General features: G+C 43.0%; 46 protein-coding genes, 1 pseudogene and 1 other annotated feature (1 of these 48 running past the window's edge). Of the genes and pseudogenes, 10 read left to right on the forward strand and 37 right to left on the reverse strand.

Annotated features, from left to right (window positions below):
* The coding region (locus tag L6I86_RS30670; RefSeq protein WP_236292370.1) for a hypothetical protein at window positions 1–227 on the forward strand (227 nt) is incomplete at its 5' end.
* A 437-nt stretch (window positions 228–664) separates the two neighbouring features.
* Here the strand turns inward: L6I86_RS30670 and L6I86_RS30675 are convergent.
* The 5 genes from L6I86_RS30675 to L6I86_RS30695 all read right to left on the reverse strand — a co-directional run bounded on the left by L6I86_RS30675 (window position 665) and on the right by L6I86_RS30695 (window position 4,386).
* The gene (locus L6I86_RS30675; protein WP_236292372.1) at window positions 665–967 is read right to left on the reverse strand and encodes a hypothetical protein; all 303 of its coding nucleotides are present in this window, start codon (window positions 965–967) and stop codon (window positions 665–667) included.
* Between the two features lie 24 nt (window positions 968–991).
* Window positions 992–1,660, reverse strand: coding sequence for a KOW domain-containing RNA-binding protein (locus tag L6I86_RS30680; protein ID WP_236292374.1), 669 nt, complete (start codon window positions 1,658–1,660; stop codon window positions 992–994).
* 15 nt (window positions 1,661–1,675) lie between these two features.
* Window positions 1,676–3,040, reverse strand: a complete 1,365-nt coding sequence (locus tag L6I86_RS30685) for an arsenic transporter (RefSeq protein ID WP_236292376.1) — start codon at window positions 3,038–3,040, stop codon at window positions 1,676–1,678.
* A gap of 155 nt (window positions 3,041–3,195) precedes the next feature.
* On the reverse strand, window positions 3,196–3,666 hold the full coding sequence (locus tag L6I86_RS30690) for a spore coat protein (RefSeq protein WP_236292377.1): 471 nt from the start codon (window positions 3,664–3,666) through the stop codon (window positions 3,196–3,198).
* A gap of 261 nt (window positions 3,667–3,927) precedes the next feature.
* Complete coding sequence (locus tag L6I86_RS30695; RefSeq protein ID WP_236292378.1) at window positions 3,928–4,386, reverse strand: hypothetical protein; 459 nt, start codon at window positions 4,384–4,386, stop codon at window positions 3,928–3,930.
* On the opposite strand from L6I86_RS30695, the gene L6I86_RS30700 reads away from it, so the two are divergent.
* Window positions 4,385–4,777: a hypothetical protein gene (locus tag L6I86_RS30700; protein ID WP_236292379.1), complete on the forward strand. Its 393-nt coding sequence runs from the start codon at window positions 4,385–4,387 to the stop codon at window positions 4,775–4,777. The two genes, L6I86_RS30695 and L6I86_RS30700, sit on opposite strands and share 2 nt — an antisense overlap.
* 546 nt (window positions 4,778–5,323) lie before the next feature.
* Window positions 5,324–5,491 (forward strand): hypothetical protein, encoded by a 168-nt coding sequence (locus L6I86_RS30705; protein WP_236292380.1) that lies wholly within the window; start codon window positions 5,324–5,326, stop codon window positions 5,489–5,491.
* 212 nt (window positions 5,492–5,703) lie between these two features.
* Here L6I86_RS30705 and L6I86_RS30710 read toward each other — a convergent pair whose 3' ends face one another.
* From L6I86_RS30710 to desA, 12 genes and pseudogenes are all read right to left on the reverse strand, one after another.
* Window positions 5,704–6,720 carry a LacI family DNA-binding transcriptional regulator gene (locus tag L6I86_RS30710; protein WP_236292498.1) on the reverse strand — a complete coding sequence of 339 codons (1,017 nt, stop codon included), beginning with the start codon at window positions 6,718–6,720 and terminating at the stop codon, window positions 5,704–5,706.
* An 82-nt stretch (window positions 6,721–6,802) separates the two neighbouring features.
* A complete protein-coding gene (locus L6I86_RS30715) occupies window positions 6,803–8,380 on the reverse strand; it encodes an ABC transporter substrate-binding protein (RefSeq protein ID WP_236292381.1) in 1,578 nt (525 codons plus the stop codon).
* A gap of 39 nt (window positions 8,381–8,419) precedes the next feature.
* Entirely contained in the window at window positions 8,420–9,328 is a 909-nt protein-coding gene (locus L6I86_RS30720) for a carbohydrate ABC transporter permease (RefSeq protein WP_236292383.1), read from the reverse strand.
* Between the two features lie 43 nt (window positions 9,329–9,371).
* Complete coding sequence (locus L6I86_RS30725; protein ID WP_236292499.1) at window positions 9,372–10,241, reverse strand: ABC transporter permease; 870 nt, start codon at window positions 10,239–10,241, stop codon at window positions 9,372–9,374.
* Window positions 10,242–10,364: 123 nt separating this feature from the next.
* A complete protein-coding gene (locus L6I86_RS30730) occupies window positions 10,365–13,073 on the reverse strand; it encodes a beta-galactosidase (RefSeq protein ID WP_236292385.1) in 2,709 nt (902 codons plus the stop codon).
* 252 nt (window positions 13,074–13,325) lie between these two features.
* Window positions 13,326–14,855, reverse strand: a complete 1,530-nt coding sequence (locus tag L6I86_RS30735) for a response regulator (RefSeq protein WP_236292386.1) — start codon at window positions 14,853–14,855, stop codon at window positions 13,326–13,328.
* Between the two features lie 14 nt (window positions 14,856–14,869).
* The gene (locus L6I86_RS30740) at window positions 14,870–16,669 is read right to left on the reverse strand and encodes a sensor histidine kinase (RefSeq protein WP_236292387.1); all 1,800 of its coding nucleotides are present in this window, start codon (window positions 16,667–16,669) and stop codon (window positions 14,870–14,872) included.
* A gap of 23 nt (window positions 16,670–16,692) precedes the next feature.
* Window positions 16,693–17,988, reverse strand: coding sequence for an ABC transporter substrate-binding protein (locus tag L6I86_RS30745; protein WP_236292388.1), 1,296 nt, complete (start codon window positions 17,986–17,988; stop codon window positions 16,693–16,695).
* 311 nt (window positions 17,989–18,299) lie between these two features.
* Window positions 18,300–19,601: pseudogene (gene metG / locus L6I86_RS30750) on the reverse strand (methionine--tRNA ligase); the annotation flags it as partial.
* Between the two features lie 56 nt (window positions 19,602–19,657).
* Window positions 19,658–19,924 (reverse strand) — a binding site (T-box leader).
* 89 nt (window positions 19,925–20,013) lie between these two features.
* The gene (locus L6I86_RS30755) at window positions 20,014–20,613 is read right to left on the reverse strand and encodes a response regulator transcription factor (RefSeq protein WP_056625596.1); all 600 of its coding nucleotides are present in this window, start codon (window positions 20,611–20,613) and stop codon (window positions 20,014–20,016) included.
* Entirely contained in the window at window positions 20,610–21,746 is a 1,137-nt protein-coding gene (locus tag L6I86_RS30760) for a sensor histidine kinase (protein WP_236292389.1), read from the reverse strand. Before L6I86_RS30760 ends, L6I86_RS30755 begins: the two co-directional genes overlap by 4 nt.
* Before the next feature lie 68 nt (window positions 21,747–21,814).
* Window positions 21,815–22,885, reverse strand: a complete 1,071-nt coding sequence (desA, locus tag L6I86_RS30765; protein WP_236292390.1) for a Delta(5) desaturase DesA — start codon at window positions 22,883–22,885, stop codon at window positions 21,815–21,817.
* Between the two features lie 311 nt (window positions 22,886–23,196).
* Between desA and L6I86_RS30770 the strand changes: the two genes are divergently transcribed.
* Both L6I86_RS30770 and L6I86_RS30775 read left to right on the forward strand, forming a co-directional pair.
* On the forward strand, window positions 23,197–23,397 hold the full coding sequence (locus tag L6I86_RS30770) for a cold-shock protein (protein ID WP_056625586.1): 201 nt from the start codon (window positions 23,197–23,199) through the stop codon (window positions 23,395–23,397).
* Window positions 23,398–23,465: 68 nt separating this feature from the next.
* Window positions 23,466–23,696, forward strand: a complete 231-nt coding sequence (locus L6I86_RS30775) for a cold-shock protein (RefSeq protein ID WP_236292391.1) — start codon at window positions 23,466–23,468, stop codon at window positions 23,694–23,696.
* Between the two features lie 55 nt (window positions 23,697–23,751).
* On the opposite strand, the gene L6I86_RS30780 is transcribed toward L6I86_RS30775, so the two are convergent.
* The 11 genes from L6I86_RS30780 to ppsA all read right to left on the reverse strand — a co-directional run bounded on the left by L6I86_RS30780 (window position 23,752) and on the right by ppsA (window position 39,513).
* Window positions 23,752–24,630, reverse strand: a complete 879-nt coding sequence (locus tag L6I86_RS30780) for a DUF4846 domain-containing protein (RefSeq protein WP_236292393.1) — start codon at window positions 24,628–24,630, stop codon at window positions 23,752–23,754.
* Window positions 24,631–24,762: 132 nt separating this feature from the next.
* A complete protein-coding gene (locus L6I86_RS30785; RefSeq protein ID WP_236292395.1) occupies window positions 24,763–26,952 on the reverse strand; it encodes a family 78 glycoside hydrolase catalytic domain in 2,190 nt (729 codons plus the stop codon).
* 128 nt (window positions 26,953–27,080) lie between these two features.
* Window positions 27,081–27,980: a phosphotransferase family protein gene (locus L6I86_RS30790; RefSeq protein WP_236292397.1), complete on the reverse strand. Its 900-nt coding sequence runs from the start codon at window positions 27,978–27,980 to the stop codon at window positions 27,081–27,083.
* 161 nt (window positions 27,981–28,141) lie between these two features.
* Window positions 28,142–29,389, reverse strand: a complete 1,248-nt coding sequence (locus L6I86_RS30795) for an MFS transporter (protein ID WP_236292399.1) — start codon at window positions 29,387–29,389, stop codon at window positions 28,142–28,144.
* 158 nt (window positions 29,390–29,547) lie between these two features.
* On the reverse strand, window positions 29,548–30,021 hold the full coding sequence (locus tag L6I86_RS30800; RefSeq protein ID WP_236292402.1) for a MarR family winged helix-turn-helix transcriptional regulator: 474 nt from the start codon (window positions 30,019–30,021) through the stop codon (window positions 29,548–29,550).
* A gap of 135 nt (window positions 30,022–30,156) precedes the next feature.
* A complete protein-coding gene (locus L6I86_RS30805; protein ID WP_236292404.1) occupies window positions 30,157–31,044 on the reverse strand; it encodes a carbohydrate ABC transporter permease in 888 nt (295 codons plus the stop codon).
* A 14-nt stretch (window positions 31,045–31,058) separates the two neighbouring features.
* On the reverse strand, window positions 31,059–31,949 hold the full coding sequence (locus L6I86_RS30810) for an ABC transporter permease (protein WP_236292406.1): 891 nt from the start codon (window positions 31,947–31,949) through the stop codon (window positions 31,059–31,061).
* Window positions 31,950–32,035: 86 nt separating this feature from the next.
* On the reverse strand, window positions 32,036–33,787 hold the full coding sequence (locus tag L6I86_RS30815) for an extracellular solute-binding protein (RefSeq protein ID WP_236292408.1): 1,752 nt from the start codon (window positions 33,785–33,787) through the stop codon (window positions 32,036–32,038).
* A 121-nt stretch (window positions 33,788–33,908) separates the two neighbouring features.
* A complete protein-coding gene (locus L6I86_RS30820; protein ID WP_236292409.1) occupies window positions 33,909–35,000 on the reverse strand; it encodes a response regulator transcription factor in 1,092 nt (363 codons plus the stop codon).
* A gap of 14 nt (window positions 35,001–35,014) precedes the next feature.
* Window positions 35,015–36,631, reverse strand: coding sequence for a sensor histidine kinase (locus L6I86_RS30825; protein ID WP_236292411.1), 1,617 nt, complete (start codon window positions 36,629–36,631; stop codon window positions 35,015–35,017).
* A 287-nt stretch (window positions 36,632–36,918) separates the two neighbouring features.
* Complete coding sequence (gene ppsA, locus L6I86_RS30830) at window positions 36,919–39,513, reverse strand: phosphoenolpyruvate synthase (protein ID WP_236292412.1); 2,595 nt, start codon at window positions 39,511–39,513, stop codon at window positions 36,919–36,921.
* A gap of 302 nt (window positions 39,514–39,815) precedes the next feature.
* Between ppsA and L6I86_RS30835 the strand changes: the two genes are divergently transcribed.
* Window positions 39,816–40,154 (forward strand): L,D-transpeptidase, encoded by a 339-nt coding sequence (locus L6I86_RS30835; protein WP_236292413.1) that lies wholly within the window; start codon window positions 39,816–39,818, stop codon window positions 40,152–40,154.
* A gap of 21 nt (window positions 40,155–40,175) precedes the next feature.
* Here L6I86_RS30835 and L6I86_RS30840 read toward each other — a convergent pair whose 3' ends face one another.
* The gene (locus L6I86_RS30840; protein ID WP_236292414.1) at window positions 40,176–41,162 is read right to left on the reverse strand and encodes a sulfite oxidase; all 987 of its coding nucleotides are present in this window, start codon (window positions 41,160–41,162) and stop codon (window positions 40,176–40,178) included.
* 281 nt (window positions 41,163–41,443) lie between these two features.
* Window positions 41,444–42,697, reverse strand: a complete 1,254-nt coding sequence (locus L6I86_RS30845) for a serpin family protein (protein WP_236292415.1) — start codon at window positions 42,695–42,697, stop codon at window positions 41,444–41,446.
* Between the two features lie 309 nt (window positions 42,698–43,006).
* Here L6I86_RS30845 and L6I86_RS30850 point away from each other — a divergent pair, with 309 nt between their 5' ends.
* Complete coding sequence (locus L6I86_RS30850) at window positions 43,007–43,708, forward strand: hypothetical protein (protein ID WP_236292416.1); 702 nt, start codon at window positions 43,007–43,009, stop codon at window positions 43,706–43,708.
* A gap of 414 nt (window positions 43,709–44,122) precedes the next feature.
* On the forward strand, window positions 44,123–44,839 hold the full coding sequence (locus L6I86_RS30855) for an NPP1 family protein (protein WP_236292501.1): 717 nt from the start codon (window positions 44,123–44,125) through the stop codon (window positions 44,837–44,839).
* Between the two features lie 82 nt (window positions 44,840–44,921).
* Here L6I86_RS30855 and L6I86_RS30860 read toward each other — a convergent pair whose 3' ends face one another.
* Window positions 44,922–47,927, reverse strand: a complete 3,006-nt coding sequence (locus L6I86_RS30860; RefSeq protein WP_236292417.1) for a hypothetical protein — start codon at window positions 47,925–47,927, stop codon at window positions 44,922–44,924.
* A 510-nt stretch (window positions 47,928–48,437) separates the two neighbouring features.
* Between L6I86_RS30860 and L6I86_RS30865 the strand changes: the two genes are divergently transcribed.
* Window positions 48,438–52,010 (forward strand): hypothetical protein, encoded by a 3,573-nt coding sequence (locus tag L6I86_RS30865; RefSeq protein ID WP_236292418.1) that lies wholly within the window; start codon window positions 48,438–48,440, stop codon window positions 52,008–52,010.
* Window positions 52,007–53,014, forward strand: a complete 1,008-nt coding sequence (locus L6I86_RS30870) for a hypothetical protein (RefSeq protein WP_236292419.1) — start codon at window positions 52,007–52,009, stop codon at window positions 53,012–53,014. The genes L6I86_RS30865 and L6I86_RS30870 overlap by 4 nt, the downstream gene beginning before the upstream one ends.
* 49 nt (window positions 53,015–53,063) lie before the next feature.
* Here L6I86_RS30870 and L6I86_RS30875 read toward each other — a convergent pair whose 3' ends face one another.
* From L6I86_RS30875 to L6I86_RS30895, 6 genes are all read right to left on the reverse strand, one after another.
* Complete coding sequence (locus tag L6I86_RS30875) at window positions 53,064–54,458, reverse strand: extracellular solute-binding protein (protein ID WP_236292420.1); 1,395 nt, start codon at window positions 54,456–54,458, stop codon at window positions 53,064–53,066.
* Window positions 54,459–54,535: 77 nt separating this feature from the next.
* Complete coding sequence (locus L6I86_RS36015; RefSeq protein WP_420851955.1) at window positions 54,536–55,288, reverse strand: DUF1361 domain-containing protein; 753 nt, start codon at window positions 55,286–55,288, stop codon at window positions 54,536–54,538.
* A gap of 49 nt (window positions 55,289–55,337) precedes the next feature.
* Window positions 55,338–55,892 (reverse strand): dihydrofolate reductase family protein, encoded by a 555-nt coding sequence (locus tag L6I86_RS30880; RefSeq protein WP_236292421.1) that lies wholly within the window; start codon window positions 55,890–55,892, stop codon window positions 55,338–55,340.
* A gap of 122 nt (window positions 55,893–56,014) precedes the next feature.
* Window positions 56,015–56,176: a hypothetical protein gene (locus tag L6I86_RS30885; RefSeq protein WP_236292423.1), complete on the reverse strand. Its 162-nt coding sequence runs from the start codon at window positions 56,174–56,176 to the stop codon at window positions 56,015–56,017.
* Between the two features lie 282 nt (window positions 56,177–56,458).
* Window positions 56,459–57,493, reverse strand: a complete 1,035-nt coding sequence (locus tag L6I86_RS30890; protein WP_236292428.1) for a zinc-dependent alcohol dehydrogenase — start codon at window positions 57,491–57,493, stop codon at window positions 56,459–56,461.
* Window positions 57,486–57,671: the 3' portion of an SGNH/GDSL hydrolase family protein gene (locus L6I86_RS30895; protein WP_236292429.1), read on the reverse strand. The gene runs 807 nt beyond the window's last position; only the last 186 of its 993 coding nucleotides appear in the window; its start codon lies beyond the right edge, outside the window; it ends in the stop codon at window positions 57,486–57,488. The genes L6I86_RS30890 and L6I86_RS30895 overlap by 8 nt, the downstream gene beginning before the upstream one ends.

A 57,671-nucleotide genomic window follows, 5' to 3' on the forward strand; every position in this document is an offset into this window, starting at 1 on the left:
GTACTGGAGGTACTGGTAAAGGTACTGGAGGTACTGGTAAAGGTACTGGTAAAGGCACTGGCAAAGGTACTGGTAAAGGCACTGGCAAAGGTACTGGTAAAGGCACTGGCAAAGGTACTGGTAAGGGTACTGGTAAGGGTACTGGTAAAGGTACTGGTGGAACTGGCGGGACTGGGAAAGGCACTGGTGGTACAGGTGGGACTGACAAAGGTTCCGGTAAAAAGTAGATTAAAAATATGTTAAATGCAGGCAATCAAATTGCCTGTTCATAACCATCTCAAGCTTCATCACAGCTGATTGTGGTTAACCGTTACAAGGTTATAATTACTCGTTAACTTGCCGTTACTTATGGTACGGTTCTCCGTACAATCTTTAACGGCAAGTTAAAAAGGCCCAACCGCTTCTATACATAATACTTGGCATCGGAAGTAATAAACAGGCATGATTTCACCAACATATTTTTCCTTTTTCGATGCTGTATTCTCATATTCCCTGCTGTCTATGTAACGAAACCAAGCCAAATAATGTTATAAATAGAACGAGACTAACCAATAAAAAAACCATAGGAGCTCCCTTCCTGGGAATCTTATGGTTTTATTGTTTACTAATTCCAACTTGCTTATAACGATTTTTACCTATATTAACCAAGAATCTGTAGTTTCTCCTACTTTTTACCTTTACCTTCTTTACCTTCTTTACCTTCTTTACCTTTTTCCTCTTTGCCTTTGCCCTCTTTACCCTCTTTACCCTCTTTGCCTTCCTTGCCTTCCTTGCCTTTGCCCTCTTTAGCTTCTTTACCTTTGCCCTTTTCTTCTTTAGACTCTTGGCCTTTTGCTGCATGCTTACCTTTTTCTTCTTTCTGTTCTGTTCCTTTGGTTTCTTTTACTTCTTGTTCTTTTTTGCTGTTCTCATTCTTGTGTTCACCATGCTCATGACCGTGTTTACCAGGACCTTTTCCTCCAGGCATACGCATTACCTCCTAATTTTATACTTACATGGTCGGTGAATGGACGCTTTTAATATGCTGAATATTTGTATAAAAGGTCCTGCCTTCCGCTGTAATCATGTGGACAACATTGTTTTCTATTTCTTTTAGTAATCCTATCTTATTGGGGCTCCTCCCCAAGTCAAAAACAACGAGTTTACCTTCCAACTTTTTCAGTTGCTCCTCGAATGAGCGAGATAATGGCAAATCCGAAGGATTTACAGGAAAAAACTTTTTATCCAGCAGGTAAGGTGTTTGGTAATCACTATATGGAACAAGCCACTTCAAATGGTTTAACGGTATAAACATTGTTTTGTAAACAGGGGAATAAAATTCAAAGTAATTCGTCATGATATGGGTAATGTAACCATGTATAGGCTGATAGCCTGAAACAAAAATTTCTGTAAATACCCCTTTGGAATTCATTAGTATTTTTCTATACGAAATTTTATCGCTATTAATTGGCTTTTCAGTAAGAGCGGAGAAGTCCGTTGAACTTTTTTTGGTATTTAAACTGACGTTTAAAATATGAAAAGAAGGAATATATATATAACGTTCACCGTTATATAAAACTAGGATATCTTGCCCCGCATCAACCAAAATGCCAGTATGCCACTTATCACCAAGCAATTCAACATCAAAAACCGCTCCTAGCTTCTTCTGAAAAAGGTCCATCTATGTTGCCTCCTCTCACTTAAATAACCAGCCCGTCCATACGTATAAACACAGGAGACTTATAAGAAGACCGATAGGTATGATCATAATCGTCACTTTAATATATTGACTCCAAGTAAGTCTTATATGATGTTTTCTCAGTAAATGCATCCATATCAATGAAGCAAGAGTACCCATCGGTAACAATAATGAACCAATATCTGCACCAATGACTGTTGCTAAATAAGCGGTATGCATGGTAAAAGTATCCAACCCCATATTTTGCAAAGATAAGGTTCCAATCATAATAGAAGGAAGGTTATTAAATAAATTAGACATGGCAGTCAGCAGAATGCCCATTACAAAGATGGCATTAAAATGATTGTGGGCAACCGCTCCACCAAGCCAATGTACGAGAAAATCAGTCAGTCCTGAAGTATGAAGTCCGTAAATGATGACGTAAATGCTGAAAGCGAATATTAGAATGTGCCAAGGAGTTTTTACTAGAATATCCTTTGGCCCTATTCCTTTGCGAATCCATCGCACGGCAATTAGAACAATTGCTCCAATAATTGCGGGCCATTCTGTTGCTACCCCAAGTGGAGTCAGCAAGAAAAAGCTGCATCGGATCAAAATAACAACTAGGATGCAAATCCGAAACAGCCCCCAATCCATATATCCTTTGTCTTGCGGATCTACTTGGAGGGGATGAAACGTTGAGTAATTGTTGTGTACAATGGTGCTTATTGAATGAGACTGCAAGGTCATTATTTTTACGGGTATTTCACGCTTGAAATATACAAACAGCAGAATCGTAATCGTAATAATCCCTGTCATAGCGGGTACAAACATCATAGATGTATATGTGTTTAGATCTAAGCCGACTGTTTTTAACGCAATCAGATTTGCTAGATTACTAACGCCGATCGGTGCGCTTGCACCAGTAGCAACTAAAGCGCCCGATATGAGGTAAGGAATTTTTTGCCTAGTTTTTAAGTTCAGTATAGATAAGGTTTGGATGATAATTGGGGTTGTTATTAGAATACTTCCGTCATTATTAAAAAACATCGTCATTAAAAAGCATAATATATTAATGTACCAGAAGAGTGTTCGACCGGACCCCTTTGCCCGAACAGCCAAATTAGTAGCTGCCCACCTAAAAATCCCAATGCTTTCTAATACGATAGACATTACAATTGTTGATATGATGGTTATGCTTGCCCCACTAACAATGGAGGCTATATGGAACACACCTGAAAGTGGCACAATTCCTAATGCCAGGAAGATTAAAGCTCCTAGGGTTGTTGGAATAGATTCATTAATACCGAATGGCCTCCAAATTATCAACAACGTAACGGTAATGAAAACAATGGAGATTACCGCAGTTGTTATATCAAACATGATCTTGCACCTCACACGGCGGGTTGGCTGATGATGGTCCAAGTCTCCGTACAATGAGAGGGAGGGTGAGAATTTTAGATAATGTCGATCCAGCATCGATAACAATCATCTGCATATTCTCCCTCCTCCCACCTACGTTAAGATTCAGAGATGGATTATTTTTTTTCGTTGCTATCTTGCTTTTGTTCTTGCTTTTGTTCTTTCTTTTCCTCTTGATTTTCTTTTTTAACTCCATAAGACATACTTTTAATATGAAAGTTAAAAATAGTGACTAATTCATGGTTCACAACCATTGTAATATAATCATCATTGGCATCGGCTAAAACGCCCTGAACACTCTCATGGCCACCACGGTTAACTTGACACCAAAGATTTTTCATCCCTTTCAATAAACCAATAAAATTGTCAGCTTCCATAATTTTCAACGGAGTTGCATTCGGCTGTGCAGTTAGCAAGTACTCCATTGTGTCTTTCGTATTTACTGTCATACTCTTTAAATGACTTGTGTTGTAGTAAATAAGTCCATCCTTCTCATTGTAGATCCCTACATAATCGAATCCCACTGCTACAATCTCGCCTTGACGAGATTCAGGACCCCCGCGATCCAGTCTTACTTGCTTACCCATTAGCAAAGAATAATCGAATGCCATAATAATCATTTCCCCCTTCAGGTAGTGGTTGGTTGTTGTTACATGATTTATATATACTCACGTGGCAAAGGTTTGTACTAAACGAATGCCCCGTCTCTTAAAAACTCCACATTTATCACTAGAGGGTATTTGTACGTGGATATATACACAAACCCCTCCGATCATCAGAAAAACGTTTATCTGTTTAGATAAACGTTTCTCATGAATGACTGAAGGGGCGTCCAACTGCTCCTGCTATTACATTCGTTTTATATTGGATACATCGGAAATACAACTTAAGGCAACAACATACACAGTATCTCGCGTGGACATTACGACAATACCGTCAGTAAGTCCGATAACTTCGGCATTAGATACATCGTTTAACTGCTCAGCTAACGTGTTGAAATCAACTTTCGCTTTGCCGACTAATGGATTAAACAAGTTCCTCATTGATGAGCCTTCGTTATTATCTTTGTCGTTATTGTCAGAGTTTTCTTTATCAGTAATCAACTTACTGTCGAAATCTTCCCCCCATATCTCTAAGCCGGCAATAAGATGCATAGGTATGAAGCGCTCAACCCCGTTACTCGTAAAATTTAACAGTGAATTTTCGGCGGAAATAATTTTCGCATTCGAATATTTTCCATTTGAATAGTCTAATGTGTGTATTTCTTTCAACTTTTTGTCTTTTAGCTGACTAAGGAGATTTTGCATGGCATCTTCACTATGGCAGCATTTGCATTCCTCGTTATTAGACCTAACTTCCTGTTTAGGTGGCCCTGGGGGTTTAGGTTTCGGTGGCCCTGGGGGTCCCGGTGGCTTAGGCGGTCCTGGAGGTCCTTCTGGCCCTTTGGGTCCTTCTGGCCCTTTTGGTCCTTCTGGACCTTTGGGTCCTTCTGGCCCTTTGGGTCCTTTGGGTCCTTCGGGTCCTTTTGGCCCTTTCGGTCCTTCAGGTCCTACTGGTCCTGCTGGTCCTGCTGGTCCCGCTGGTCCTGCTGGTCCTGCTGGTCCCGCTGGTCCCGCTGGTCCTGCTGGTCCCGCTGGTCCTGCTGGTCCTGCTGGTCCCGCTGGTCCTGCTGGTCCCCTAGGGCATAACTTACAGTGATGCTTTTTACACCTATTACTTTTTTTGCGCTTATGACATATCAATTTTCTCTTTTTTTTCTTTCTTATCGGACATTTGCAGGGCTCTTTTCTTTTACATACTAAGCAAAGATCCTCTATACCACTTGCTAAAGATTGAGAATTGTCAGGTTTGTCCTTTACTTTGTACAAACTAAGTTTAGCAGCAACTTTAACTATGCGAAAAGTTTTCATCTTAAATGCACTAGGATTATAAAATATTTTCGAACGTTTCATAATGACTGAACCCTCCTCTCAGAAATCTAGACATTTGCTACTAGGGAACATTTAACTATGTGGGTATTTGCAATATCAGTGTATGAACCTATAAAATAGCCTGTTCTAGTGAAAGAGCACATTTTGATACGTTTAAAGAATTAAAATGGCAATAAAGAAGAAATACGGGCTATACCCTAGAGCGTTCGCGAACACGTGACATATACATGCAGTATAAATAACGATTCATGACATTTATCGGGTAATACTTGTGAAATAGATTGTCACACTTCAACGAACAGGAGGAATCCTTATGTTTATAGTCTGCCTACTTATTCTTTCTGGAGTAGGATTGTATGTAACATTAAAGCCTCCGACAGAGCTAATTGAAAAGTCGTTAACAATTGATATATTCCCAGAGCTTAACATGGATAGCGTCCAGAACGCTTTTGAAGGCGCGTCTTTCAAGAAAGAAGAATAACAACGTTTAATCTAAAATATCTAGTAAATCCTCCTAGGATTGTTACTGCCTGTAAACGCAAAGAATCTACCGAATATTTCGGTAGATTCTTAAGTGAAAAGCTACTCTAATGAGTGGCAGGAGCGGTCTCAGTTCCCAGAAAAACGAACCTGTTCATCGCTCCGATTTAGATATGTGAGTCAAAGTAAACCCGTCAGAAGGGGCCTTTTTTATCATTGTGTACTCTGCCTAATGATGAGATTAGGCGCTAAGACCGTAAGTTTCGTCACCTTTTCTTTCTGAATCAATTTGGATAAAATCAACATCGCCTGCATGCCCAGCTGTTCACTTTGCTGCGAAACCGACGTAAGTTCTGGATTCATCGCTGAAGACAATTGTGTATCATCAAACCCAGCAATCGCGATATCTTCAGGAATTCGCAACCCGCGTGATATGGCTGTTTTCATAGCACCTATGGCCACATAATCATTAATACATAAAATAGCTGTAGGGCGATTGGACATGGTAAGAAATGCTTCCATCAATTGTCGGCCGCAGGACATGGAGAAACTCCCCATGCGAACCCATTCATTGCGATATGAGAGCTGATTCGCTTCTAACGTACGCCGGTAAGCTTGCAGCTTCTCCACCGTAGTTGTCGTTACTTCGCTTCCGCCTAAGAAACCTATTTGACGATGGCCACGATCAATCAAATGCTGAACAATCAGCTTAGTGCCTAAGTATTCGTCTGTTTTCACACGATGACATGGATGTCCTGGCAGTGTGCCATTTATCAAAACAATCGGGATTTTCCTCTGTATATCTACCACTTCCTGTACGAGAGATGGCGGACAATGTCGTGAATTAATACGGCCTCCCATGAGAATGAGTCCATCCACTTGCCTTTCACATAGTAAGTTTAAATACTCGGATTCTCTGTTGTAATCGCTAAAAGTGTTGCATAAAAAAAGGGTGTAACCAAGCTTTTGTGCAGCCCTCTCTGCCCCTCCAAACACCTCAGGGAAAAACATATTGCTGCTATCCGGAAACAAGACGCCGATCATACCGGTCTTCTTATTGACCAGACTGCGTGCTAAGGCATTGGGCTGAAATTTATGTTTTTCAATAATAGCCATAATCTTCTGCCTAGTGGATGCACGTACAGGTGCTGTATCATTCAGAACTCGGGAGACCGTCGCGACGGAAACATTCGCTTCTCTAGCAATATCGTAGACTGTAATGGTTTCCAGGAGCTCACTCTCCGTTACGTCAAAATGAAAAGCGAATGATCGAAGGCCTGTTCTGAAACAGACCTTCGATGTGTAATGTCACTTATTTCGTGCTTTCTACCATTTTCTTGAATTCATCCAATTGCTTTTGGACTTCCGTCATGACTTTGTCAAAACCAGCAGCTTTCAAACTCGCGCGGAAATCTTCTACTGCTTTCACTGGGTCGCCAGCTTTTCCGTAGAGGATTGCAGGTCCCTTTGATCCAACGACTTGTGTAATTGCGGTTAACTCATTCGTGACACTGGCTTTATCGAAAACAAATCGGCCGTAAGGATAGGCTTTCTTGATCTTATCATAAGATGCATACAAAGCGCCTTTCCCAGCCCAGTCTTCGCCATTAGGGATTTCGTTCTTGTCGATACGCCCACCCCAGAAGTTTGAGTAGAAGTCATCTCTTTGGACATCGTACCCATCCGGACGATAGCGTTTGCCATCTTTCACGACATATTGCACACCTTCAAGACCATAGTTCATCAGACGATAAATTTCAGGGTCTTGACGAATAAGCTCATAGACCATCAGCGCGCGCTCTGGATGCTTACTTTTCGCCCCAATGGATGTACCGCCATGTGTGATCGACATCGATACGAGGTTATTTTTAGTTGCCGAGAATGGGAAGAATTGCAGATCTGATCCTGGCTGCAGCTTATCCATTTTGATGCGCTCGCCAAGGTAGGTTTGCGTATGATGCTGATCGACAGAGGTTTTACCTGCTTCCATTTCTGCACGGTTATCGCCTTTATAGTTCAACACATCCTCGCGCCAGAATCCCTTGTCGCCCCAACTTTTCATCATCTTAGCAAAATCAACGAACGTGTCATCAAGAAATGGGCTGTATGCTTTGTACTTATCATTAAAAGATTTGCCGTAAATTAATGCGAATAATCCTGTATTTATCGGAAGTTCAATCGCATCCGTGTAGGAATTGATATATCCGCCAATGTTGCCTCCTGAAGTACCATTCGTATCCCATGGAACAACGCCCGGCTTCTTATCCTTGACACCTTGTAAGTATTTCTCCAACGTTTTCCAATCCGTGATCGGTGAAGTGATACCGAATTCTTTGGCCCAATCACCACGATATTGAAAGCCGTGATTTACCCATTGCGTATAGTGATCTTCGGGGATTAGCATAATCTGATTCTTGTATTTCGTCTCGGCCCAGTTCTCTGGCGGTACTTCCTTCCACGTGATCGGCGCATAAGTGGGCAGAAGCTTATCTAGTGGCTGGAAGGCGCCTTTTTGCGCATTTTGCCATGTATCCAACCAGTCTGTTGCCACTGTAATTAAATCAACAGGCTCCCCAGATGCGAGTAATAAATTATATTTTGTTTGCCAATCGGCCCACTCCACCCATTTAATTTCCAGTTTGGCATTGACCTTTTGTTTCAAAATGGCATTGAGCTTTTCCATGACTTTCTCAAACTGACCATTCTTCGGCTTGTCACCCAACATGACATAAGAAATCGTTTGAAACTCAGAAGTATCGATTTTACCACCAGCAGCTGTTGCAGGTGCTGTGGAATCTGAAGAAGTACTGTTAGATGACGTACAAGCTGTCAAGCTTACTGCGAGCGTCGCAGCGAGTGCAATACTAAGCGCTTTCTTTTTCTTGAACATGGAATTGCCTCCCCATTCTCATTTTGTTTATGCATAACGTTAGCCTTTAACAGCACCAACGGTGATACCTTTGATGAAATATTTCTGTACCAATGGGTAAAACAGGATGACGGGGCCAGTTGCAACAACCGCTGTGGCCATTTTCATGGACTCGAGCGGCATATCTCTAGGCTGAACATTGGAGGAAACGGATGAATTCTTAATAAAGTCGGCGCTAGTGACCACATTATAGAGAAACAATTGGAGCGGTCGATATTTCAAATCGGGAGATAGGAACAACATGGCATTGTACCATTCATTCCAATACCCCAGAGCTATAAACAATCCGATTGTAGCTAAAGCGGGTGTCGTCATCGGCAAGATTAGCTTCGTAAAGATTCTAAAATCGCCTGCACCATCCATTTTGGCTGACTCTGTAATCGCATGAGGAATAGATGTAACGAAGCTTTTCATCATAATAATCAGAAACGGGCTCATAAGTCCTGGCAGCAGAACAGCTAAGTAATTATCTTTGAGGTGCAGCCATTGTGTCATAATTAAGTAGAAAGGGACGACTCCCCCATGAAACAACGTTGTGAAGTAGATGAAAAAGGATATCCTGTTCCGATAAGGAAAATCTGGACGCTGCAAGGAATATCCCGTCATCGCGACGACGAATAGTCCAATAGTTGTGCCCACGATCGTAATTCCCAGCGTCACACCGTAGGAACCAAGAATTACGCCTGGGTTCTCAAACACGATTTTATAAGCAAAGCTACTGAATTCTTTGGGCCATAAATTATAACCATGCAACGTAATGGATTTCTCTGAGGTGAACGAAGTACCGAATACGACAAGAAATGGAATTAGGCAACATAGTGCAAATATAGCTATAAAGATGTAGCCGAATAGTCGTATAGCCACGGACGAAAAATCCGTCCCCCTCTGGCGAGCGATGACTTGCTCCATAGGATGTCCTCCTCAGCTATTCATCATTTGAATAAGCATTTTTTTAGAATAAGGTGTTATCAGGTGAAGCCTTTTTCACAAGCCAGTTTGCGGTAATGACGATGAAGAATCCAAAAACAGACTGATATAAGCTGACAGCGCTTCCTAAGGAGAAGTTAAAATTGTTCATTAAGGAACGGAACACGAACGTCTCAATAATATCTGTAGCATCGAATAATGCTGTATTATTAGCTCCGACTAAGTTGTAGAATAAGCCGAAATTGCCTCGGAGGATACCCCCCAATGAAAATAGGAATAAAATAATGAAAGTTGGCTTCAGCCATGGGAGCACAATATAACGAATCCGCTGCAAGGCATTGGCGCCGTCGATTTCTGACGCTTCCACGATCTCGGAGTCTAAGCCCATAATGGCGGCGAAATACACAATAGAGCCATATCCTGTAGACTGCCACAAATACGTGATGACAATGATAAATGGCCAAATACTTGGGTTCGAATATGTTTTGACAGGATCCCATCCGATCGATTTTAGAATGCCATTCAGCAAACCGAAATCATAGCTGAGAATGTTATAAGCGATGAGTCCAACAAGCACGAATGAGATAAAATAAGGCAGAAACATCAGCGATTGCGAGACTTTCTTAAACCACTTTTTACGAAGCTCATTCAGTAGAATAGCAATACTGATCTGCAGAATATTGCCAAATACGATAAATGCAAGATTATAGAGAATGGTATTGGAAGTTAGCTTCCATAATGCGCCTGAAGTCACTAGAAATTTGAAGTTATCGAACCCAACGAAGTCACTGCCGAAGATACCAGCCGAGTAGTTATAGTTGATAAATGCAAGATAGAGCCCAGGCATTGGCAGGTATGACATGACTAGGAAAAAGAGAATAGCGGGTACACACATGAGCAATAAGGTGCGATGCGACCAAAATCTTCGTAGCGGTGTCGTTCGCTTTCTGACAACAGGTGAATCGACATCTATGGTCTTGGATGTGATGGCAGTTTTCATACGTTAGCTCCTTTCATATTAACTATCGGAGACGGGTACGAAACGTAACGGTTCCAATATGGCATCGGTTTCTAACCCTACGGCCTCCAACAAAATAGCAAGTTCATTCCCCTCTTCCCGCTCATGGAACCATGCCCCAGGCAAATAAAAGGATTCATCACTCCCGCCACGGAATATCGGTCGATTCGCACCGCCTTGCGTCCATATACGCCCCACCAGATTTCCATTAAAGAACACGGACAGTTTCATATCTCGGCCTTTGGTATATACACGCCAACCTAAGCCAGGATTGCTGTCTTCAAGCTCGCCATAGAGCCATGCGACAGCACCAGGCTTCATCGCTATCGCTTCTGTGACAGGTTTCGCGTTGATGCGTGAGGCTTTAGCATGCTGCAATAAGCCTTGCTCCTGACAGCCCGCTACGGTCCACTCACTCGCCGACGTCCCTTCATATAGTGTGATATGTCCGCTCAAGGCGATGTAGGTTTTATCTAAAAATAGCGTAATGACCGCAGTTTCTCCCGCATGTACGAAAGGTGTAAGATCAAGAAAAGGATCATGCGGATTCACTTGTCCTAGTGCATGTCCATTTACATAGGCATAAGCTTCCGTGAAGTTACCAGGCGTATGAAGAATCCAACGATTAGCTTTGTCTGCCAGCTTAACGTGCTTGCGATAGCAATGATGTGCAGGTAAATCTGCTGATAACCAGCCTCCTATACTCACGACCGGCCATTGCCCGTCATCCACACCCGTAGCTGCATATTCGTCTTTGATTTCATCGGTTTGCATGAGTTTAAATCGCCAATTTTGATTTATGTCTCTTGTCGACGTGACGCCGATAATGCCGGTAAGTCCCTTCAGACTGTTCAATTGAAGACCGGGAAGCGTCGTATCGTGAAAATTGGTATGTCCCCAAATTTCCACACGAGCTGTTAACTCAGGCACGACGTGTATAGCTTCAGGGATCGGCACATAGCGGGATGTTCCGCCTGGTGTTACCGTGCCCATATACCCTACTCCCGTGTAAAGCGAAACCACATCACTAGCTTGTTGTAGAATGAAACCCTGATAGTCGTTATCAGTCTGCGGCAATTGTGCTTGATACCAAGCGAACCCACGATAAATTCCGTGTCTTTCTAAATAATCGACATCGTCACCAAGGTATTTTATCTCCTCCGCAAAGGAGCCTAATTGGTCAACCTTACTTAGCTGCCATGTTATTTCCACTTCCCTGCTTTCCCTTGCTTGCACTGCAACTGTTTCAATTCGCAACTTGCCATCCTCATCGATGCCTTCCAAACGAAGCGCACGAGATCGGCTCATTCCAATGATTTCAAGAAGATGCCCATCTGATAGGAGAATCGTGGCTCTAGCTTCATCGTCCGATGATTGAAAGGATAAAGTTACCCTTCCTTTTGATTGCGAATCATGAACGATCATATCAGTATTCTTTACTTCAGTTTCCGACTCAAAGGTAAATTGCACTTCTCCTTCATTATCTGTATGGAAAATGAAAAGTGTACGCTGCTCCTGCGCTAGATGCTTCACTTGCATCAATTCAGCCGTTGCATAATCGAGCTGGCCGCCCCCAGCAATCCCCCATGTTCGTAAAGGGACACGGAGTGGCAAAATTGGGCACTCGAACGCCGAGACATTCAATTCGAATACGAGCTCACCGCCTTGTTTCAAAGCTAGATGATTCAGCTCAAGAGGCGTTGCCTCAGCTAACGAAGCGCCATATGTTTGAATCACGTGATGCAGCAACCTGCCCTCGTACGCTTCTTCCCGGATATGCCCTTCAGGCGTAATCATGCCATGAAAATCATAATCTGATGTCAGGAAGGAAAGCGGATCTCCCCAATTGTTGGCGGCATTCGTAAAGCCAAAGTTTGTCCCTGATGCTTGCAAATAAGGACCTAGCAATTTAGCTCCCGCCGATAACAGTCTGCGAAGTAGAAAGTGGGAGCGGTTCGTCTCGGTTACTAACAAGGGATAACCTCTGCGTGCTAATTCTTCTCTATAGTAGTGAACTCTCTCTTCAAAGGACGGATCACGATCATTCGGGTAAAAGTTGCAGGTTGGCACAACGCCTTCTGCGAACCCCGTTGCTTGCAACAGACCACCTTGGCCTGCACATGCAATCAAGGGAACCTTGATGCCATGCCCAATAGCTAGATCTCTTAAGGCTGAGATATATCCTTCTGGATCCTCACAAGGATAGAAATCAAGCTCATTCTCCAATTGAACAGCGATAATGGAACCTCCCTGACCTTGTTCATATCGCTGAAGAATAGGTAGGATTCGTGCGTACCATCTTGCCACATGGGTTAAGAAAAGCGGATCATTATCCCGAATTCGCATGTTTTCTTCGACAAATAGATAAGCAGGCAATGCACCTCCGTCCCATTCGGAGCATATGTAGGGACCTGGCCTCGCGATGACCCATAAGCCAGCTTCCGAAGCCTCTTGAAGGAACTGCGCTACATCTTTCTCTCCGGCGAAATCCCATACCCCTTCCTGGGTCTCATGATAATTCCATGGAAAATACACATCAATGGCGTTATAACCACAGGCTTTCACTTTACGTAAGCGTTCTTGCCAAACACCGCGAGGGAGTCGAAAATAAAACAAAGAGGCGCAGAGGATAACTTCTGATTTGCCATCTATGCGGATCGCCTCGGGCGATAATTGAATGATCTGATTGTGGCTGATGGATTGTTGCACTCGTGGTCCTCCCCTCAGTTGGGCTCTCTACGCTTGTATGAAACCCGTTTCATTCACCAAGCAGGTTTCATGTTGTCCCTAATGTCAGTATAGATAAATTATAAAGCGCTTACATTCAAATAAACTTCTAAATACATAAGAAAACAACACTGTTCACCACATCATAAAAAAGCAAAAAGTTGTGAATTATACTGCAATTCACAACTTCATGCCTTCCATATTTCACTGATTTCTTATACTTTTCACATCATTTTAGGACTCACACCTAAATTCTTTGACTGTTTTCCCTTCAAGCTCTTTGAACACTTTACAGAAATAGGAAGCTTCTTGAAAGCCCGTTTTTTCTGCGACTTCATATACCTTCCAGCTAGGATCCTGAAGTAATAACTTAGCCCTTCGAATTCGATAACGATTCAAATATTCTACAAATCTTAACCCTGTCTCACTTTTAAACAAATTGGATACATAATTAGAACTAAGGTGAAGACTTTCAGCCAACTTGCTAACGGTGATATCCTCCGCATAGTGCTCCTCAATATACGCAATGGCGGCTTGAATTTCTTTACGAAACGGCGTATTCCCCATTGCTTCATAATTTAATTCTTTTTGCCATGTCTGGAATAATTGCTTCAGTTGCTGTATGGTAGGGAACGCTTCAATTGCACGGTTGATTTGCCGATAGGTTGACTCCGCACTTGCAGAAAACTTACCTCTTCCGATCGCAGCAGCTTTTGTTAATATCGTGGCTTCATGGATGACGACTTTCAACTCCTCTAACGATAGCCTTCTTGTCAAAAGTAAGTCAAAGAAAAGTTCCGTTTGCTTGTCTACTGCTTCAAATTGACCGCTTTGAATGGCAGAAGCGTAAGCTTTCATCGAAACCTCTACGCCTTGAATTTCGCTAGACTTAGCCCAATAGGAATATACTTGTCCGACACCATCATAGATCGATTGTTCAAGGGCTTTTTCTGCTTGACGATACAACGTACTCCAATCCATTAAATCATGCCCAGTAGAACTAATGCCTATAGTTAAAGTACTAGCTTCACCCGCATTTTCCATCAAAACAGCAGCATGCCGCAACAATTCTTCTCTACATGTTTGTTCGCTAGTCGCATTGGGGAAATGCCTCATAATGACGGTTCGATGATCTGTAATCGGAATATGAATCAGGACTTCCCCTAATTCGGATAGCAAGGCACGCGTGGAATTAGCGTTAAACTCACCCTCGAATAGCATTATGGCAATCGGACCGGTAGGAATCGGGAATCGTATCGCTCTTGCTTGATCCTCCATCTCATCAACCTTCTTTAATTCACCGAATATGAGCTTACGTCCTAGTAAATGCCACATTTCCTGCAAATTCTCATTTCGGATCGCTGCTTGTCTCTTCAGCTGAAGCTCATCTTCAATTTTCGTTTTCATTTGCCTGAGTAATTGCTGCAAGGATTCTGGTTCCAGATCATGCTTAAGCAAATAATCCTCAGCACCCAGCTTTAGAGCCTCCTTCACGTAACGAAAATCATCAAAGGAGCTTAGCGCGACAATTTTAATCGAATCATCTTGCTGTTTCACCTTCTGAATCAAATCAATTCCATTCATTTCGGGCATCGAGATATCGGTCAGAATTAAATCGACATGCTGATGCTGCAGGATGTCTAGAGCATGTACACCATTTAAAGCTTCGTTCACGATATGAAAACCATAATCTTCCCAACGAATGATCGATTTAATCGCATAGCGATAGATTGCATTGTCCTCAACAATCATGGCGTTCAGCATACTAAGCCCCCTCCTTAACGTTTTATTTTATAAGGAATACGCACAATGGCTTTGGTACCTAATCCTAATTCACTCTCATAGCTAAGCCCATATTGCGGCCCATAGTAGAGTTGAATTCGCTCATGCACATTAGGAATGCCGATACCTGTAACACCAGGGACCGATTCTTTCTGAGAGCCAATATGAAGGATATTCGCGACTTGCACGGTATCCATGCCTTTCCCATTGTCTTCTACGGTAAGCAGTAAATCTCGATCAACCACCTTCGCGCTTAATTGGATTTTGCCTATTCCCTTCGACATCTCAATTCCGTGTAGAATGGCATTCTCGACCAAAGGCTGCAGGATAAAATAAGGGACTTCACAGGCTAACAAGGGCTCATCTACCACATATTCCATTTGAAAAGCTTCCCCATAGCCAATTTTCTGGATAAAAACATAGTTCTTTAGCTGCGTTATTTCTTGCTCTAAACTATGAAATTCACCAACACGCCGTACCGAAGACTTCAATAAATCGATAACGGAACTAATCATTCGCTCAATCTCGGGTTGTTCGTTCATACGAGCATACCATTTCACCGTTCCGAGGGTGTTATAGAGAAAATGAGGATTAATTTGACTTCGCAACACCGTGAATTCCGCTTGCTGCTTTGCGATTTGCTCCTTGTAAACGATATTAATAAGCTCGTTGATCCGAGCTAACATGAAATTAAAACGGAGTGATAAACTACCGATTTCATCTTTACCCAGTGGAACAATGCGCACATCAAAATTCCCGTCTTCTACGCGACGCATCGTCTGCTCTAAAATTTTGATATTTCGCGTAGCTGAGTTGGAAAGTATGGCGGCAATGCCTGTCGAGATCAGTACGGCCAACAAAGATACAAGGACAATCACAAAAACGATGATTTGCGTACCCGACAACAAAACAGACATAGGAATAAAACAAAGCACACGCCATCCCAAGGTCGGGGTTCGTTCTTGTACGAATAAATGGCTGTCCGCGCCTGCATATTCCACGGTAGCCATGGCCGCATCGCCTTCACTAAGTGCATTCGATATACTATTTCGAATGAGTTTGTCTGTTTCTGGACTTCCGCCACCTACTAGCAATTCGTTAAAAGGGTTGAGGATGGCAACATTACTCTGTTTAATAATGGAACTTCCGCTGCCCAATGAAAGAAAAAAATTGGCATCAAGACTATAAATAATCGTTCCTAAGCTGCGATCAATCTGATTCACATCCACGAAATCTCTGATGAGAAATACCTCATTTCGCTCACGTAAAGAAGGTGTCCAACCCATACTAAGCTGATGGGATTGTAGATACGTCTGTGCACGCAATGTCATACTCGATACGGCATCATGGTTCAGTGTATGATCCAGTCCCTTTTTATTTTCCCACCAATACAATTGCCCTGTGCTCGTTTGGATCATAATGGCATTCAGATAAGGATTACCATTGCCATATTGCGCAAGTAGAAATTCCATGCGACTTCGGAAGGCTGGATAGCTCTCACTCGTTACTACTTCCCCTTGTTCAGCCACAATTTGCCGAATATTCGTATCACTGAGAAGGTAAACGGAGGAGGTGAACGCCTCTTTCGCTTTATTCTCGATATTGTCCGATACTTGGTGTATCACCTGCATAGACAGATCCTTTGTATTGGCTTCAATAAACTTGGTTGAGGCATAAATCGCAACCCCTCCAACGGTTGTCGAGATGAATAGAATGAGAATCATATTGGAAAGAAAAAGCTTCGTGCGAATTCGAAAATCTTTGATCCGATTAGATAGCGGCTGAAGAGCTCTCATTCATCTATACTCCTTACCCACGCTCATTTGGACGCTCGACGTTGTTGTTTAAAAGCTTGATCAAGCTCTTGAATGCATGTATCCACATTGTGTGAGGGGTCAATAATGAATTTCGTTATGGCATTAATGAATATCTTTTGCAGATCTTGGTTCACAAAATCAATATAAAGGCTGGACCAATCATACGTTTTACCCCTTTGTATATAGGTGGAATCTAATTCGATATAGGTCGGATCAAAATCTTTCGGTAACCCTTTAATAACAGATAGCGCTTTCTTATTCGTCTGGAAAATGTTGCCCAACTGTTGCGTAGCAAACAGGTCCAAGGCTTGTAAGGCCGCATCCTTATGGGGTGATTTAGGATTCACGACGATACCGCCTGTCGATTTCAAACCGAAAATAGCCTTTTGCGGATCTGTCGAATACGGGAATGCGAATAAACCCAAATTGCTCGCTGGATTTTTGGATTTTACCCCATCAATAGTCCAAGTACCGTTGATGATCATCCCTGCTTTCCCTTCTGCAAGGAGCATTTGCGCCTGATTCCAATCTGTTTCAAATGGTTTATGGTTGACATATTTCAGACGCTCACCGAATCGCCCCAAAATTTCTTTGAACTGGATTTGATTGTCCTTAAATGTTGTTTTTCCTGCTTCAATATCCGCAATCCAAGTGGGATTGACCACATATTGATTTACTAATAAATCCGCCGCGAGATCCCAACTAATCGTCCAAGCATCCTTATAACCTGCAGCGATCGGGACAATCCCTACCTTTTGCAGAGCTTCACAGGCTTCGATAAATTGTTGCCATGTTTTTGGCGGCTCTTTAATATCAGCCTTGGCAAATGCATCTTTATTGTAAATCACACCAACACCATTCACATCAATCGGCAGCGCCCATATGCGCCCATCGGCTGACTTCACGCCATTTAGGTATCGTTCATCAATATTAGCTAGACTCGGTTGATTGCTTAAATCCATCGCATAGCCTGAACGAATAAAATCAAAAGCCGTATCCAAATTATCAATCATGTACATATCCGGCATATTACCTGAAATCGCCCAAGTACGCAGCAAACTCAAATAGTTGCCTCCATCAACGCCTGTAAGTGCGAATGTGTACGAAGGATGCTGCTTACTGTATAGCTGCGTCCCTATTTCTAGCCATTTCCGTGCCCCCTCCTCATCAAAATGGTGGACCCATGACAATGTTTGTACTTCTGGCTGGCTCCTGGGAACCTTGGTTACGTTCTGTGACTGGCATGCTGTTAACACCATTAATACCGAAATGCCAAGGGATATGATCCGAGATTTCATCCAACCACTCTTTCTTTTGATAGCGTTTACATAAGTATTCGAATGATACGTTTAATTTCTGATCTATAGTTCCACAAATAAGTAAATAGGATCTATTAATATTTCGCATGAAGGCATGAATTTCCTCTATACCATACTAGTCTCTTTGTAAAGTGTTTCAGAAAAGCACCAACCCTTTGTACAATCTACATTGGCAACTGGCTGGCGCTATCTTTGCAAATTGAAATGTTACTGATATCAGTAAAACGTTCACCCTCTAGAGTCAGTGCCCTTAAGTCGTTGTACCTCCTCTTCAGGAGAAAGGAAGGATTCCAAGGTTTTTCTTCATCAAAATATTTATTACAGCTACGAATGAACGTAAACACGCTCTCCAGCGCTTCTTTTAACTTTCCTTTCTCAACAAGGTCACCACATTGAATATACAGGTCTTCCATTTGTTCTTTGATATTCGTATCGATCACACTTTGAGGGATTTTTTTATTCCCCATTATGGCTATAAATAAATTCTCTCCAAGAGAAATCCGTATCTCGATTTTCTGGACCATTGGCAATAAGGAAATAACGGATTGAATCCGCCTCATACCTCTCTAATAGATAGGGAACCCAAACAGCCCAGTTTCGACTTGTTGAAAATTTTCTTCCTTCTAGGGTGAGAAATTCGATGGATACAATATGATCTGGCAGGTGTAAATTCTTCAAACCAAGCAGAATTGCTGGCCATACTAATGTATGAAACGGGATATTATCTTTCCCATGAATATAGTAGGCTTTTACACCGTCCTTGGACCAATACTTTTCCCACGATTCTCCGCGCTGATTGGCCCACTGCTTACTGGCAGACAGATACCCACTTACCGCCTCTACCCACACATAAATTTTTTTCCCATCAAAACCTTCTAGGGGAACATCTACCCCCAATCCAAATCCCGAGTAGCAGCTCGATCCTGCAGCCCTTCTCTTAAATAACGTCTGGAAAGTCCAATGGCGTTTTCCCTCCACCCATCCGCTTGATCCACAAAATTTTCTAGCTTATTCTGAAATTTCAAAAGTGACAGGAAGTAATGATCGGACAACCTTGACAATGGACTTCCGTTGCATAACTTACATGAACGATTATGCAGTTCCAACGGATCCAATAATGCGGAACAGACATCACATTGATCACCTCTAGCTGCACTATCACAATGAGGACAGTTCCCTTCTACATAACGGTCTGGCAGAAAACGATCGCAATCGTTACAGTACGTTTGTTCAACTGCTTTTTTATAAAGTACACCATGATCCAGTAGTTGATTAAAAATCTCTTGCACAACTTCGTGGTGAAACGGATGATCCGTTCGCGTATATAGGTCGTAGGAAAACCCCATTTTATGGAAACAATCCACAAACTCATTATGATATCTGTCTGTAATTACTTTAGGGGAAACCCCCTCTTTGTTAGCTTGAATTGAAATAGGTGTTCCATGACAATCACTTCCTGATACATAAAGTACTTCTTCTCCTTTTAGCCGAAAATACCGCGCAATCACGTCACCTGGAAGTAAACTCGCTACCCGTCCTAAGTGAAGTGATCCGTTTGCATAAGGCCATGCACCTCCAATAAATATGCTCATCCTCAATTTCCTCCCTAGTTTACAAATTCTTGAAAACAAAAAAAGCCCTCGTCCTCAAAAAGGACGAAAGCTGTCGCTCACGTGTTTCCACCTAAATTTACCGATCCCTCACGGAGACCGGCCTCTACAAGTACGTCACCGCATAAGGTGATTATACCCTGGCACGTTAACGGGTGCGCCCGGTGCGGCCTACTACCTCTCTGGGGGTTCGATGCACAGCTCTGAGACCATGTTCGTCAGACGTTTCTTTACTCCTTTTCACCTACCGGAGCTCTCTGTTAAAAGAAAGGGGTCCAACTACTCTTTCTCGTCGTTGCCTTATTCATATTCCTTATATAACCAATTATAAATATATATTTTCAGAAATCAAACTAATATTCAATTATAAAAAGATTATACTTTTCTCGGAGGGTTATTTAAACCATCCCTTCTCTTTGAAACGCATAATAGCCTCAATTCGGTTACTGACATTGAGCTTATCGAGAATAACGGAAATATAGTTCCGTACAGTACCTCTTGTTATATACATGTGATCAGCGATTTCCTTCGTATTTTTACCGTCGGCGATCAAGTTCAACACTTCCTTTTCCCGCTCGGTCAAAGGATTCTCTTCATTATAAGTTTCATCTACCAGCTCTGAGGCATAGATGCGTCTGCCAGCCATCACGCTCCGAATGGAGGTAGCCAATTCCTCGCTTGGGCTATCTTTCAACAAATACCCGTTGGCACCTGCCTTCACGGCCCTTTCAAAATACCCGTAACGGGCAAACGTAGTCAATATAATGACTTTGCAACCCAATCCCTTTAGTTCTTCCGCCGCATCTAAACCGTTCATGATTGGCATCTCAATATCCATGACACAAATATCTGGCTTATGCAGTTTAACCAGTTTTACAGCATCCTCGCCATTGCTTGCTTTACCAACGACCTGCATATCCTCTTCCAAATCTAGTAAGGAAGCAAGTGCGCCAAGCAGCATTCGCTGGTCCTCGGCAATCACAATTCGGATCATATCCGCACCTCCCTTTCTGGTGGTATGATAGCATTCGGCACTTTGATTACGATCATTGTTCCTTGGTCTGAGACAATTTCCATACAACCGTTTACAAACTCAAGTCGCTCTTTCATGCCTCGTAATCCATTCCCAAGTAAAACAATACACTCTTTCGTCATACCGATCCCATTATCCCCAACCTTGATAACGAGATCGCTTGGTGATGGCTCAATGGAGATTGAACACGAAGTAGCACTGCTATGTTTGATAATATTCGTAATCGATTCCTTCAAACACATACTCAACACGTTTTCATTGATCAAGGAAGTGTTGGTTAACTTCGGATCTCCCTCCACAATGAGGTCGATCTCAGCAGCTTTCAAAATCTGTTTGATTCGAAACATCTCTTCCACGAGTCTCGTTCCACGCATTTGCGTTACGATTTCCCGAACTTCCTTTAACGCAATTCGAGCTGTCTGACGAACATCATTGATTTCGATTTGTGCTTGCGCTGGATTTTTGCTAATTAATTTCCCTGCCAAATCACTCTTCAAACCAATTAATGAGAGCTTCTGACCAAGTGTATCGTGTAAGTCGCGGGCGATTCTTTGGCGCTCTTCTAACTTTACCAGCTCGGAAATCCGCTTATTTGCATCCTCTAGTTGTCCCTGGAGTTTTTCACTCCTATTCCGGTTGAACGTCGTGACAGGGATGAGAATTACGGCTATTACACAAATGATGATAAAGGGTAATTGGGTAAAATACACAGGGTTTTGGGATACCAATCCATAGTTAATCGTTACAATCGTGGTAACTAGATGAATGCAATACAACGTAATAAAGCCTGCTCGACTTTTCATGGTACCAATAAAAAATGCTAAGAACAGAGAAAAATACACATAGCTGAAGGCGATCCCCATAATAATCGAAATAATCATTTGTACGCTAGTCCAAAAGTACACAATCCATCCTTTAGATACGAAAGACAGCACGTAGCAACTAAAGAAAACCATGATCATGATGGTGCCTAACACAATGTGGTAGGTGGTCGAAGAACGAAATATAAAATAAAAAGGAAGGATATAAAAGACAACCCACACATACGGACTAATACCGGTGTTTTTGTGAAAAATTTGATACCACTTTTGCATAGTCCGTTTAGCCTCTTTTTCTCCAACATAGTTTTAATTATATTCTAGTATAACATGAATCGATGTATTTACTGCCCTTGAAAGCTTGATTTACGGACTTTTACGTTTATTTTGTTAGCCAAAGGATCATCCTCTTCTTCCTTAAGGTGCACCTGCTTATTATTTTTATAACCAACAAACGTTTTATTATGCTCATCCCATAGTTTGAAATTTAGCGACTTCAAACTAGCGCTGATTGTAATGGTCGTTGCTTTTTGAAGTGGAGGCGTTGCATTATGCGCTTTTTCCAAATTATAATTTGGCACTTTCGGACTCAAATGATGGACATGATGAAATCCAATATTGCCAGTAATCCATTGCAGAAGCTTCGGCAGCTTATAATAGGAGCTTCCTTCTACCGCGGCTTTCACATAACTCCACTCATCTTCTTTCTCGAAATAGGAGTCTTCAAACTGATGTTGCACATAAAACAGCCAGATTCCCATCAAGCCCGCTACGAACATAATTGGAGCTTGAACCAGAACAAACGACTGCCATCCAATTATCCAGATCAGTCCCCCATATAAAGCAAGGATGGATACATTCGTCATATACGTACTGATTCTTTCCTTGCGTCTAGCACCTTTTGTATTAAAGCGGTTCGTAAATAGGAACAAAAAGATGGGACCCAGTCCGAACATAATGAATGGGTTTCGATATAACCGATATGCGATTCGGACCCATACGGAAGATGCTGCATATTCGTCGACGGTAAGTACCCACATATCACCAATTCCACGTTTCTCGAGGTTACTGCTCGTTGCATGATGGATGGAATGACTATTTTTCCACTGCTGATAGGGAAAGAGTGTAAGAATTCCCGTAATTGTACCGATGATTTCGTTAGCTCTACGGCTTTTGAAGAACGATTGATGACAACAATCATGGAAAATGATAAAAGTCCGTATAACAAATCCGGATGCGATGATCGCAATCGGCAATGTGATCCAATAGGATATCGATAGGCTTAGATACGCAGCTACCCATAGTACGATTAAAGGTCCTAAGGTATTAATTAGCTGCTTGATACTAGCCCTCGTATTTGATTTTTCATAAGGGGCAACCTGTTTTTTTAAGTTCGTTAGCGTGGATTGTGTCATCGTATAGTTCCTCCTCGATATGGTGCGCAGGACATGTTAGCGAATATCAGTTGTCGTATCCTATCTTCATTATAGATATCGCTTTCAATTCGTTGCAGTCATAAACATCATGTAGACGGTATGATAAATGTCATATAGACGAGATACAGATTTGCTTATTACACTTTTGTGTGTTAGTATTGGGTTATAAACGGCTTTGACATAAACTCACATATTGAAAAAGTGATCATTTGTGTAATGGTACCTTTTTCAATGTGTGATTTTTTTTGTTTAAAAGAGCATGTTAATAACAATTTGGAGGTAATTATATTATGGAAACAGGAACAGTGAAATGGTTTAACGCAGAGAAAGGCTTTGGATTTATTGAAATGGAAGGCGGAAATGACGTATTCGTTCATTTCTCCGCAATTCAAGGAGATGGATTTAAATCATTAGACGAAGGACAACGCGTAGAATTTAATGTAGCTCAAGGCAACCGCGGTCCTCAAGCTGAAAATGTTGTAAAACTGTAATAATACACAGTGAACTGTCCTTAACATGTGTTAAGGGCAGTTTTTTTTATTATAAGGAGGAGAAAATTATGTATTTTCAAAGAAAATCAGTTGAGGATCTCATTCAGGAAAACACGAAAGTTTGGGCTTGTAATAACGAAGGTTGTAAGGGATGGATTAGGGACAATTTTTCATTTGAGTACGTCCCAACTTGCCATCAATGTCATTCTCCCATGATTAGTAGCTTGAAAATGCTCCCAATAATTGCTAACTCCAATAAAAATATGAAGTCTCTTCATAAAGGCAGATTAATCTCCTGATCAATTAGACCGGAAACAAAAAAAGAGAAGATCCAAATGGGCCTTCTCCCTCGCATTAATCTGTGAACCTATAAAGTTGTTCCTTTGTAAATGTCCATTCCGGGGTATTCAACTTTCCCTCAAACGCAGTGGAATACCAAGGATTCCCCTCCCCATTCGCTCCATTCTCCAGTATGTGTATGTCTTGCGCAGGTGTGTAGCCCTGAGCTAATAGAAAGAGTTTTTCACCGGTTTTGGAGTTCTCAGCCATATCCAATACCACAATTGCATGTCCAGGTGTGCCCCCTTCCAGAAAGACATCTCCAGCCTGTATCTGTGATATCGGCACTGGTTTCATTTCCTTCGATAAGGACAATGTTCCCGCGTACGCAAATACCATGTTCAGATAACTTCGAAACACCTCGTAGCTGTTGGAGGCTGCTCCCCGTTTGGCCCATGAGACCTTGTTGCCGGAAACTTCAATCCGATTCCCTTTCCTCCAAGTTGCATAGTCAGCTTTAAACCCATTTGTAAAATTGAAATGAATTTTATCATAGTTGCCATTGCCATACAGATATTCCGCCCGCAGCCTCATTACCGCATCGGCGCACTGTTGGAGATCCCGCTCTCCTACATCCACATCGAGCACAGCTTCGTAAACCTCTTTAGCCTTAAGATCCCCATTAAACAAATGTACCTTGGAGCCATGCGGCTTTAGTGGTAGATTCCGCAAATAATGCCCATATGACCCATCCGCTACGGGAACTCTCTCATAACCATTCGGAACGGCTATCCGGTCTATCACGTTTGCTCCATCAGCATGAATCAGCTGTTGTTTGTTGGATTTGGTTCCCAGAACAGCATCCGCGATTTTCGACCGTTTCTCACCCGCGGCTGAGCAAGAACTAAGCAGCAGCGCAGAAAGAGCAGTAATTGTTATCCATTTTTTTATCAACATCTGCAGCTCCGTTCATGGACCTATGTCTATACTCTCTATCTATTGGAAAATAGTGCCTCTTTAAATAGACGATCCTCCAAGCGAATAGTTGCTCATAAGTGCTCGAACCGGTGTATGTCTCTGCTTCTTCTATTGCCGTATAACAGGAATACCAGGCGGGAAGCTTTCGGTCCATTCCCCGTTCTCATAACGGAGTTGAATTGTTCCAGTTGGAACATTCAGCTGTAAGGAGAATGACGTCCAGCTTGCAGGAAGCTTCGGACATAACACGATCTCTTGCCACCCCGGCTTCGCTGGCTTTAGACCTATAATATCCTCGATCAACACAGGAACCGGTCCGCTTGCCCATGGATGGCACAAGCTTGTGTTCCATTTCTGGTCTTTTCCCCATGCTTCAAAGCAGGTGGTTGCACCTTCTTTGATCATATTCCCCCAAGAGTGTTCATCATCAGCTGAGAGCAAGTCATAAATCAACGCATGCTCTCCAACTTCCGCAAGTGCCTTCATGACAAAGTAGGAGAAATAAACCCCGCATGCGAAACGCTTGGTGCGGATCATATCAACAATCGCGCTGATTGATTGCTCCGGTGCGATATGGAATAGCAGCGGGAGGACATTGGCATGCAGCGCATGATGCGTACTCTGCTCCGAATCTCTAAACAAACGGTTCTTCTCATCATAGAAAGCTGCTAAGAAACTCTTTTTTAATCGCGGCAGGCGATTCTCATAAGCAACCTCGAGTAATTCGCGAATCTCGTTTACAGTACTTACGCAGCCGATATATAACGCATTGATGACGTTATGGCAGCCAGGACCGACTGGCCTGCTCAGTTCAAAATCATAGTTGTCACGTAAGTTTTGTGGCCAATCGACTAGATTCCATTTGTCCGTAACACCTTCTAGCAACCCATCTTCACGCTCAAATTGCTCAAAATGTGTAAGTAAACCTTCCGCATACGGGTACATCTCCTGGAGAAATGCCGTATCACCGCTATAACGGTAATACTGCATCACTTGCATCGGCCACTGTAAAGAGAAATCAGCTATTTCTTGCATAAAATGTCCCGGTACAACGGCCATTATCCCTTCACAGACGAATGAACTACGACCAAATTGTTCAATTGCCTTCCGATACAACCGTAAATCCCCACTGAGCAGCATGTGTGAGTGACCAATAATCGTATTATCACCCAGATATTGCCCCTTCTCTCGGCTCGGACAGTCTACGAAATTTTCTTGTGATCCGTAGCGGACACCATTTTTGCAAATGTCAAAAATTTGATTCATCAATTCATCCGAGCTGTGCAGCACACAGCTTTGCTCATCTAACGGATAATGCCTGACTACGGCGTGAAAGGAATCCGGTCTCAGTGCTTCCTCAGGTCCCTGCACTTCCACATAACGGAACGCCTTGTAATCATACGTTTCGAAATCGTCTATGTCACCGGATAACGTCCACTGGTCATGATAAAGGCAATTGCAGCGCATTTCGTAGCGAACTGCTTGATCTCCAGGCAACAATTCTTCCCCTGACAAAATATGTACTTGTTCTCCTGCATTTCCATGTGCGCGCATGGCGAATTGGCCTGTCAACTCGGTCCCAAAGTCGATCAGATAGTGACCAGCTGCAAGCCGTTCGACATGTGAAGGTTGCTTCTTATATACGTCGAGCAGCGGAGTCGGCTGCTGAACAAATGTATAATCGGTATGCTCGACAGCTTCTGCATGTGCCCAATCTGAATCGTCGTAATCGACTTCTTTCCAGCCCAACTCCGATTGCCTCGCATCCAAATGCTCAGTGAATTGCGTATCATAACCAAACGTCACTCCGGGCAGATTATCTTTAATCCGTTTCGCTTTCCAAGTACGGTCCGTTTTGACCAGCAAATTCTTGCCTGCCCACAATTCTGCAATGAGACCTTGCCGGTTATCGGCGCTATTATAAGCCCGATTTAACAACCCCTGATAGTAGACATGAACGGCTATTACATTTTTCCCAACTTTTAAAAAAGAACGTACATCTATGCGATTGTAATAATAATGATTCGCATCACTCTGTGCGGGCCCTTGTGCAACGAACTCACCATTGATATACAGTTTGTAATAATCATCTGCCGTTAGATGAAGCCAGATCTTGTCATCATCTATCACCTTGTCATCCAACATAAATACATTTCTTACATACCAATGGTGATGCTGTAAATCAGGAAGATACGGTTCGACTACAACTTCTTCAAGCTCTTTATGGTAAAGATAGGATTTTTCCAAATTCATAAAAGCACGATCTGTCAGCCAATTTGCCTGCCACTCTTGTGTCAACCTGTCCCTCTCCTCTGTATGTGCGTAGTATCATTAGAATAGAATAACAACTCCACTATTCGTGAAAACACAGGATGATTCCTTTTCTTCAAATGAGAAAAACCCGATTTCTCAAATGTTTTGTAACCTTACTGCAGCACATTCTCATTTAAAAATGGATTGTCCCTGACGATTTTTCTTACTTTCTTCATTGTATCCGGGTATTTGGGCACACCAGCAATTCGATCGAGCAGCAGCCATCTTAGGGAAGCCATCGCTTCAAAGATCTCCAGCTCCCCCGCAGCTACAGGAATTTCCTCTTGATATTTGTATAAAAAGGTAAGGTATTTGCTCTCACTCACATAGATACGCAGAAGCAGACAAGCCCATGATAGATCATACCTAGGATCTCCTAATTGTCCGTTCGTCCAGTCGATCACCGTGTATTCTCCATCGTCTACTAGCATATTGCCTAGATTGAAATCTCCGTGTATGATCCGGTCCATTTTCATATCCGCTGCGTTGACGAGATGGATCAGATTCTCTTTCATTGCCGGAAATGCTTCAATCCCAGGGAAAAAGTAGGCAATAAAATCAAACTTAGTTAGTTCTGTCCCCGCCAAACCATCTGGAGACAAGCGATGAATGTCGGCTAGAACAGACGAAATCTTTTTGAAAATGCTCGGACTCACCTTTGTAACAGGAGTTCCGTGATAGCGGGTTAGCAACACCGCATCTCCAGCTTCGGTTTTTCCAAAACCGATCGGTTCGGATACGCGGATTTTCTGACGTTGAAGTGCTTCCAAAAGGCGATATTGACGTAGGACGTCAGGTTTTGAACGTTTGTTCCACACCTTCAGTACAAATGGATTCTCGCCAAGTGTGATCTTCACCACTTCCGCCTCAAGCCCTGGCGAAAGCGGACTAAACGTCAGTTCGGCCCCCGAAGTAATCAAGTTGATCAGAATTGGGTTTGTCTCATACCATTCAATACCGTTAAATAAAGCAATCATTGCATGTCTTGCTACCTTATCTTCACATTGTTTCATATATCACCTCTGGTGATTTAACTTCTTCCAGAGAATTCAACATATTGCTGCGTAATCCTGCTTGTGTGAGGGGCCTTCAACAGTTCAATAAATTCTAGAGTTGAAAATCACAATAAAGACATGAAAGTAGATACATCAGTTAAAAAATGTTGCTAGGTAGTTTATACATTTATGTGCGTTCTCCTCCTATATAAAACTGCTACTGCCGCGGCTATTAGGATCATGCCCATGAAAGCAGGTGCGGCATGACCAAATGAAACATAGATTTGACCTCCAACGATAGGTCCAATCATCCTTGCTAAAGCCTGAATAGATTGGCTGCCTCCTTGGATTCTTCCTTGTTCACTGGCGTCGACAGATTTGGAGAGCATCCCATTGAAGGAAGGCCCAAAGACCGAATCACCAAAACCAAAAATAAATATGCCAGCAATTAATAGAGGATAGAATACGAACATTGATGATAGTGCAATAAGACTGTAGCCTACAATTTCCGAAACCATACCAAGAATGACAATCTGTTTATCTCTAAATTTCATCAATAACTTTGGCATGATGAAACTTTGGGAAATGATGTCTTGAACACCCATAATTGAAAACATAAGTCCGATTAGTGCAGGCTTCCAACTGAACGTATCCACAGTAAATTGTGAAAATACAGCCTGTAAGGCTCCGTTGGGTATCCAAAGTAAGAACGCGGAGACAAGCAGCCTGTTTAAGTTTTTCGTGGAAAGTAAGGCTGCAAGTTGGGTAAATGGATTCAATCTTAGAAAGGTAATCTCTTTCAGTCTATTCTTCTTGACAAGACTCTCTGGCATATAGAAGAATCCATAAACAACATTCAATAACGTTATAAGTGCTCCAACATACATAGGTGCTGCATAATCAAATTTGGCAAGTAATCCGCCTAATGATGGTCCAAGTACGGTACCTATACCGACTACCGCACTCGCCCATCCAAAGTATATGGTTCTCTGTTCTGGAGGAATGATATCGGCAAAATAGGCGAAGATCGTGCTTATGCTCCCTCCTGTTATCCCTTCTATGATGCGCCCAACAAATAGTACCCATAGAGCTCCTCCAATGCCAAAAACGAAGTACCCGACCGCGGAACCCAAAAGGCAAACTAAGAGTAAAGGACGACGGCCATATTTGTCGCTTAAAGCTCCAAGTACAGGGGCTGCAAAAAACACGCAGAGGGCATACACAGAAGTCAGCAGCGTAACAACGATAGCTTGTTCTTCCGGACTACTTGTATAAGGTTTCACTAAGAATGGGACAATCGGTGCTATGATACTGAAACCTATTCCGCAAAGAAACACAGCGATAAGGCCGAACAGTAAAGCGTGTTTATTTACAATTTGATCTTTTTGTTCTTTGTTCTGTTTATTGTGTGATCTACACATGGACATGTAAGTTCTCTCCTTAAATAGTCACTATTTTGATTCCTGGGAAACAAATATATCCTATCGCAACTTTGTTTCCTTGTCAACAAAAAAAGGTTGATAAAAAAGCAGCCCGTTCTCAAAAGAGCCCGGCCTGCCTGATCAAACATTTTCATAATGCAATTTTATTCCGAGTTCACATCTAATCCCTGTTTCTTTATCTCTACATCCAAATGCCTACTATACTTTTCCGCGAAACGAAGTATACTCTCAAATTGTTCCTCGGTTACCTGCTCAAATACGGCTTTATCACGTTCTTGAAACTCTTTGTGCAGATCGTCATGGATCTTATTAATTGCTTTCCCCTGCTCAGTAAGCCTAAAATAGATTTCTTTCTTGTTATCTGACTTCTGGTAGCTTTCGATAAGACCTTTTTCTATGAGTTTCTTAGTTAATTTACTTAGAGCACCGCGCGTCATGTAAAAGGACTCCGCAAGCTGCGTCACGTTGGAATCTGCATTTTTTTCAATGTATTCGATGCAATGAACTTCAGATGATGTATACCCCTTCAGACTATCCTCCATCTTATCCTTGTTAAGCCATACTAACTTGTTATATAAGTCTCTAAAAGCCATAATAACTTGATCTTCTTTACTCATGGCTAGTCCTCCCACCGGTTCTTGCATTAATCCTATTATATTCATTTTTGTTTCTGTTTCAACAATAGTAAGGGATTTATTGGATAAACGCAAAAAAGAGCTTACCGCGAAGCAAGCCCTTCAGCTTTCGATCACCTACTCCTTCACTGCTCCCAACATGATGCCGGATACAAAATATTTTTGCAAAAATGGATACACGATTAGCATCGGCACCATGGCTATAAAAACCTTGGCGGCATTGAGCGTCCTGTTGGATAACTCAGACAGCTTTTTATATTGTTCAGGCGTGAGGTTTGTACCGACCGGGATGTTAACAACCAACTGCTGGATATAGGTTTGCAGCGGATATTTATCAGAAGTGTTCATCAGCACCAGACCGTTAAAGAACTCGTTCCAGTGATATACACTGATAAACAGCGCTACTGCCGCTAATACAGGGATGGAACAAGGAATATAGATCCGAAACAACGTCGCCCAAGGGCCGGCACCGTCTACAATTGCCGCTTCACTGAGATCTTTAGGGAGATTTCGAAAAAAGTTCATGATCAAAATAACATTAAAGATTGGGACTCCACCGCCAAGCACCAGCGCCCAAATCGAGTTGATCAAACCATAATGTTGGATCGTGAGATACCATGGAATCAGACCGCCATTAAAGACCATGCAAAAAACTAGTATCCACATGAACGTATTGCGCGCTGTAAAATCTTTCTTTGGTCTCGCCAACGGGTAAGCCATCAAAACACTTACAAACATAGAAAATGCGGTACCTAGCACGGTTCGTTGGATCGAAATCCAGAATGAATTCAAGAAAAGATTGTCGTTTATGATCTCTTTGTATGAGGCTAATGAAAAACCAATCGGATAGAGAGTAACCAACCCTGCATTTGCAGCTGATTTATCAGAGATCGACACACAGAAGGTATACCATAGTGGATATATGCAGCTAATCAGCAACAAGCCAAGGAGGATCACATTGACAATTTCGAAAGTACGTGAACCTAAAGTCGAATTTCTTACCATTGCAACGCCCCCTTCTAGAACACCGTATAATCGGCATATCTGTATGCCAGACGGTAGGATATGACAATGAGCACGAAGCTGATGACAGACTTGAACAGCCCTGCCGTTGTGGCTAATGAGAATTGCAGATTCTGCAAGCCCAGTCGATACACCCAAGTGTCTAAAATATCGCCGGTTGAGTACACAAGCGGATTATAGAGATTGTATACCTGATCGAAGCCTGCATTAAGCACATTGCCGAGACTTAGAACGCCCAACAGCACGACCGTTGTCGTTAGCGCTGGAAGTGTAATATTCCTAATCATTTGCCAACGATTGGCTCCATCGATTGCCGCTGCTTCATACAGATTCATATTGACCCCTGTCAGTGCTGCGAGATAAATAATGGCATTATAACCGAACTCTTTCCACACATCCGTTCCGATAACCAACTGACGAAATATACTTGCATCCGCCATAAATAGTTTGGGATCACCACCGAACATTTCAATGACCGTATTAACAACGCCGTAATAGCCAAAAATGCCGATAACAATCGTCGCCATTATGACCCAAGATAAAAAGTGTGGTAAATAAACGACCGTCTGAACAAACTTTTTGTAGCGCAAGTTGGTGAGCTCATTCAACAATATCGCAAATATCAACGGGATTACCAAATTGAATACAATTTTGCCCACAGCGATAATAATTGTGTTCGTGATGACCGATTTACTGTCATTCAGTTGAAACATGTATTTGAAATTTTCCAACCCAACCCACTCGGAACCGAATATGCCCATTCCGGGATTATAATTTTGAAATGCCATTACGATGCCGAACATCGGCACAATACTAAACAGAATAAGCCAAATTATGCCTGGCAGCAGCATCAAATAATAATGCTTTTGAAATCCCATTCTCCTCATCAAGGTTGTCCCCCAATCTCAACTGGCATTTTGAAAATTTGCAAAAGGCGTTGAGTCCACCAACGCCTTTTGCAAGTTTTTACATGTTATTTTTTTAGGAGTTCCGCTACTTCCGCTGTGATCTGATCTCCGCCTTGAGCCTTCCAATCTTTAACAAACTTATCAAAAGTATCGATTGAGGCTTGGCCTAGGATGATTTTTAGTACGGTCTCATCCTCCATCTTTTTCAAATTTGCCCATTTGGTCTCCATTGTAGCTGTTTGGTTATAGGTTACGCTGAATACTTTCTTATTGATCGGTATCGTTGAAAATGAACGGTCGCCAATCATGAGCGAATATAGACGCTGGAAATCACCAAAATTTGTTTTGTCGAAGTTGCTAACATTTAGGTTATCGTATGGCGGTTTAATGACGTTTTGTACTTTCTTCGCATCCGCATACATCAGCTTATACAAGCTATTAGGCACATTATAATCTTCCGGTTTCTTCTGTCCGTTCAGTACTTTGAGAAGTTCGGTATACTCATACTCAGTCTCATTAGCCGCCGCCATTACGTTACGCAGCGGATACCAAGCCACATTGACGGATAAATTGAACGTAGCCTCATCGCGCACAAGTGCATTATTCATAATGAGAATAGCTTTGACGACATCCGGCTTCGCGTTTTTACTAATAAGTGTATACGTACTGCCCGTTGTCTTCATATGGGTGTTCCATTTGCCATCATCCGTATATACGGGATAGGCTTGCCAGTTAGCATTCGGATCGTTTTTGAAAGAATCGCCGTTTCCATATCCGCCATTCCACCATGGTCCAAAGAAAATACCCGCTTTGTTGGCGTTGATCGGATCTCCGACATTATCACGTGTACCAACCTCTGGATCAATGAGTCCCTTCTTGTACCAATCAGCCAGTAAAGCAAGTGTCTTCTTCGTATTGTCCGTTGTCGTTCCATAGGTGACCGAGCCGTTTCCGTTGTCCAGCCAGTAGCCTGGATACGCATCTAAAGCGCCAAATAACGGATCGAATCCACCCATGTTGTTTGAAGAAACGAGGAACGTTGCATAAGGGAACGTATTCTTTGACGGGCCAGCAATGCCGATTGTTTTATCCCCGCCCAACTTGTTATCGATGAACGCTTTAGCTGTCTTCTCGATTTCTCCAACTGTCTTGGGCACCGGCATATTCAGCTTATCGAGCCAGTCCTTGCGAACCCACATGATGTGAACCCCATCGGTATCCACTGTGATATTGGGGAGTGATGTCATTTTGCCTTTGAAGCTTGCGTTTTCCAACGCACGTCCTTGTGTGCTGGCCATAATTTCCTTTACTTGCGAAGAAGCATACTGGTTGAACGAATCCGTGATATCGTACAGTAATCCCGAACTAGCAGCTTTCGTCATAAATGATCGGTCATCAACGACCATGCCGTCCGGAAGTTTGCCCGATGCGATGGATAGGCTAACTTTCTGCTTATAGTCATTACCAGTTGCTGCTGTCCAATCAACAATAATGTTGATATTGTACTTCTCCTTCATATAGCGGGTATATTGGTTATTACCTACACTGTCACCTTGCGGCAACGTTTTGTCTGTCGGATCCACAACCATGCCGATATGAACGTCGACAGGAGACGGAAATCTGGCAAATGCTACATCATCCCCAGTTGTTTGTGTGGAACTTGTCGTTGAAGGCGCTTTCACTTCAGGGGTTGAGGAAGCTTTCACATCTGATGTTGATGGGGTAGTCGTCTCTTTTGTTTCATTTGGAGACGTACACGCTGCCATACTCGAAACAAGAAATGTCGTCAGGAGTACGCTTACAAGTTTTCTTTTCAACTTAATCCCTCCCTTGTATCCTTTCACCATTATTATACATGCAAGGTTTAGATAAAAAGTCTGAAGGATGTATTGTGTTTTGAAGGAACTCATGGATTCAGGGGGGGTATTTGTTCGATTTTCAGTGATCAATTCTCCCTATGGAGTGGAATTGTGCCCGAAATTCCGATGGAAGCAACCGCGTCTGCTCGTAAAAAATCTGTGAAAAATACTTAGAGTCGCCATAACCGACAGCGTTGGCAATCCATGTCACTGGCCGATTTGTTTCGCATAAGAGCCGCTCAGCTGCACGGATCCGCTCTTGCCGTAGAAAGTCGTTAAACGTTGATCCTGTTAACTTTTTAAAACATTGGCAAAAATAACTGCGACTCATACTCACATGTTCAGCAACATCTTCTGCGTGCAGCGTTTCGGCCGTATGCTGGTGAATGAAAACAACCGCCTTGAGCATGCAAATCATCGTTTTCGTTAAATCTGTTGACTTTGTTACCTGCGAATAGATTAATATTCGGTAGCGGCGAATCCATTCCACTGCAGACCGGATGTCATCGATTTCAGACCAGAACCCTGTATCTAGCTGAGCGGCGATCTCGACTTGAGAGATCACTCGCATGAATAACCCCTCTAGACGGCGAACTGAACGATTCGACTCTATTGTTTGCGTACATAACGATTGGAAAACAGCATCATTATACAACCAGTAAAGCGAGCGCCAATCTTGTTCGAGCTTGCGCCATTGCTCATCAAATTGTAAACTGTTTTCATCTTCAACCATATCATTTTGAACAGACACCGTTATCGAGGATTCGGTTTTAGCTATGTGCTGGGGAAATTCGTCAGCCAGTTTATGCCGAATTCGATTGAGAATTTGCTCGTCATCTTCTAACTCTAATCGAACTTTCGAAATATAATCGAGAACGCCCAAGCGGTAAGCTGCTTGCACAGTTTCAAAATCTTCATGAAAAGTAAGCATCACGGAACGCAAACTCGGGTGCTTGATTCGTGCAGCTTGTATCAGCTCTATTCCTGACATCACAGGCATAGAAATGTCGACAAACATGAGATCTACGGCATACTGATCCAGAAATTCCAAAGCTTTTGCCCCATTCGCAGCTTCTCCTGCTACCTGCATACCATGTTCAGACCATGGCATAATTGAAATTAGTCCTTTTCGCGCGAGTTTATCATCATCGACAATTAAAACACGGATCATATCTGTTTCTCCTTTCAATAGGGGAGATACATGATAACGGTTGTACCCTGATTCGGAGTACTGTCAATTTGCAGACGGGCTCTATCACCATAAAATGATTCCAACATAGACCGCACATATCGTAGACCGATCCCCCTGCCTCCCTGCTGTTGATCAGGTGATTCACGCTGTAGAAGTGCAAGCGTCTCCTCGCTAAGTCCTTTGCCATCATCGCGAATTATGATTTGTATAACACCAGCTATTTCGTCTGGTGAAATGCGCACCTCCAGCTTGCCGTGTTCATCAAGACCATGACAAACAGCATTCTCTACAACAGGTTGAAGGATAAACCTGGCGACAGGACTGTCGAGATAGTCTCCCTCAGGTATATCCAAATCCACTTGGAAATCATAACGCTTCTGCTGCAGATCAAGGTAGGCGCGCATGACCTTGGTTTCTGTTCGGAGCGTTGCCGTTTCCTGGGTTTTCCCTAAATTGTAACTAAGCAAAAAAATTAACGTGGATACAAACTTGTCGATTTCAGGCTGTCGATGCATGACAGCCAGCCAACGTACCGAATTAAGCGTATTCATTAAAAAATGCGGGTTTATCTGATAGGCGAGCTTTTCTATTTCCAGTTGATGGCGTCGTTTCTCCTTGTGTTCCACATCGATAATCAATTGCTGAATTTGTTGCTTCATGTTATTAAACTGATCAAATAACTTGTCAAATTCGGAAATGCCTGTACGATATTGCATCGCGCCCATGTGCCCTCTTCCGAGTGCGACCATCTCCGATTCGAATACGCGTAAGGGTCTGTTAATCAGTCGCAGCAGCAGCAAAGCGATCGATAAAAGAATGATAAGAGCGATTCCCAATATTAACAACATATGATTTTTCCAGGTGTAAAATTCGTGGTTGTAGCTCTCTACAGGTAGCATAAGTGCGATATGGTAACCGTAATCGCTAACTAACTGATCCCATATGTATCCTTCGGTCATGCCTGAACTTCCTCCCAGAATTAAGTTCTGGCCGACTGAGAAAACACTTGGATTGCTGGTGTATGTAACCTTTTCCTCTTGATCGCTCAACACTAATACATACGGTAAATTGAGACTGGATGAAAGTTTACTTATGTCAGTCGCGAGATCGGACTTGGCCTCGACATAGATCACTTGCTTCGTTCCGTCGGAAAAAGTGATTTCTCGCGTCACAGAAACGACCTGATCATCACTGAACCTGCACAGTGACAAATGTGGCGATTGATAGTTGATGCTCTCGTTGCCAGCGACAGTAGGCAAAGATTGCATACTAAAATCTTCACGCAACGGCAGATTTGAATACAGTGGGTGCTTCTCCTCGGAGTTATAATACATCACCAGCTCCATTGCTGGGTTAGAGAATGAGATTAATCCAATATTATTTGATACGCTTAGCGAAAGTTGAAGTCTTTTATAGAGATCGTCTGTGGAGAAATAGGTATCCATGAGGTTGCCGACATTGCCTTGAGGAGTCATTTGTTGTGTTACCTGGAGCAGATTATAATAAACTTGCGTGAGCTTCATCGATTGCTGGTATAAATCGAAGGCCATGTTTGTTTTAATTTTGTTTTGCTGCATCGTGTCAATCGCATTGTACGAAACAGCTGCCATTAAAATGGAACAACCTAAAAAGCTCGATATCAGCGTTACGACAATTCGTTTCCTAAGCGAAGTGCTGCGCACGTTCACCACCCCATAGTTGAAATACCTTTAGTAAGTTAAATCACCAAATACTTCCTTATGATTCATCGTTATGAGTGTATTCGATAAGAATTGTATATCTCCTTCTATGATCATCAATTAATGACATTAATTATTAGTGATATGAAATAAATTTGTTAATTAGTCGGACAAACAAAAAAACGATGCCTCTCTAAGGGGCATCGTTTTTATATCACCTATACTATTTCAATATACCCTTCAGTGCCATGTACGCGAATTCGTTGCCCATCTTTAATCAGTTTGGTCGCATTTTCTACACCAACAACAGCTGGTAAGCCATATTCACGCGCGATAACGGCTCCATGGGTCATCAGTCCACCAACTTCAGTGACGAGTCCTTTAATGGATACAAACAAGGGAGTCCAACCTGGGTCAGTAAAAGCCGTGACTAATATGTCCCCCTCTTCTAGATTCGCATCTTCCATGTTTAAAATGACACGTGCACGCCCTTCTATCACGCCTGAAGAAACAGGTAAACCTACAATAGCTTCTGCTGGGAGATTTTCGCGGTTGTATGTACCTGAAACGATCTCACCATCAGACGTGATTACACGTGGGGGAGTTAGTTTTTCAAAAAATTTGTAATCGTCTTTTCGCTTGCTGATAATCTGATAATCCAGTTTGTTTGTGCGTACGACTTCGTGAATCTCTTCAAAAGAGAGATAGAATATATCTTCTTTTTCACGAATGACACACGCTTGTACGAGCTGTTCGGCTTCTTTCAGTAACGCCTGTTTATACACGAAATAGCGGCTAACCCAACCGTATTTGGGATATTCACGATAACCGATGAAATTCCGAATTCGGCGGATCATTCGTTTTGTCTCTTCAGCTTTTTGTTCACCATCCGGCAATTGGATTAATCGAGCTAATAACTCTTGTTCTTTTTCCAAAGCTTCCTGGCGCCCTTTCTCAAACTTTCGATGGCCTTCATTAGGCTCAAAGGCCTTGATGTTACCCAGAATCATGGGAACCAGTGTAATTGGTTTTTCACTCCAACGTGTTTTAGAAATATCGATTTCTCCAGCGCATCGCATTCCGTATTTATGGAGATAAGCATAGATTTCGTCATGAGCTTCCTGTCCACCCTCGAACTTAACCAGTTCATCCAAAAAGATATCCTCTTTTACATGCTGTAAATATTCTATGACTTCCGGATAAGGGCGAATCCGATCTGCGACTCCCATTAATGCCAGACCCATTTCTGATGTAATATTGTAGGGTACCGATTGAGAAAGCGTATCTGCGGCGTTTTTTTCACCTAACCACTCGTTCATTTTTTCATTGATCCATAGTGAAGCATTTATCGCAGTCATAAACACAGCCGTACTTCGTGGGTCAAATAAGATCTTCCTTAATTGCTGGATATCTTCCAGGATAAAATCTAATAAATCAGATCCTGATTTCGTCTGGATGTTTTGTTTTAACTCTTCTACCGATGCGCGATTACTCGCAATCAAATCTGAAACGATGTTCGGATTGTTTTCAATTTCTTCCAGCATATCTGTATTACTTCTGCCTGGAATCGGTGCTGTTTGAACATTGGGTAACAATTTTATAAAATCTCGCTCTATGATGGTCATGAGTGCGCCTTTTATGAGCGGATCGGATCCGATGGTAGTTAATAACGTTTCCCGGTCGACAGGTTTAGCCAGCCTAGGAGCTACATCAATAAACAACCTCCCACCAGCTTTACGCATAGGTGCAGGAGTAATTAACAGGTAAAAAGACAATCCCAATGGTTTTATTGGATCTGTCATCATTTGTTGATGACCAACAGATAGATAGACGTGATTTTCTTGATCATTGGCTTCAGGGATCGGGTATAACGTCGTGATCGGCCGACTCTGGACAATATAAAATGTATCATCAGCCAAACACCATTCAATATCTTGTGGGCTGCCAAAATAAGCTTCGATTTGTCTTCCGATAAGAGCTAATTGTACAATTTGTTGATCCGTAAGTGTTTGCGACGTTTGCTGATCAGGAGCGAGCTGCTTGGTCTCAGTTCCGCCTTCTTTTCGTCCATAGATAGCTAATTTTTTGGTTGCTATCCTTTTATTGACGATTTCCTCTCCCTGTACGGTATAACTATCGGCAGAGACCAACCCAGAGACCAACGCCTCTCCCAGGCCATAACTGGCATCGATGGATAGCAACTTTCGGTTGGACGTTATAGGATCCGCGGTAAACAATATTCCCGAAGCCTGTGGGAAAACCATCCTTTGAACGATAACAGCTAAATATACTTGACTGTGGTCGAATCCATTTTGCATCCGATAAATGACCGCTCGATCTGTAAATAGGGAAGCCCAACATAGGCTAATATGCTGTAAGATGGCATCGAGACCGATGATATTTAGATAGGTGTCTTGTTGACCAGCAAAAGAGGCATGTGGTAAATCTTCTGCGGTCGCACTAGAACGTATGGCATACGCATGTTCATCCCCGAACTGGGAAAGATAGTGAGAAACTGCTTTGACAATATCAGAAGGAATTTCTGTGTCCATAATGATCTGTCGAATCTGTTTACTGATTTCACCAATTTGATCTCGATCATCTACTTTTAGCATGGTTAGTCGATCCAACAAAGCATGATAAGATTCGTTGTGACCAATTGCTCTTTGATACCCTACTGTTGTGACAGAGAATCCTTCAGGAACTTGGAGACCTTCAATTCTTGATAGTTCCCCTAAATTCAACCCTTTTCCCCCAACGAGCAGTAGCTGCGCTTTATCCATTTCCTGAAACCCGAGAACCAAAGAACTCATTTAAGATCTCTCCTAACCATTTAGGTGATAAAAAACATTTGACAAGTGAATTACCGACATGCTACAATTAAAGTGTAAGATGTAATAATTATGTTCGCGAAATAAAAGAAAGTCGTAATGCGATTATATCATCGTGTTTGTTTATATGCAATATGCAAGAACCTGAGTAACCTACTCAGGTTCTTTTTGGGATTCCCTACGATTGCCCCGAGCTGATTGCCCCAAACACCTTCCTCTGATATTCCGCATCATCTCACTTCCGAAACTAGGCATGCATAGAATATCGCTAGGAGGCGAATTGAATGCCGAACTATCGAATTATCGTCGATTTATCGGACCGTAATCTGTACTTACTTGATGGGAATATCGTTACCCGGTCATTCCCTGTTGGAATCGGCAAAATGGTTACGAAGACACCAAAAGGCGAATATCAGATCATAAATAAACAAGCTAACCCCGGAGGTCCATTCGGAGCCTTTTGGTTGGGCCTATCTAAACCCCATTATGGCATCCACGGAACAAATGATCCTTCTTCGATTGGCAGGGAAGTTAGTCACGGTTGTATTCGCATGTACAACGAGGATGTACTGCAACTCTCACAGCTCGTTCCCATTCATACTCGGGTTACCATTCGGCCATAATCTTATGCTGTTCTATACTGGTCACTCCACATAAATCTGAATTTGAGGCATTGAGTTGTTTTCATAACCGTTCACATTCCATTCCGCTTGAAGGGGTTGGGTATTATCCTTGTCATCAGTTGCCTTTACCATAATATGATAGGTTCCAGGTACAGGCACATGCCAATCCCACCCCCATCTTCTCCAGCTGTACTTTTCCTCTGGATCAAGCCATCTCACTAAACTCCATGATTTTCCACGATCAAGACTAATCTCTACCTTTTTAACAAATCCGTGACCTGACCATGCTGTACCTGTAATGATATGCATTCCTCTTCTCATAATTGTTTGATCTGTGGGCTGGGATATTGCGGCATTCACTTTCATTAATGTAACAGGTCTGCGCTTAGTATCTGCTTCAGAACGGTACACGACATAATCTTTTTCTTGAAAAGGACCTTTAAATTCTTGATCAGTAGCCACTATCCGGTAAAGCCATTTGACGGAAGCCATACCATACCAATTCGGAACGATTAGTCTTGCTGGATATCCATGTTTGTAGGGTAGAGGTTTTCCGTTCATGTAGAGGGCAATCAGAGTATCGGGATGCATAGATTTCTCTATTGGGAGGCTTCGGGCAAACCGGAAAGTGCCTGGAAGGTCGGTTCGTTCACCTGTATCCATTCCTTCGAATATAACTTCACGAGCATTAGGACTAATTCCAGCTGCCTGTAATAAAGTTCGAAGAGAAACTCCAGTCCAGATCGCATGGCTGACAGCCCCCTGTTCCCATTGAACCCCTCTGGTTTTTGGCTGGAAATACGTTCTTTTGTTCCCTGAACACTCCATAGTAACTGGCAATGTGATTTGAGGATATTGAAATAATGCTTGATAATTCAGATGAATTGGGTGTTGGACAAATCCTACTATACTTAGCTTCCAATCATTTGTTGGCAATACCGGATATGGGAAATGATTGCGAATATAAAACTTGTTCTCTGGGGTAACCCAGCTTGAAAGTGCTAACATTGGAAACTCCTGATTCTCAGGTATAGTAGAGCGAGGAATTCTAGCGGGGTCATACAAATTCATAAAAGGCTCCTTTCCAAATCAAGGCTTCCCTATTTTATGAAATTCTGACTCCATTTAGTGCTCTTTTATTTTAAAACACCTTTTGGGGTCATTTAAACAACATTCTTCCACTTAGTGCTTGACTACATGTAAAAAAAGCCTCGGCGTGATAATGCCCAGGCATATTGATTATGATACTGTTTATTTATGGAGTAACTCGTAGCAAATTTAGTTAGTGTTTAAGGTTCGACCACGGACCCTACGAAAAGCCAAACGCCAGTCTGGCGGTCTTCAATCGCGAAAAAGAACGGCCGGTTTATCGTCATCTGGAACGGTTCATCGATTGGTGCAGAAGCCCCTGCCATTTGTACCGAAGTGACAGCAGCAGCCTCCGTTCCTTTTTCATTGACCTCGATGAACGATTTGTGTGTTACCGCGCTGATGAAAAGGTTGGGTGGAACAGGTGCTATGCCGGAAAAATCAGCATGGATTTCGTCAAAGGGCAGCGTCATGCCCATAGCCTTGAGCGGTTCTTTCAGCTTTTCACTATATTCGATCTTCAAACGGGGAAGCTTAATTTCACCTCGGCTCGACTGGAATGACTTATACCAGCGCTCGGGATCTGCCCAAAGCTTGTCGTGAAGAGCACCCAGTGAAGACGATTCATCTGGAAGAATGATCAGCATATCCATCTGCCCCTGTCCGTACGGCAAACGAATGGCTTGATATCCCTCTTCCTGCAAATATTCGTAGGTGCCTGTTTGCGACATCATTTGCACTTGTTTGGAGGAACCATCTGGCAGTTTGAAGCTTTCTTCTTTCGTACCAGAAAGTTGGAATTCCTTTTTCCATCCGCCATTGAAATAGACCGCATTCATCAGGATCAAAACTTCTTTGGGATCGATGGATTCGACCATCCTGGGAATTTTCCCGTTGGTATTCTTGTTTACCCAGTCATTGATCGTGTTAGTGGCTTCGGGACTGTAGAAGTTGAGCTCAGTTACTTTGGCATTGTAAAATGCTTGATTCGTTTTCGTGAAATTACTGTTAAATGATGTTCCTTTTCTTAACCAAAGCGAGTTGGCAATACGCACATTTACGTCGCTGCCAGGTTTCTGCAGCAGGGACATAAGTGTCTCATTACCTCGATTCATTTCATCCAGAGACATGTCTTGCCAACCCAACGTCTTGGCCATTGAAGCTTGCGTTTCTCCCTTACTACCGTTGTAAGCCATGGCAAGCGCTAATGAAATGCTGGTGGGCGAAATGAAAATGTTTTTCTTCTTGTCTTGTTCTGTTTGAACCAATTGCCGATGGAGTTGCATGCCGAACTCATTACTTGCTTTAACGATACGTTTTTCAACTCCAGCCGCCGCAACTTGTCTTTTTTCCAATGACATCGAATTTCCAGAAGATTTGGAACATGCAGTTACAATCAGGACCAGCAACATTCCAGCCGCAAGAAGTTTACTTATTCGAACCTTACCGTTCATATCGGTCCCCCCTGTCTTTGATATGCTTATTAGACGAGGAATCTTTACATAAAGTTCCATTTAACAAATTTGGAATTGAAGTAGGTACTCCGCGTTTCTACTACAGCAATCAATTCCGTATACATTACTATTTTTTCAAATCCGATAGAATAGTTATCAATAATAGGGCGGTTTTGGCCGGCACACAAGTTTCATGTCATTTTATTCCAATAATTTTATAGATTCTTCTAGAATAATTTAAGGTATCCTCTCCTGCTATTCTTATAATTAATGTTATAGCGATTCGTCAAGCTAAAGGAGGAAGCAAATATGCAGGATCAGCAAATAAGTCTCGATTTAGCGCTTGTCAAAACGTATGCGCCACAGTTGTTTTTTGATCGTTTGGAGCCATTTTTCCCTGTCCGTGTTGGGGTAACATTATTCGATCAAGACGGTCCATCCCCTTCCTTTCGTCGTATAATCAGCTTCGAGTCGGATACTAGGATTGCAAAGGTCATTGAATATGCCATCTACTGGGATTATGATATCGAGCATTTGTACGAGCTGGAACATGTATGGATTTATGTTGGTCATGACGGCAGTGTTATCAATAGTGAGTGCAGCTTCCATGGCAAATTTTTTAAAGGGCTACTTAAAGATCGAAGTAATTTATCTAAAAACAATCCAACTCAGGTAAAACTGTACTCCCAACCTGGAAAACACGCGTTTTCCCCACTTCTCGCAATGCTTGACCTTGTCCCGAATTTACATACGTGTACCTATGAGACAGCGGGCAGTGCAGGTTTGTTAGTCCCAGACATGCTTCGGGATCAGATGGCCACGGATAAGGAAACGAATCAATTGGTAGAACGCTATCTGCAGACATTTCGGTTTCGACCAACGATGGAATTCATCGAATTTGCGTGGGAAGAATCGCTTTTCGTACCGTGGCCTGAGCTTCTGAAGGAGATTCCACAGCGTGTTAATCATGAATTGAATGTAATGAGGCAGTACTTTGGCATCCACGAATAGTCATCTTCAAACGAATGAGATTTCCCCAATTACTCAAAGTGATTACTCCCCTATCAGTATTAATTTTCCTGTCCAGACACGAACATATTTCGTTAAAATGATAAAAATCCGCGCAAAGCGCGGATCATTGTCCCTCAACCAACGGTCATTGCTTTATCAAGCAATCCAGAAAACCAAATGTAATTGATGAGGTGATAAAGTGAAATATGTTCTGAAATTACGCCAATATTTCGATGAAGTTAGGAGGTGATTTTTTGAGCTACAAGGATTTATAGAAATTTTGGTATGTTAATAGTCTACGAATTCACTTGTCCAAAAAAACTACATCTCAGTGACTCCGGAGGTTTTTTTACATCATGTATGTATATTGAATTCAGTAATTAAAATGGAGGCAAAAATGACATGTATAATAAAATGAAAGCACTTACATCTGTACTCTTAATGACGTTGTTAGTATCCACTCAAGTAGCTCCAACAGCTAGTGCAGCTGTTCTTGCTCATAACCAAGTTGTAGGATTCGCAGAAGTAACCCCTACCACGACTACTCAAATAGCGGCCAAGCTTTTTCAGCCAACTTTGAAAGTTACTACCGGATGTGTGCCTTTTCCTGCCGTAGATGCAGCAGGGAATACCAATGGAGGTTTAGCACCTAGTGGTGCAGCTGATGGGAATTGCAGTTCGAGTCCTGGACAAGTCTATGCACGTTCAGCATGGTACAATGGGGTATGGGCAATTATGTATGCTTGGTATTTCCCTAAAGATTCACCATCTTCAGGATTGGGTCATAGACATGACTGGGAAGGCGCTGTCGTCTGGATTGATAATCCAGCAGCTGCAAATCCGCAAATTCTATCCATTTCCTATTCGCAGCACGGTGACTGGTTGAATGTAGCCAAAAGTACATCTAACACGAATGGAACTCATCCTAAGATTGAATATAAGAGCGTTTGGCCATTAAACCATGCCTTATATATAACGAATACAGCTGGTGGCTACCAACCGTTAATCGGCTGGGACGATTTAACTGCTGCTGCAAGGACTGCCTTAAATACCACAAGTTTCGTAGATGCAAACGTTCCTTTAAACGACTCTAATTTTACAAACAATTTAGCAAGCGCTTGGTATCAGTAATTGAAAAATATAAATTTATACGAGTTCAAGGCCAGGGAAGATTTGCTTCCCTGGCCTCCTTTTCATTTAGGAGTGCGACTGGTTACTTATCATATTTGTACAAGTTGGTTTCGTACTTGACATAATAAAGATCACCATTCGCATCCGCTGTCAGCAGTGACACACCGGTAGAGACCAACATAACAGCATCCTTAGTAGCCGAACTGGCGTCAACTGCATACAATTTGCCACCGATACTTACGTAGACATTGCCGTCTTTGCCAACAACCATCTTCCCACCTTGCCAGGACACATTACCGGTTGAAGTAAACTTATTCGCATAAATCGTCGTATGAGCAGCATCAGGATTGTTCGGATCAAAAATAAATAAGTCAGCTGTCAGATTCCGCGATGGATCCGTGGATGAGTTCCCTTCAGCGAGCCCCCAAATGTTTCCGTCCGGACCTACGATAAGATCAGAAATAACCTTTCTTCCTGAAACTGGAACATACTGAGGAACCGGAAGTGTATTCGAGCTGGTCGTTTGCCATGTAAACACTTTCCCTTCCGTCACACTAGGATTGGCTGTACTGCCAATCCCCCCATACACGGATGAGCCTCCATAGACTTTATTATTCTTGTATGCCAGGGATATAATGCTTTGATCTTCAACGATGTCGGGCACAGTCGTAATTCTTGTGGACGTCGTCAAGTCATACACAGTGAAGGAGCCGCTTAGTTTACCAGAGCTTGCGACTGTACCGACATACAACCGATTCAATGCGGTATCGGCCAACATGCCAAAAGGGCGATCCTGAAAGTTAGGCGAAGCAGCGATATCCTGAAAAAGCAGTGACGGATTCGTGGTATCGTTCCACGAGGAATTCGTGTCGTATTTTTTTATCCATGCACCTGGATAGATGCCTAGATATAAATTATTGCCGATCGTCGTCATGTTCTCCGCTTGACCCGCTCCTCTATTCCGTGTTAGCAGACCGGCGTCCGGATGATAGACGCTTAATCCTCCACGTAGATAGCCGCTTGTATAAATATGATCACCAGGACCTTTTACAAGTGAGCGGATCTTCGTTGGGGAATCCGGAATTGTGAATGAAGTCGAAATGTCTATTGTTGGGGTCGCAGCAAGTTTGTATTTCAGAATTTTACCAGAGGAAAGTGGAGCATACAGATACGTTGTGCCTGCGTCAGTTAAAAAGGTGTAGCCAGCCGCTTTGCCTCCTACGTCACCAAGGTCCGTTTGTGTCTTCGCTGAAATATCGTAGACGTACAAATGAGTTCCTTTGGTATAGTACACCTTATCATCCGTAGGATGTTTCTTCGATACCCCGATCGAATCTACATTCCCTAGTGATGCATCGACGACGCCGGTGGTAGGATTGATGACGATCAGAGGCTCACTCGACAATTTAGCGAACAGCTTCGAATCTGATCCATTCGGGATGTAATCGAGCCCCAGGACATACGTACTGCCATAGCCACTGGGAGAGATTGTGGATTGAGCGCTAGTTGTTGGATCAAAGCGAATGATTGTAGCATTAGAGGTTGGTCCCATCCCCATAAACACTTCTGTATCACTCGCATAAGCGATCGATCTAACATGAGCCAAACCGTCGACAATCGCCAGATTGCTGTTTAAAACAGTAACTCCACTCGTCGGATTGTAACGGAATGCTTTGCCGTCAGTGGCTGTGCCACCGTAAATATTCCCGCTGCTCCCCGCCGATACATCCCAAATAACGTTCAGGCCGGAATCTAATGTCGTTTTCACGAGGGAACTACCGGTGATGATTTTGATACCGCCTGAAATGCTAACTGTTCCGGGTACATACCGATATAAAGCCCTCTTGTTGGCCGTTCCTAAATAAACAGATTGGTCTGAAGCAACCGTCATCCCCCAGACGGCTTCTATTTGATCGAGATTTTGATCATCCAAGAGTTCGCCAGTTCGCGCATCATAAACCACGAACTTGGACGGATAGCCGCTGGAGCCGACATACATCAGATCATAGCTGCCGCTTGCATCCTTGCCAAATACTGCCCCGTCAAGCGGATTGTTCACAATCTGCGTCCCCAGGTTGTATTCAATCGGTGTATCGAGCGTAACATCGTCAACATAGGCCACGGTTGTTGCCGTAGTCTTCGTCGTGAAATAGACAGACACGGTTTTGGCTCCCGTAACGTTTGGTGTAGTCGCAGAAATGGTGAGCGGTATCCATTGCGACGTAGTACCACTGAATACGTTCTCGACCTCTTTTATCACCGTTCCGGCTGCATTCTTGAAACGGAGGTGCATGCTTATGCCAGTATCCCCGCTCGATACGTATACCTTCGCTGCAGCGGATACTCTTGCGTTTGATGAAACAGGGACATCAGTGCTCTCCGCATAACTTGCTGCCACCGAACTGGCATCATCCAGCTTGAGGCTAGATGTTCCTCCCGTTTTTACCGTCGTCGAAGTCGCTGCTCCAGATACCGTCCAAGTATCGCTCAATGGGGTTGTTTCAAATCCCGAGTTTTTCACCGTCTTTCCGACTGATACATCGTCTATATAGGCCGTTGTGATGCTCCCCAATCCACTATAGATCATCACAGCCACTTCCGTTGCACCTACTGGTGCTTCTGCGGTAATCGAGCGTTTATTCCACTGATTTAGCGTAGGCGTAACGCTTGCGGGAGTAGCACGAGTTTCTGTGGTGCCGTTGTAAAAGATCAAATACACATCGATCGAGCCTTGCTCAATATACGCGTATGCTGTTGCAGTATACGCAACCTGTTCCGTCGGCGAAATACTGATTTTTTCGCTCACGCGAGCAAGCGAGATTACAGAGCCGGTGTCGACCATTTTCATACTTTTCGCCCCTGTGTAAGCCCTTACATCAGAAACAGTTGCCGTATCAGTGCCGAAAGTAGGATGTATGTTCCAATTTGGAATACCTGTACCTACTTCTTCGAACGAAGCATTGGGGAGAGTCATTGTAATACCAGCTGCATGCGCTTCTCGGTTGCCAGACATACTTACAATCATCAAAACACAAACAATCGTACAGATGAATCGAACCCACAATCGATGATGCTTCCCTAGACTCATTCTTACCACTCCTCACATCAAGTTTAGTTGCGGTTCTTCGTGAGACTCAATCGGGATTTCATCAAACTCACCTCCTTTCCCCGAGAATACAAAGAATCGTCCTACTGATTTGAAAGTCATGACCAGTAAGGACGATTTATGAATGCATATAGGTGTCGGTTTTCAACATACACTTGGATTCATTATAGATGCTCCACAGTGCCATTACTAGCATACGCATTCAAGAAATAGTGTCTCTTTTCAAGAAATTTCACTGAATTATTGGTACTTATTTCCTATTTATGACGTTATTTTTTTCGTGTTGACAGCCGAATTTGGTTCGCATAACATTTACATTGTGAACCAGATATATACCAATAAATCATTTTGTTTAGGAATGGAAAGGAGTTGATCCGCGCGTACTGATCTTTTAAATGCCTACGATGTAAGCGGTCACAAAGCACACATAGTGCAACAGCGAGACTGACATCAACCTGTCTATGGGCAGAAAATTGAAAGAAGGTGATGTTGATGGATACGTACAAAGGCAAAACATTCAGAAGGCAGCATGGTCTGTTTGGACTCATCGCTATACTCTTCTTAGCTTTTCTTCTTCCTTCTCAAACACGGGCAGCGAGTCCGATAGAGATGATTCCGGTACCAAACAGCGGATTCGAGCAAAATTTGATCGCAGGTAAAATTCCTAGTTGGAGCGCTTTCGGTGTAGCCTCAAGTCTTTCCTTATCGGAGACGACTGTGTTTGCGGGGACGAGAAGTCTGAAGATGAGCAAACCCAGTACGGGTGGACTCGGTGCAGAAAGTGCGAAGCTGGCTGTAACGGCTGGCCAATCCTATGAAACCAAAATTAAGCTGTATCTGGAAAACTATAGCGGTGGTACTCCTGCTTTATGGATACGCTGGTATAATGCCGCAGGTCAGTTTATGAACAAACAGGCCACGTATAACCTTACCAATCCTGCATTAAACACTTGGTTCGACGTTCGTGTATCTGGCACTGCGCCTGATGGAGCCGCATTTGCAACAATTTTTCCATACGCATCTTCCAGCGTCCTTATGACAGCTTATGTGGATGAAGCACTATTTTATCGCATCGATCCGAATGAAGTTAGTGTCAATAACCCTGGCTTTGAAGAAGCGGCTTCAGGGGCTAATATACCTGGTTGGGAGTTATATCCAGGAACGCCTCCCAGCGCTGTATCCGTCACCAGCACTCAGAAAAAAAGCGGTTTATCCAGTCTTCAGCTGCTAGATACGTACACGGATAAAGCCGTTGGGCTTAGTACCCAAGCAATTGGTGTTCACCCGAATGGCAGATATGAAGCCAAAACGAGTGTACACTTAGTGTCTGGAGGAGCCGTCAACCTATACATTAAATTTTACGATGGAGCGGACAAAGAAGTCGGCACGACATCCCGTTCCTTTAGTACACCGCTAAATACTTGGAGCGATGTGCTGAAATTAGAGGGCATTGCACCTGACTTGGCAGTCAAAGCAAAGGTTTTACTGTATTCAGGGGTAGGCACATTAAGCAACGTGTATTTTGACGATATTTCGTTTACTTATAAAAACGAGGCATTAGTGCTGCCTTTCGCTTACGAGAATGCCATCAATTTGGGCAAAGCGACGCTGACGACCACGACACTTGGAGGCGCCATCGGGAACGGTGAGCTTTATTTCGTTACCAATGGCAATCCGGGGACGTTTTATGCCATTGATGCTGTGACCGGTGTTATCAACTCCCAAATCTCAGTCCCTGGGACTACGGAAACCTGGGCTGTGACGGTTGGAGCCGACAACAATGTCTACCTTGCTGCAACAGCCAACCGCAACTTTTGGAAATTTGACACGAGGCCGGGGCATCGGGACATCACATTAATTGGCAGCAACCCTGTTGACAATTTTGTATGGGATCTGGATGCTAGCTCTGACGGCATCATCTATGGCTCAACCAGCCCTAATGCTAAAGTGTTCGCATACGATACGCATACGCAGGCATTTACTGATCTTGGCCGCATGCATGACACAGAGCAGTATGCCCGGGGTGCTGGTGTGACGGATCAATACTTATATGTCGGTATCGGCTCCAAGAAACATTTGATCCGAATGGATCGAAGCACAGGCGTCAAAACAGAAATCACGATGCCGTTCACTGGCATGGATGATTTTGTTCATAACATAACCCCTTATAACGGGCTGCTTTATGTCACACACGGTACTTCATTAGTTGTTGTTAACGAGCAAACACTTGGCGTCATAAAAAGCGTGCCTTTCGACTCGCTTCAAGCGTTTGACGGCAAAATTTCGCCTCCTTCCCCTTCTAACGCGAATCTGCTATATTACCGTAACAAAGTTTCAAATAATCTATGGTCCTATCAAGTATCAACAAACACCGTTCAGCAAGTGACACTGCCAAATACGCTGCCCGAGAACGGAACAAAAGCGATTGGCTGGGTGCCCCTTCCAGGTGGCGGGCAGGCGTTAGCGATCCTTTACGATGACGGCAAGTATACGCTTTATAATCCTAATGACAACTCAGTTCAATTGATCCAAGTTCCCTTAGCCAGGGAAGGCGTCAATATTCAAAGTATGGCGGCAGGTCCTGACAAGAAGCTTTATCTTGGTGGCTTCATAGACGGCATGAGTGTGTTTAATCAAGAAACGCAAACCTACGATTTGCAAGTCTCTTCCCCGAATTCACCACATCAAGTGGAAGAAATCGGCTTCCTGAATGGCAAAACCTATTTTGGCGCTTACGGTGGAGCAAGAATATATGCGTATGATTCCAGCCAGCCATATCAATACGGAAATACGCCTACGTCTAATCCTAAACTTGTTTACACGATTCCGAACATTCAAGATCGGCCATATGCCTTCGCCTCCGGTGACAATCGGCTGTTTATCGGCACTGTGCCAGGTTATGGCAACTTAGGCGGCAGTCTAACGATTTACAATGAGTCAACAGGCTTGTGGCAATCCACTCGCAATGTGGTAACCGACCAAAGCATTATCTCTTTCGCTTTTAAAAACGGTATTCTCTACGGCGGAACGTCTATTGAAGGCGGTCTAGGGTCAGTACCTGCCAAAGTACCTGCAACAGCAACAGAACCGGAACATACGGTACATGCCAAATTATTTAAGTGGGATGTCGCCACGAACACCAAACTTGGCGAGTTTGAACCCGTCATTCCGGGCTTATCCTCTCCTCGCTTGCTAGGTGGCTTGTCCTTCGGACCTGACGGTCTGTTATGGGGCATTGCATGGGGAACAGATGATCAAGGAAGTTCCATTTATGCCTTATATGCAATAAATCCAAGCACGGATACGATTGTGAAAAGTAAGTTGATGTATGCTGGTGCAAGTGGCGGCAGTACGTGGCGGTCCTTCTATTTACGTTGGGGCCAAGACGGTTTGCTGTACACGACCATCGCTCGTTATGTCACTGCTTTCGACCCTGTCACGCTGAACTATCGCACACTTGTTGATAATCAAACGAACCTCATGGATGTGGGGATGGATGGCTCCATCTACTACACATATTTGTCAACCTTATACAGGTTGCCGGTCCGTCTTGCTCAAACATCTATTTCGATGAACGATCTTTCGCTGCAGGAAGGAACTAGTGAACCTATCCTCGCGTCTGGGCTTCTGGAGAACGGATTGCCAGCGATTTTAGCGGGAGGCAGCATCAGTTACACGATTAGCGACCCAACCGTATTAACCATTGTGGACGGTCAGGTGAAGGCACTTAAAGAAGGAACAGCAACTATTTATGCGGACATTACTTTGAACGGAAGAACCAAGCGATCCAATACGATTGGCCTTACGGTTCAGCCCAGCCCCGCAACGGCAGATTTGAGTGCCATTAGCTTAAGCAGCGGCCTACTTAATGCACCTTTTTCACCGGAAAAGACTAGTTACACACAAAGCGTGGCAGCAGGCGTATCGGCTTTAACAGTGACGGCCTCCGTTTATGACACAGCGTACGCTACTGTAACCGCGAGTGTGTATAACAGCAGCAACTCACTAGTGCTAGGGCCAATCGACTTAACACAAGTGGATTGGCAAGTTCTCCGCTCCCTTTGAGCACTGGAGTCAATACGATCAAACTCATCGTTACAGCCAGAGACGGATCGACGAAAGTGTATACCGTCCTAGTAACACGCGCCTTGTCGGGAAATGAAACCCCTCCGGCGACCGCCGTTACGGTTGCGTTGAAGGACAGCACAGGACAACCGCTTAGCGGTGGTGTCGTTAGTTATTATGACGGAGGTTGGAAAGAGTTTGGCGTCACTGACTCATCTGGTTCCGTCAGCAAACCCTTAGCGAACAAAAACTATACCTTTGCCATCATTTACGAAGGCACGCGCAATGAGTTGGTGCAAAACACAGGCATAAGCTCCAACATTACGTTTCAAACTGTTAACGTCCAAGTTCAGTTTACAAACAGCCAAGGTCTTCCACAGGGTGAAGGAACCGTGTCCTATTATGGCGGAGGTTGGCGTTCGTTCGGTTCAATTAGCGCTGGTATAGTCCATAAAGAATTGTTGACCGGATCCTACACGTTTGCCATTAATTATGATGGAGCGATCAATGAGAAAGTTCAAAATATTGGAACGAATCCCCTGCTTGTTTTTCAAACCGTTCAGGTCAAGGTAAACCTCAAGAATAGCCTTGAGAACCCGCTAAGCGGCGGAAGTATTAGTTATTACGCCGGTAGTTGGAAGTCCTTAGGCGTAACGAACAGCGCAGGCGAAGCTGGCAAAGAACTGCTGGCGAATACGTATACCTTCTCGATGAATTATGAAGGTACCTTGAACCAGAAGGTTCAGCATGTGGGGTCGGATCCTATCGTTGCCTTCCAAACCATACGTGTTAACGCACAATTAAAGGATGCACAAGGTAATCCGCTGGACGGTACCCTCTCGTATTACGGGGGAAGCTGGCGTTCTTTCGGAGCGACAACCGGCGGCGAAGCAAGTAAGGAATTATTAGCTGGTACGTATACCCTAAGTGCCATTGCCGGAGGAAAAAGGAAAGAAATAATCGCTAATACAGTCACAGACCCAACAGTCGTTTTTCAATTTTAATGTCAAAAGGAGTAGAGGATCCCATGATCCCCTACCCTTTTTCCTTTTTTCACCCTAATTCATCTTGTTGCAATGCTTCTTTCAACCTTTGGAAAACGGTTTCAAAATCATCAAGCTTTGCCCAATACAGCTTGAATATGCGCCTCATTGTTTCCAACTCACGGAAAGTGACGTTCATATCTGAGTAGAGTCGGAATGTCGGAATAATGTCACGGTACATCATAAATCTACTGGGGCGGGACATCTCCTCCTGCCCACTCCATTCCGCGAATGCTTTAACACTCGGAAGGCTAAGTGTATGTCTGCGTATTTGAAGCTGTGTTTCATCTGATAAAAGAAAATCAATTAGCGCTTGTGCCGCTTGTTTATGGTTACTGTTCTTATTGAGAGCGAGTCCGATCATGACTAATTGCGTTCTTGCTTCTTCGGAATAAGGAAGCGGTGCGATATCATAATCAAACCCTGCTTTACGCAAATGATTTAGGCTATAATAGCTCGTGACAATCATGGAAGCTTTTTGCTGCATAAAGTACATTTCGCAATCGGAATCATGTTCGGACAAGTAGGAGCTTTCCGGATTCAATCCCTTAAATAATTGCAGGCTTAAGCGCATCGACTCCCGAAAAGGTTCATTGTCGAGTATGAGCTTTCCCTGTTCATCTCGTTCAAAAACGACCTTATTTTGCAGCAGAAAGAGCGGCCACCGATTAATGGATTGCAAATGAAAAAACAACCCGAATCTCTCATGTTTTTGCGACAAGGAAAGCGCAGTGCGCTGTACATCATTCCAATCCCAGTTGCTGTCCGGCTCAGGCAAATTAGCTTCCCTGAAATGGTCTTTGTTGTAACACAAGATAATTGGTGAAAACGTGAATGGCTGCACGTACAGATGACCAGCGTTTGAGAACGGCCTTAGTAGAAAACTATAAACACCTTCTCGCGGTTGAAGCGGTTCCAATATATCCTCTAAGGCTCCTGTATCCGTAAACGCCTCGTAGTTTTGCAAGTTTAGCGTTAGCACATCCAGTGCATCTCTCTCCATTACCTCTTGCATATTCTGTGAAAAAAACGAACTCGACAGTGGAATCATATGCAGATCGATATGAGGGTTCTTTTTTTTAAATGTATCGACGATTTGTAAAAGATTGGCTTCCAACGTAAGGGTCGGGTAATACCCGAACTTCAAGGTCAGTTTCTCGCATAACCCTGCTCCTACTACGCGTGTGCCGACTCGTGGCACTTTTTCGATCATTTCTTGTGCGAGTAATTGATTCAAACCTTTGCGTATCGAATTTTTACTCAGGCTATACTGCTCCGCAAGCATTAATTCGGATGGCAAATACTCACCAGGCTGTAGTTTTCCGGTTACGATGTTATCGCGCAGAGATGCGATCATCTCCTCCAATCGCGTTCGAAAAGTGGATCGACTAGGTTTACCCATCATGAAACGTTGAACCTCCGGGTCATTCTTAATTGGTATGTATCTGGGTTATATTATATCGTAAAAAACAATTCGATAAACTATAATTTCCTAACTCTAGTTATGACATAGAACAGTACGTAACTAATGATTAAAACCATAAACATGAACTTACAAAAAGTGAAAATATGAGATTGCTTACTTGTGTCCGTTAACATGATAAATAATTCTTTCAGTATATAACCTGGTCGCATAATGACATCCCAACTATTCCATCGAACGAATCGGCCAATGTAGATTCCGAAACTACTTAGAAGGAGAACGAAAATCACAAAAATCCAGCTAGCAATAACTCCAAAGGATATTCTCATCAAATTCTGCACGGAAAATAGAGAAAATGATCCGAGTAAAAGCCCTAGTATAGCAATAGTGAATATAGTAAATAAATGCTGCCAGAACACGAGATCTGCCCAAAATCGTTTGTCAGGGTCAAAGCTGTAGCGCGCGAAAACATGAAGTAAATCCGTCACAAGGTATGGAGCATTGGGGAAGAAGAAAAACCATGAAGCACCGACGAATATGATTAATACTGCACGGATTTTTTTGCGAGTATAACAAAATAGTAGATCTAGAATTACGGCAATTCCTACGGGTACCCATGCAAGAAATGTATCCCAAAAGATAAATAAATAAGGTCTATTTCCTGACGGAGATTGAATGTTATAGACACTGATTAAACTAATCAAAGTAGCAACACACAGGAAAATAATAAGATAAATCTTTCCTGGGTAATTTAGAGATTTTAATTTTTCCAACATTACTCTCCTATCTTTGTACTTCCTCCAACACTTCATTGAACCCAACAACCTGACATAAGGATGGCTGAGAGTCTACTTTATTTTATTATTTCCCACTCAAATGATAAATGAGTTGCACAACGCCGGAGGAGAACGTTTTTGTATTCACTATTTTCAAATTCAACCTCTGTTTAATATCCATAAACAATGGCTTTCCTTCTCCCAAAATAACGGGGTGAACTGATAATCTAAACTCATCAACAAGACCTAAATTAATAAAAGTTGTGATAAGACTTGCTCCACCATAAAGCCAAATATCTTTACCCGGCATATTTTTTAATCTAGTTACTTCTTCAGAAATATTATCAGTGATGTAGATTGCTTTATGATTTGTACTTTTTGGTGTCCTGGAAAAGACATATTTTTCTTTACTATGAACTAAGCTCCACATTTCTTGTTCGGTATCCGCATGTTCCACTTCTGGCGTATATTGTCCCCATAAATCATAGCTCTTTCTGCCATACAAGATGGTATCAATTTCGTTTAAGAAATCAATAAATCCCATTTCAGGATCCATTATACACCAATCTACTTCGCCATTTTCCCCTTCGATATACCCATCTAAAGTTACTGCTAAGTCTAAAATTATTTTTCGTTTCAAAAGTGTGGCTCCTTTCGTTGATCTACTAACTAGTATAAACCTTGAATATGTCACCTTATGTCATAATGAAAAAGCCGCGTTATCCGCGGCTTTGATTGAGATACTGTTATTCTGGAAACTCGTTAAGCTTTCTTAATGGTGTAAAATCCAAAGCGTTCAATTTCCTCAAGAGCTTTACGTCCAAATGACTCTACTAACTCATCGGCTCTGATTTTGGTTCCTCCTAGGGTTATCCCATCCCAGCGTACAATTCGACCGTCTTTAACCAAAAAATAATCATCCATAGTAGTACCTCCAGAATTAATAATTTGGGAATTACTGTATGCTTGGAAATGCAGAGCATGAAGTTGCCTATCCATATTTTAGCACAATTTCTTAAAGAAACATAAACAACATTCAGGAGTCCAGAAACTCTGTGTTTACGATTAGCGTAACCACTTCTTACTTGTTTTACTATTCAGGAGATAGGCGAACGTCACAGTTCCGTACAATTACGTTACAAAAAAAGCCCATAATGCCGGGCAACATGCAGCCGGATCATTAAGGGCTTATTGAATCACTCACACCTAAACGTTTGTTTCGCAATCGATCATGACATGGATCGTGTCGCCTTTGTGCTCATTGCGCAGCTTAAACGCTTCGGCAATGTTACTCAAATGAACCACATGTGTGATCATTTCTTCCGTATTAACTAGACCATCCAGCACAAGCTGCAGGCCTCTATCGAAATAGTGACGATTATCAATATCTCGCTTCGGTTCCGTTGAGAAGATATCGAGTCTCTTCTTATGTACTTTAAAGAAATCGACTGGTTTATGGCAGGTCCCGATACATCCGTACATGATAATGCGCCCATTCTGGGAAGCCGCATCGATGGCATCAACCATCCCGTCCCCTTCTAGCAAGCAGGGAATGACGATATCAAAACCATCTGGGAAGTCTTTGCCCAGTATATCCATTGTACTCGCGTCCGATGACGGAAGTTTATAGGTATGGGTTGCTCCATACTTGCGAGCCAGTTCCAGCTTCTCATCGAATAAATCCGTTACCACAAGGTTACGTGGACTATACAAACTAACTACCTGAGTCATCACAAGGCCAATGACGCCTTGTCCGGTAATCAACACGTTTTTATGTGGGGAAATATCTCCAAGCTCTGCCGCATGAATAATGCCCGGAAGTACTTCAATTAGCGATCCTTCAATGAGAGGGAGCGCCTGTGGAAGAACTTTTACAGAAAAAGGTGTACAGCAAACATATTCAGCAAAGGCACCCCAAATATAGCGAAGAGCGACAGGATCCCCCACCTTGAGTCCGATGACATTGGGTCCTACTTTATCAATAACACCGGCCACCTCATGGCCAAGCCGTGTTGGATATGAGACAAACTCTGGCTCACGAGCCCCGCGAAATACTTCCACATCACTTCCGCAAATGCCAACCCATTTCACCTTTACCCGTACTTCCCCTTCAGCAGGCTCGGGAATTAGTGCTCTTTTTAACGTGATATTCCCAATAGCCTCCACAACAGCGCATAACTGCGTACCCGCGCCATCATAATCGACCAATTGCATAGGGGGAACCGACATTTTTCTAACCATGCTCATGACTCCAATCGTTTAATTTTCCAAGTACATGATTAGCCATCAATTTGTAACCTTCTGCATTCGGATGCAGCTGGTCTGGAAGGTGGGCGACAAAGGCTTCTCCCATGATATCCAAGCCGTCTACATACGTAAGGTTTGAATCCCCGTAAGAAGTTAGGATATTCACCGCTTC

The organism is Paenibacillus allorhizoplanae (genome assembly GCF_927798215.1).
Taxonomy (GTDB): domain Bacteria; phylum Bacillota; class Bacilli; order Paenibacillales; family NBRC-103111; genus Paenibacillus_E; species Paenibacillus_E allorhizoplanae.

Excerpts from the sequence above, each read along its gene's own strand:
- L6I86_RS30675 (WP_236292372.1), bottom strand. The coding sequence starts at position 967 with ATGCCTGGAGGAAAAGGTCCTGGTAAACACGGTCATGAGCATGGTGAA.
- L6I86_RS30680 (WP_236292374.1), bottom strand. The coding sequence starts at position 1,660 with ATGGACCTTTTTCAGAAGAAGCTAGGAGCGGTTTTTGATGTTGAATTG.
- L6I86_RS30685 (WP_236292376.1), bottom strand. The coding sequence starts at position 3,040 with ATGTTTGATATAACAACTGCGGTAATCTCCATTGTTTTCATTACCGTT.
- L6I86_RS30690 (WP_236292377.1), bottom strand. The coding sequence starts at position 3,666 with ATGGGTAAGCAAGTAAGACTGGATCGCGGGGGTCCTGAATCTCGTCAA.
- L6I86_RS30700 (WP_236292379.1), top strand. The coding sequence starts at position 4,385 with ATGGCATCTTCACTATGGCAGCATTTGCATTCCTCGTTATTAGACCTA.
- L6I86_RS30695 (WP_236292378.1), bottom strand. The coding sequence starts at position 4,386 with ATGCAAAATCTCCTTAGTCAGCTAAAAGACAAAAAGTTGAAAGAAATA.
- L6I86_RS30705 (WP_236292380.1), top strand. The coding sequence starts at position 5,324 with ATGTTTATAGTCTGCCTACTTATTCTTTCTGGAGTAGGATTGTATGTA.
- L6I86_RS30715 (WP_236292381.1), bottom strand. The coding sequence starts at position 8,380 with ATGTTCAAGAAAAAGAAAGCGCTTAGTATTGCACTCGCTGCGACGCTC.
- L6I86_RS30720 (WP_236292383.1), bottom strand. The coding sequence starts at position 9,328 with ATGGAGCAAGTCATCGCTCGCCAGAGGGGGACGGATTTTTCGTCCGTG.
- L6I86_RS30725 (WP_236292499.1), bottom strand. The coding sequence starts at position 10,241 with ATGTGTGTACCCGCTATTCTCTTTTTCCTAGTCATGTCATACCTGCCA.
- L6I86_RS30735 (WP_236292386.1), bottom strand. The coding sequence starts at position 14,855 with ATGCTGAACGCCATGATTGTTGAGGACAATGCAATCTATCGCTATGCG.
- L6I86_RS30740 (WP_236292387.1), bottom strand. The coding sequence starts at position 16,669 with ATGAGAGCTCTTCAGCCGCTATCTAATCGGATCAAAGATTTTCGAATT.
- L6I86_RS30745 (WP_236292388.1), bottom strand. The coding sequence starts at position 17,988 with ATGAAATCTCGGATCATATCCCTTGGCATTTCGGTATTAATGGTGTTA.
- L6I86_RS30755 (WP_056625596.1), bottom strand. The coding sequence starts at position 20,613 with ATGATCCGAATTGTGATTGCCGAGGACCAGCGAATGCTGCTTGGCGCA.
- L6I86_RS30760 (WP_236292389.1), bottom strand. The coding sequence starts at position 21,746 with ATGCAAAAGTGGTATCAAATTTTTCACAAAAACACCGGTATTAGTCCG.
- desA (WP_236292390.1), bottom strand. The coding sequence starts at position 22,885 with ATGACACAATCCACGCTAACGAACTTAAAAAAACAGGTTGCCCCTTAT.
- L6I86_RS30770 (WP_056625586.1), top strand. The coding sequence starts at position 23,197 with ATGGAAACAGGAACAGTGAAATGGTTTAACGCAGAGAAAGGCTTTGGA.
- L6I86_RS30775 (WP_236292391.1), top strand. The coding sequence starts at position 23,466 with ATGTATTTTCAAAGAAAATCAGTTGAGGATCTCATTCAGGAAAACACG.
- L6I86_RS30790 (WP_236292397.1), bottom strand. The coding sequence starts at position 27,980 with ATGAAACAATGTGAAGATAAGGTAGCAAGACATGCAATGATTGCTTTA.
- L6I86_RS30795 (WP_236292399.1), bottom strand. The coding sequence starts at position 29,389 with ATGTCCATGTGTAGATCACACAATAAACAGAACAAAGAACAAAAAGAT.
- L6I86_RS30800 (WP_236292402.1), bottom strand. The coding sequence starts at position 30,021 with ATGAGTAAAGAAGATCAAGTTATTATGGCTTTTAGAGACTTATATAAC.
- L6I86_RS30805 (WP_236292404.1), bottom strand. The coding sequence starts at position 31,044 with ATGGTAAGAAATTCGACTTTAGGTTCACGTACTTTCGAAATTGTCAAT.
- L6I86_RS30810 (WP_236292406.1), bottom strand. The coding sequence starts at position 31,949 with ATGAGGAGAATGGGATTTCAAAAGCATTATTATTTGATGCTGCTGCCA.
- L6I86_RS30820 (WP_236292409.1), bottom strand. The coding sequence starts at position 35,000 with ATGATCCGTGTTTTAATTGTCGATGATGATAAACTCGCGCGAAAAGGA.
- L6I86_RS30825 (WP_236292411.1), bottom strand. The coding sequence starts at position 36,631 with ATGGCAGCTGTTTCGTACAATGCGATTGACACGATGCAGCAAAACAAA.
- ppsA (WP_236292412.1), bottom strand. The coding sequence starts at position 39,513 with ATGAGTTCTTTGGTTCTCGGGTTTCAGGAAATGGATAAAGCGCAGCTA.
- L6I86_RS30835 (WP_236292413.1), top strand. The coding sequence starts at position 39,816 with ATGCCGAACTATCGAATTATCGTCGATTTATCGGACCGTAATCTGTAC.
- L6I86_RS30840 (WP_236292414.1), bottom strand. The coding sequence starts at position 41,162 with ATGTTAGCACTTTCAAGCTGGGTTACCCCAGAGAACAAGTTTTATATT.
- L6I86_RS30845 (WP_236292415.1), bottom strand. The coding sequence starts at position 42,697 with ATGAACGGTAAGGTTCGAATAAGTAAACTTCTTGCGGCTGGAATGTTG.
- L6I86_RS30850 (WP_236292416.1), top strand. The coding sequence starts at position 43,007 with ATGCAGGATCAGCAAATAAGTCTCGATTTAGCGCTTGTCAAAACGTAT.
- L6I86_RS30855 (WP_236292501.1), top strand. The coding sequence starts at position 44,123 with ATGAAAGCACTTACATCTGTACTCTTAATGACGTTGTTAGTATCCACT.
- L6I86_RS30860 (WP_236292417.1), bottom strand. The coding sequence starts at position 47,927 with ATGAGTCTAGGGAAGCATCATCGATTGTGGGTTCGATTCATCTGTACG.
- L6I86_RS30865 (WP_236292418.1), top strand. The coding sequence starts at position 48,438 with ATGGATACGTACAAAGGCAAAACATTCAGAAGGCAGCATGGTCTGTTT.
- L6I86_RS30875 (WP_236292420.1), bottom strand. The coding sequence starts at position 54,458 with ATGATGGGTAAACCTAGTCGATCCACTTTTCGAACGCGATTGGAGGAG.
- L6I86_RS36015 (WP_420851955.1), bottom strand. The coding sequence starts at position 55,288 with ATGAAGTGTTGGAGGAAGTACAAAGATAGGAGAGTAATGTTGGAAAAA.
- L6I86_RS30885 (WP_236292423.1), bottom strand. The coding sequence starts at position 56,176 with ATGGATGATTATTTTTTGGTTAAAGACGGTCGAATTGTACGCTGGGAT.
- L6I86_RS30890 (WP_236292428.1), bottom strand. The coding sequence starts at position 57,493 with ATGGTTAGAAAAATGTCGGTTCCCCCTATGCAATTGGTCGATTATGAT.